The 57671-nt window shown below is 26.2% G+C and carries 47 protein-coding genes (2 of these 47 cut by a window edge); 11 read left to right on the top strand and 36 right to left on the bottom strand.

The features are described 5' to 3' along the window. Positions 1–223, bottom strand: partial view of a ribose-phosphate pyrophosphokinase gene (locus KYD98_RS10955; RefSeq protein ID WP_219780078.1) — the start only. The gene continues 869 nt to the left of window position 1, outside the view; the window shows 223 of its 1092 coding nt (coding positions 1–223); the start codon lies at positions 221–223; its stop codon lies beyond the left edge, outside the window. Between the two features lie 588 nt (positions 224–811). On the opposite strand from KYD98_RS10955, the gene KYD98_RS10950 reads away from it, so the two are divergent. Further along, positions 812–1357, top strand: coding sequence for a 50S ribosomal protein L25 (locus KYD98_RS10950; RefSeq protein WP_219780077.1), 546 nt, complete (start codon positions 812–814; stop codon positions 1355–1357). Positions 1358–1614: 257 nt separating this feature from the next. Here KYD98_RS10950 and KYD98_RS10945 read toward each other — a convergent pair whose 3' ends face one another. After that, positions 1615–3372 carry a helicase-related protein gene (locus KYD98_RS10945; protein ID WP_219780076.1) on the bottom strand — a complete coding sequence of 586 codons (1758 nt, stop codon included), beginning with the start codon at positions 3370–3372 and terminating at the stop codon, positions 1615–1617. Positions 3373–3567: 195 nt separating this feature from the next. After that, a complete protein-coding gene (locus tag KYD98_RS10940; protein WP_219780075.1) occupies positions 3568–4275 on the bottom strand; it encodes an MBL fold metallo-hydrolase in 708 nt (235 codons plus the stop codon). A gap of 260 nt (positions 4276–4535) precedes the next feature. Here KYD98_RS10940 and KYD98_RS10935 point away from each other — a divergent pair, with 260 nt between their 5' ends. The 3 genes from KYD98_RS10935 to neuB all read left to right on the top strand — a co-directional run bounded on the left by KYD98_RS10935 (position 4536) and on the right by neuB (position 7703). Next, the gene (locus tag KYD98_RS10935) at positions 4536–5291 is read left to right on the top strand and encodes a DUF3298 and DUF4163 domain-containing protein (RefSeq protein ID WP_219780074.1); all 756 of its coding nucleotides are present in this window, start codon (positions 4536–4538) and stop codon (positions 5289–5291) included. A 253-nt stretch (positions 5292–5544) separates the two neighbouring features. Then, positions 5545–6699, top strand: a complete 1155-nt coding sequence (gene neuC / locus KYD98_RS10930) for a UDP-N-acetylglucosamine 2-epimerase (protein ID WP_219780073.1) — start codon at positions 5545–5547, stop codon at positions 6697–6699. Then, entirely contained in the window at positions 6699–7703 is a 1005-nt protein-coding gene (gene neuB, locus KYD98_RS10925; RefSeq protein ID WP_219780072.1) for an N-acetylneuraminate synthase, read from the top strand. The genes neuC and neuB overlap by 1 nt, the downstream gene beginning before the upstream one ends. A gap of 67 nt (positions 7704–7770) precedes the next feature. Here the strand turns inward: neuB and KYD98_RS10920 are convergent, their stop codons facing one another. The 8 genes from KYD98_RS10920 to arcA all read right to left on the bottom strand — a co-directional run bounded on the left by KYD98_RS10920 (position 7771) and on the right by arcA (position 18541). Next, the gene (locus KYD98_RS10920; RefSeq protein ID WP_258049767.1) at positions 7771–10065 is read right to left on the bottom strand and encodes a hypothetical protein; all 2295 of its coding nucleotides are present in this window, start codon (positions 10063–10065) and stop codon (positions 7771–7773) included. Positions 10066–10359: 294 nt separating this feature from the next. After that, the gene (gene aroD / locus KYD98_RS10915; protein WP_219780071.1) at positions 10360–11124 is read right to left on the bottom strand and encodes a type I 3-dehydroquinate dehydratase; all 765 of its coding nucleotides are present in this window, start codon (positions 11122–11124) and stop codon (positions 10360–10362) included. Between the two features lie 159 nt (positions 11125–11283). Then, positions 11284–12501, bottom strand: coding sequence for a peptidase T (pepT, locus tag KYD98_RS10910; RefSeq protein WP_219780070.1), 1218 nt, complete (start codon positions 12499–12501; stop codon positions 11284–11286). 345 nt (positions 12502–12846) lie between these two features. Next, positions 12847–13245: a hypothetical protein gene (locus tag KYD98_RS10905; protein ID WP_219780069.1), complete on the bottom strand. Its 399-nt coding sequence runs from the start codon at positions 13243–13245 to the stop codon at positions 12847–12849. A 247-nt stretch (positions 13246–13492) separates the two neighbouring features. After that, positions 13493–15025, bottom strand: a complete 1533-nt coding sequence (locus tag KYD98_RS10900; protein WP_219780068.1) for a YfcC family protein — start codon at positions 15023–15025, stop codon at positions 13493–13495. A 199-nt stretch (positions 15026–15224) separates the two neighbouring features. Beyond that, complete coding sequence (arcC, locus tag KYD98_RS10895) at positions 15225–16136, bottom strand: carbamate kinase (protein WP_219780067.1); 912 nt, start codon at positions 16134–16136, stop codon at positions 15225–15227. Between the two features lie 13 nt (positions 16137–16149). Further along, on the bottom strand, positions 16150–17145 hold the full coding sequence (argF, locus tag KYD98_RS10890; protein WP_219780066.1) for an ornithine carbamoyltransferase: 996 nt from the start codon (positions 17143–17145) through the stop codon (positions 16150–16152). 172 nt (positions 17146–17317) lie between these two features. Beyond that, positions 17318–18541, bottom strand: coding sequence for an arginine deiminase (arcA, locus tag KYD98_RS10885; RefSeq protein ID WP_219780065.1), 1224 nt, complete (start codon positions 18539–18541; stop codon positions 17318–17320). A 459-nt stretch (positions 18542–19000) separates the two neighbouring features. Here arcA and KYD98_RS10880 point away from each other — a divergent pair, with 459 nt between their 5' ends. Then, entirely contained in the window at positions 19001–19255 is a 255-nt protein-coding gene (locus KYD98_RS10880) for a hypothetical protein (protein ID WP_219780064.1), read from the top strand. Positions 19256–19424: 169 nt separating this feature from the next. Here the strand turns inward: KYD98_RS10880 and gltS are convergent, their stop codons facing one another. Next, complete coding sequence (gene gltS / locus KYD98_RS10875; protein ID WP_219780063.1) at positions 19425–20621, bottom strand: sodium/glutamate symporter; 1197 nt, start codon at positions 20619–20621, stop codon at positions 19425–19427. A 253-nt stretch (positions 20622–20874) separates the two neighbouring features. Further along, positions 20875–22266 (bottom strand): CHAP domain-containing protein, encoded by a 1392-nt coding sequence (locus KYD98_RS10870; protein ID WP_219780062.1) that lies wholly within the window; start codon positions 22264–22266, stop codon positions 20875–20877. 465 nt (positions 22267–22731) lie between these two features. On the opposite strand from KYD98_RS10870, the gene KYD98_RS10865 reads away from it, so the two are divergent. Together KYD98_RS10865 and KYD98_RS10860 are read left to right on the top strand one after the other, a co-directional pair. Continuing rightward, positions 22732–24495, top strand: coding sequence for a putative bifunctional diguanylate cyclase/phosphodiesterase (locus KYD98_RS10865; RefSeq protein WP_219780061.1), 1764 nt, complete (start codon positions 22732–22734; stop codon positions 24493–24495). A gap of 629 nt (positions 24496–25124) precedes the next feature. Continuing rightward, complete coding sequence (locus tag KYD98_RS10860; RefSeq protein WP_219780060.1) at positions 25125–27905, top strand: EAL domain-containing protein; 2781 nt, start codon at positions 25125–25127, stop codon at positions 27903–27905. 208 nt (positions 27906–28113) lie between these two features. Here the strand turns inward: KYD98_RS10860 and yeiL are convergent, their stop codons facing one another. Then, a complete protein-coding gene (yeiL, locus tag KYD98_RS10855; RefSeq protein ID WP_219780059.1) occupies positions 28114–28803 on the bottom strand; it encodes a transcriptional regulator YeiL in 690 nt (229 codons plus the stop codon). A gap of 358 nt (positions 28804–29161) precedes the next feature. Between yeiL and KYD98_RS10850 the strand changes: the two genes are divergently transcribed. After that, positions 29162–29584 (top strand): DMT family transporter, encoded by a 423-nt coding sequence (locus KYD98_RS10850; protein WP_219780058.1) that lies wholly within the window; start codon positions 29162–29164, stop codon positions 29582–29584. Positions 29585–29596: 12 nt separating this feature from the next. Beyond that, positions 29597–30085 (top strand): DMT family transporter, encoded by a 489-nt coding sequence (locus KYD98_RS10845; protein ID WP_219780057.1) that lies wholly within the window; start codon positions 29597–29599, stop codon positions 30083–30085. Between the two features lie 88 nt (positions 30086–30173). Here the strand turns inward: KYD98_RS10845 and KYD98_RS10840 are convergent, their stop codons facing one another. Beyond that, positions 30174–30740 (bottom strand): hypothetical protein, encoded by a 567-nt coding sequence (locus KYD98_RS10840; protein ID WP_219780056.1) that lies wholly within the window; start codon positions 30738–30740, stop codon positions 30174–30176. Between the two features lie 357 nt (positions 30741–31097). On the opposite strand from KYD98_RS10840, the gene KYD98_RS10835 reads away from it, so the two are divergent. Then, positions 31098–31817, top strand: coding sequence for a tRNA 2-thiocytidine biosynthesis TtcA family protein (locus tag KYD98_RS10835; RefSeq protein ID WP_219780054.1), 720 nt, complete (start codon positions 31098–31100; stop codon positions 31815–31817). Positions 31818–31920: 103 nt separating this feature from the next. Here the strand turns inward: KYD98_RS10835 and KYD98_RS10830 are convergent, their stop codons facing one another. The 11 genes from KYD98_RS10830 to KYD98_RS10780 form a co-directional block, all read right to left on the bottom strand. Further along, positions 31921–33855, bottom strand: coding sequence for a PTS fructose transporter subunit IIABC (locus KYD98_RS10830; RefSeq protein WP_219780052.1), 1935 nt, complete (start codon positions 33853–33855; stop codon positions 31921–31923). Positions 33856–33874: 19 nt separating this feature from the next. Next, positions 33875–34777 carry a 1-phosphofructokinase gene (gene pfkB, locus KYD98_RS10825; protein ID WP_219780050.1) on the bottom strand — a complete coding sequence of 301 codons (903 nt, stop codon included), beginning with the start codon at positions 34775–34777 and terminating at the stop codon, positions 33875–33877. Beyond that, positions 34770–35516, bottom strand: a complete 747-nt coding sequence (locus KYD98_RS10820) for a DeoR/GlpR family DNA-binding transcription regulator (RefSeq protein WP_219780048.1) — start codon at positions 35514–35516, stop codon at positions 34770–34772. The genes pfkB and KYD98_RS10820 overlap by 8 nt, the downstream gene beginning before the upstream one ends. A 273-nt stretch (positions 35517–35789) precedes the next feature. After that, positions 35790–36635 (bottom strand): pyridoxamine kinase, encoded by an 846-nt coding sequence (locus KYD98_RS10815; RefSeq protein WP_219780046.1) that lies wholly within the window; start codon positions 36633–36635, stop codon positions 35790–35792. A 298-nt stretch (positions 36636–36933) separates the two neighbouring features. Continuing rightward, positions 36934–37458: an ECF transporter S component gene (locus KYD98_RS10810; protein ID WP_219780045.1), complete on the bottom strand. Its 525-nt coding sequence runs from the start codon at positions 37456–37458 to the stop codon at positions 36934–36936. Positions 37459–37569: 111 nt separating this feature from the next. Then, complete coding sequence (locus KYD98_RS10805; RefSeq protein ID WP_219780043.1) at positions 37570–38265, bottom strand: PHP domain-containing protein; 696 nt, start codon at positions 38263–38265, stop codon at positions 37570–37572. An 82-nt stretch (positions 38266–38347) separates the two neighbouring features. Next, on the bottom strand, positions 38348–39694 hold the full coding sequence (locus tag KYD98_RS10800; RefSeq protein WP_258049766.1) for an MATE family efflux transporter: 1347 nt from the start codon (positions 39692–39694) through the stop codon (positions 38348–38350). Positions 39695–39994: 300 nt separating this feature from the next. Further along, entirely contained in the window at positions 39995–40543 is a 549-nt protein-coding gene (locus KYD98_RS10795) for a phosphoglycerate mutase family protein (protein WP_219780041.1), read from the bottom strand. Positions 40544–40967: 424 nt separating this feature from the next. Next, positions 40968–42671, bottom strand: coding sequence for a [FeFe] hydrogenase, group A (locus tag KYD98_RS10790; protein WP_219780039.1), 1704 nt, complete (start codon positions 42669–42671; stop codon positions 40968–40970). 42 nt (positions 42672–42713) lie between these two features. Continuing rightward, entirely contained in the window at positions 42714–44594 is a 1881-nt protein-coding gene (locus tag KYD98_RS10785) for an NADH-quinone oxidoreductase subunit NuoF (RefSeq protein WP_219780038.1), read from the bottom strand. Then, positions 44581–45072, bottom strand: coding sequence for an NADH-quinone oxidoreductase subunit NuoE family protein (locus KYD98_RS10780; RefSeq protein WP_219780036.1), 492 nt, complete (start codon positions 45070–45072; stop codon positions 44581–44583). Before KYD98_RS10780 ends, KYD98_RS10785 begins: the two co-directional genes overlap by 14 nt. Before the next feature lie 386 nt (positions 45073–45458). Between KYD98_RS10780 and KYD98_RS10775 the strand changes: the two genes are divergently transcribed. Continuing rightward, on the top strand, positions 45459–46643 hold the full coding sequence (locus KYD98_RS10775) for an AI-2E family transporter (RefSeq protein WP_219780033.1): 1185 nt from the start codon (positions 45459–45461) through the stop codon (positions 46641–46643). A gap of 186 nt (positions 46644–46829) precedes the next feature. On the opposite strand, the gene splB is transcribed toward KYD98_RS10775, so the two are convergent. The 10 genes from splB to KYD98_RS10725 all read right to left on the bottom strand — a co-directional run. Next, the gene (splB, locus tag KYD98_RS10770; protein ID WP_219780031.1) at positions 46830–47852 is read right to left on the bottom strand and encodes a spore photoproduct lyase; all 1023 of its coding nucleotides are present in this window, start codon (positions 47850–47852) and stop codon (positions 46830–46832) included. 194 nt (positions 47853–48046) lie between these two features. Next, entirely contained in the window at positions 48047–48457 is a 411-nt protein-coding gene (locus KYD98_RS10765; RefSeq protein WP_219780029.1) for a phage tail protein, read from the bottom strand. A 287-nt stretch (positions 48458–48744) separates the two neighbouring features. Further along, a complete protein-coding gene (locus KYD98_RS10760; protein ID WP_219780027.1) occupies positions 48745–49275 on the bottom strand; it encodes a GNAT family N-acetyltransferase in 531 nt (176 codons plus the stop codon). A gap of 249 nt (positions 49276–49524) precedes the next feature. Then, entirely contained in the window at positions 49525–50844 is a 1320-nt protein-coding gene (locus KYD98_RS10755) for an APC family permease (protein ID WP_219780025.1), read from the bottom strand. Between the two features lie 100 nt (positions 50845–50944). After that, positions 50945–51406, bottom strand: a complete 462-nt coding sequence (locus tag KYD98_RS10750; protein ID WP_219780022.1) for a DUF1097 domain-containing protein — start codon at positions 51404–51406, stop codon at positions 50945–50947. A gap of 256 nt (positions 51407–51662) precedes the next feature. After that, positions 51663–52901 carry an NAD-dependent dihydropyrimidine dehydrogenase subunit PreA gene (preA, locus tag KYD98_RS10745; protein ID WP_219780020.1) on the bottom strand — a complete coding sequence of 413 codons (1239 nt, stop codon included), beginning with the start codon at positions 52899–52901 and terminating at the stop codon, positions 51663–51665. Then, positions 52901–54175 carry an FAD-dependent oxidoreductase gene (locus KYD98_RS10740; protein WP_373368733.1) on the bottom strand — a complete coding sequence of 425 codons (1275 nt, stop codon included), beginning with the start codon at positions 54173–54175 and terminating at the stop codon, positions 52901–52903. Before KYD98_RS10740 ends, preA begins: the two co-directional genes overlap by 1 nt. 555 nt (positions 54176–54730) lie before the next feature. Further along, complete coding sequence (locus KYD98_RS10735) at positions 54731–55837, bottom strand: anti-sigma factor domain-containing protein (protein WP_308462455.1); 1107 nt, start codon at positions 55835–55837, stop codon at positions 54731–54733. Between the two features lie 9 nt (positions 55838–55846). Continuing rightward, complete coding sequence (sigI, locus tag KYD98_RS10730) at positions 55847–56509, bottom strand: RNA polymerase sigma factor SigI (RefSeq protein WP_219780016.1); 663 nt, start codon at positions 56507–56509, stop codon at positions 55847–55849. Positions 56510–57482: 973 nt separating this feature from the next. Further along, positions 57483–57671, bottom strand: the end of a protein-coding gene (locus KYD98_RS10725; RefSeq protein ID WP_219780014.1) for a hypothetical protein. It continues 1329 nt past the right edge of the window; only the last 189 of its 1518 coding nucleotides appear in the window; its start codon lies off the right edge, out of view; it ends in the stop codon at positions 57483–57485.

Below are 57671 nucleotides of genomic sequence, written 5' to 3'. Positions count from 1 at the left end.
AACTATAATTTCCAACATCACATAAAATGTAAATGTCTTTTCCTCTAACAGTCTCAGAAATTTTAACTTTTCCTTCACCATTAGAAAATCTCACTTCATTATGTGGTATTAAGAATGATTCAGTACAATTTCTACTATTTTGGATGTACTTATCTATAGCATTTCCTAATTCCTTACAGCTTTCTAACGCTATTATTCCGAGTTCATGATTTAATTGATTCATCAGTTTCTCTCCCTTTTTTAATTATTTTAATAAAATACACTTTATTTTAGTATATACTCAATCATTAACAGTATATACTAAAAATGCATATCTATAAATATATTATTGCAATTTTTATAAAATATCACAATAATATTACTGTTATGTACATTAAAATTTTAATTAGTTAAAAATCCGATTGATTTCTTACTAATATAGCATTTATTTACCAATTAATATACATCCATTTTTATTAAGTAAGTTTCTATCCATAAATATATTATCATAAATTTAATAGTTTGTTAATAAAAGTGTCTTTTTATATTTTTTTCATAATTTTCTGATTATTCACTTGACTTTTTAATAACTTTTTCCACTTTTATTGACGTTCCATCATTTCCCATATTTGACTTTGATATGTATATTTATTATGCTGAAGCTACTAAATAAAAGGAGGCTGATGCATATGTGGAGCTTAAAATTAAGCTCTTGGTGTAATTAGTTATGCGTTCAAATTCATTTTTGTATGGATTTATGCACCTTAACTTATACTTCATAAGCTTAATAAAACCATATTTAAAATAAAAATTTAGAAAAGAGGTATTTATTATGTCAAATGTAGCATTTAAGGTATACGAAAGAAATACAAAAGAAAATAAAAAGAAACTTAGAAAATCTGGATTAATTCCTGCAGTAATTTTTGGTGAATTCTTAGAAGAATCAATCCCTGTTAAAATCTGTAATGCAGAACTTCATAGACTATTAAGAAAAAATAATAGTGGTTCTATTATTCCTATTGATTTAGATAATAAAAGATTTAATTGTGTAGTTAAAGAAGTACAAAAAATTAGCGCTGATGAAATTCTACATGTTAATTTTCAATCTGTACAACCAAATGAAATAATTAAAATGAGAATTCCAATCAAATATGTTGGGCAAGAAAATTTAGAAAGCAAACGATTAATTCTTGAAACCTTTGATCCATTTATAGATTTTCAAGGAGATGTTGAAAAAATCCCAGAAACTCTTGAAATAGATGTATCAAATATGAACTGTGAAGATAAATTATTTGTTGAAGACGTTAAAATTCCAGAAGGTATTACAGTTCTTACTGATCCTAAATCATTATTAGCTGTTGTAAATCCAACTCTTTAGTTTTAAAATTAAATATTTAATCATCAATACATATTTCACTAGAAGTATGTATATATTTGTTTTAAAAACATGAAATAAATAGGATCTGTCCATTATAAATATAATAATATTACAATATAATAATTAACTAGTATTATTTTTTACGATATTTAATTTTGAATATTTAATAATAATTTTCAATCATCAAGTGGAAAAAACTCCACTTGATGATAAAAACTTAATGTAGACTACAATATTAACTTTATTTAAAATATGTTTTAAATTCTTACTAATATATCATTTATGGCTTCACTTATCTTTATTCTTTCCTTATAAATCCAATCCATATCAAATTTTAAACCAAATATTTTAGAGAATGAATAATACATATTAACTCTTTGATAATATATTTCTAAATCATCTAAATTTCCATTAAAACATTGAGGTATAAATAATTCATCTTGTTTATTTACAAATAACTGATCTATATATTCTAAAAATGTATTCATAAGCTCATCTCTTGAAACATCAAATGGAACTTTTAATAAATCCCACTGAATTTCTTCACTAAGCTTATACATTTTTATTCTATCTAAGATTAACATATATTCACTTATATCCATTTTAGTATAATAATCTAATTTTTCTTCTCTGGTACTCCAAAGAGCAAGCTTTTCATTTAATGGTAGACTCTTAATTTGTAATATGGCTTCTGATGGTCCTATTACTGCCTTCATTATTGTTTTATCTTCTACTTCTAGTTTAGATTTAAGAAAATCTGCTGTACCTCCAATGCCTGCAATATACCCAATATCATAGATACCAATTCTACCTGCACGCCCTCCAACTTGTTTTACCTCTTGAGATGTTAATTCCCTAACTTCTTCTCCATCAAATTTTTTTGTACTCATAAATATAATTCTTCTAATAGGTAAATTAACTCCCATACCTATGGCATCTGTAGTCACCAGTATTTTGGTTTCCTTGTTTAAAAACTGTTGATATTGCATTTTTCTAACTTCTGGTGGTAAATCTCCATATATAATACTTGCTTTTATACCTTTTTTAGAATAATCTTGTGCTATTTCTAATACCCTCTTTTTAGAAAATACTACAATGGCATCTCCTTCTTTAACATCATTATAACTAAAATTTTTATATTCTACTTCAAGGGGTATAGCTCTTTTATATTTTTTTATTTCATATTCATCATTACAATCTTTTATAATTGTCTCTAGTATATATCTAGCATTAGCTGCTCCACATATATGTATTTCATCACATTGCAATCCAAGTACAGCTTTACTCCATGCCATTCCTCTATGAGTATCACTTATCATTTGAATTTCATCAATTACAGCCACATCATAATGCTCTTTTAAATTAACCTTTTCTATTGTAGATGAAACATGAGTTGAACCTATATTTATTATCTCTTCTTCTCCAGTTAACAAATCACAAACTATTCCTTCTTTATTTAATTTTTCAAAATTTTCTAAAGCAAGAATTCTAAGTGGCGCTAAATATGCTCCTTTTTTTGCTATTTTTAAACGTTCTATTGCATTATATGTCTTCCCTGTATTCGTATCACCTAAATGTATGTAAAATTTTCTCTTCATACTTCTAGCTCTAATATATTCATCTTTAGGATTAATTGGGAATTTTTCCTCAAATTCCTTTGCAACGAGCTTAGGTATATGCATTTTTGTAAGTACTGTCATTAATCCCTGATTTAAAAAATTATTATAATTTCCACGTACAACTTGATAAAAATCAAAATCTGTATGATTCTTTTCATTATAATGATCAAGCATTCTTTTTGACGTATATTCAAGTAATTCTTCATATCTTTCACATACCTGATTATACTCTTTAAGCCCTTGATTATCTAATTCCTTAAGATGTCTTAATTTTTTTCTTATGGCAGTTTCATGTTCTATAAGAGCTCCTGATTTTGAATGTTCTACTATTTCTTCTATTTGATTTATTTGACTTTTATACTTCTTAAATTCTCTTTGTGCTGCATTCTTTTTCATTTATACCCTCCAAATCAACAATACTTATCGTAATATCTCCTGTTCTATACATGAAAATAAACGACTACATACTTATAGATAATAGACTCTTAATTTAAGATAAGAATATAAAAAATAATTGTTTGAATTTTCAGTCATACTACCCTATTAATTTTTGATGTGTTAATAAACAAAATTCTTTTAAACTAAGAATATTTATTTATATATTTCAACAACATTAAATCCATTATCTCTTATTTCTTGTTCTGATATATGTTTATCAAGATGCATACAATAAATATTATCTCTAAATTCTTGTGAAATTATATCACAAAGTTTTTTTAATGATAAATGGTTATTATTTTCATAGTCTAATCCACATGTATCCTGGTATATCCTATAAATGTCTCCTTTTTTCATTTTTTCAATTACTTTATCACTTATAATATTAGCATCTCCACTATAATAAAACGCTTTTCCGTTTATTTTCATTATAAATCCATATGATGGCATTGTAGAAGAATGAGAAACTGGTATGAATTCTATAGTAAACTCTCCAAGCTTTCTATCTCTAATATAAAGAATATTAAAACTATTAATATTATACATTTCAGGTTTTACACCTATAATAGTCAAAAAATTTGACATTAATTCTTTTTGGGGAAAAATTATATTTACTTTACGCTTTAAAATATAATATGAATAAAATATCACTTCTCCTAAACTACCTATATGGTCTGGATGCATATGAGTAATTACAATATATATGCTTTCCAATCCATCTAATATATTCAGTTCTTGTAATCTATTAAAAACAGTTCCCCCACAATCAATAAGAAGTAAACTATTATCATTTTTTATAAAAGCACTTGTATTACCTAATTCAGTGTTAAAAGCACTTCCTTTTCCAATAAAATTAAGCATTTTTTCCTCCTCTATTAAAGCCCGTTATTTATTTTTAAACCTCATTTTAAAAATATGTTTATGTTTTAATAAAATCTAAAGTCAATTTAAAACTTATCTTATTATAACATACTACAAATTTTAGCAATTATTTTTCAAATTAACTCATTTTAAAACTATTTGAAATTATTTTGTAAACTATTCGTAACAAAGTTTACCTTATTTGGCATTAATATAATATTAAGAACTAACAAAAAGGTAAGAAAAAGGAGATAATAACTATGAAAAGAACTTATATAAGTAAAATAATAGCATTAACTTTAGGAATTATATTAACTGCTGGTTTGTTTTTAGGAAAATTTCAAAATGCTAGCGCTGATTCCATTTTGATCAACAACCCAAAGATACAATTAATAGAAACTATTTCAGTTAAAAATTCAGCATATTTAAAAGAAGATATAAGCTTAATAAACTTTAAAAATAATACTAATGATCAAAAAATAAACATTTTAAATGAACAAATAAATTCTAATATAAATTCCAATATATCTAAAATAGAAGATCAAAGTAAAGAAACTTTTGATATCTATGGTCATGAGAATATGGGGTTCCCATATGAAATAAACGTAAAATATACAGTAACTAATGAATCTGATTCTTTAATAAGTTTATACAATGATTTTTATAGTTATTTAGGTGGAGCTCATGGAAATACATTAAGAAATTCGTATACAATTGATAAAGATAAAAAAGAAATGCTTTCTCTAAATAATTTATTTACTAATGGATATGATTACAAAAAAATAATAAATGATGAGATAATAAAACAAATTGATTCCCATCCTGAAAACTATTATGAATCCGGCAAACAATTTCAAGGAATTAATGATGAACAAAATTTCTATATTGATCAAAATAATCTTGTAATATATTATGAGCAATATGAAATAGCACCATATTGTTATGGAATACCTGAATTTAAAATCCCATTAAGTTTATTTGGTGAAAATTATTTATATAAAAACTCTATAAAATAGTTGAAATTTATAAAAGGACCATCTCAAAAATATAATTATTCATTTGAGATGGTCCTTTTGTAAATTGCTAAATTTTATCTGTAAGCTTAATAACATAAATAGAATTTTAAAAAATATATATAACTAAGGTAAAAGTATTTGTCAATATAATAATTTACTGAAATAATTAAAAATTATTTATTTTAGTATATATGATTTTTAAATTATATTTCAAAAAAACTTGATAAATGAATATGTAAAGGTGGTAATTCTATTGAAGAAAATATTAGCAATTACAGGTATACGATCAGACTATGATTTAATGAGTAATTTGTTTAAAAAAATAAATTCAGATGATTACTTTGAATTAAACTTATTAGTATGTGGTGCTCATTTATCACAAACTTATGGTAATACTGTAAAACTAATTGAAAAAGATGGATTTAAAATATTAATAAAAATAGAAAGCTTAATTGATTCTGATAGTAAAAGTTCTAGATTAAAAACTACTTCAATAATATTACAAAATTCAATCGATATAGTAAATCAATATAATCCTGATCTAATAATTTATGCAGGTGATAGAGAAGAGGTACTAATTGGTTCAATGCTTGGAACATTTTTAAAAATTCCAACAGCACATTTTTTTGGAGGAGACTTCACCGCAAACGGATTAGTTGATAATCAGATTAGAAATGCTGCATCTAAAATGTCCTCAATTCACTTTGTTTCAACAGAAGAACATAAAAAAAGATTAGTTAGTATTGGTGAACCTGAATATCGAATTTTTCAGATAGGAAGTCCTGCATTAGATAAATTTAAAATTGAGCCTATAAAAGATATGAGTATAATTTATAAAAATTTAAATATACAGCCTTTTGATTCTTATGCTTTAGTTATTTATCATCCATTAGGTAAAAATGATGATATTACTTTTAAAAACATATTAAAGTCTATTAAAGAAAAAAAACTTAAAGCTTTTGTTAGTTATCCAAATACAGATGCAGGTAACAAAGACATTATTAATATTATAAATGAATATAAAGATGATACTGATTTTTATTTTTATAGAAATTTAGATAGAAATACTTTTATAAATATATATAGAAATGCCTCTTTTCAAATTGGTAATTCAAGTGCAGGAATAGTCGAATCTGCTTCTGTAGGAATTCCAGTAATTAATATAGGGGTAAGACAACAAGGTAGGACTATTAATGAAAATGTAATATTGGTAGAAGATAATTTCAATGATATAAAAAATAGCATAGACATAGTATTAGATAAAAATTTTATAGATAAATGTAAAACTATAAAAAATATTTATGGTGATGCAAATAGTTCAGAAAAAGCATTTAAACTTCTTAAAAATTTGAATTATAAAGACTTTTTATTAAAACTAGAGGATCCAACTCAACTGGAGGTGATTTAATGTCAGTATTTATAATAGCAGAAGCTGGTGTAAATCATAATGGAGATATTAATTTAGCAAAAAAGCTTGTAGACATGGCAAAAGATTGTGGTGCAGATGCAATAAAATTTCAAACTTTTAAAGCAGAAGAAAGTACAGGAACTTTCGCAGAAAAAGCACAATATCAAAAAAATAATGACAAGACTAAAGAATCTCAACTAGAAATGATTAAAAAACTTGAATTGCCTTTCGAAAACTTTAAAATCTTAAAAGATTATTGTGACAATAAGGGAATAATATTTATATCTACACCTGATGGATTAGATAGTTTAAAATATTTATTAAAACTAAATGTTCCTTTTATTAAAGTTGGTTCAAGTGAAATAACAAATATTGATTTTTTAATAGAGATAGGTAACACAAAAAAACCTATAATTTTATCTACAGGAATGAGTACATTAGGGGAAATTGAACAAGCCTTACAAAATATATATTCAACCGGTAATACAAATGTAAGATTAATGCATTGTACATCGGATTATCCAACACTAATAGATGATGTTAACTTAAAAGCTATGGTTACTATGAGAGAAGCTTTTAAAGTTCCTGTTGGCCTATCAGATCATACATTAGGATTTGAAGCAGCAATAGCTGCTACTACATTAAAGGCAGAATTTATTGAGAAACATATTACATTAAATAGAAACATCACAGGACCAGACCATAAGGCATCTATGCCTCCACAAGAATTTAAAGAATATGTTAATCATATTAGAAATACCGAAAAGTTATTGGGAGATGGGATTAAACGTCCTACAAATAATGAAAAAATTATTATGAATGATGTTAGAAGAAGTATTTTAGCTTCAAAAGATTTGAAAAAAGGAACAATAATAGAAAAAAATATGCTTACCTATAAAAGACCAGGATATGGAATAAAGCCTGAACTTGCTTATATCTTAATAGGAAGAGAGCTTAAAAGAGATTTATTGAAAGATGAAATTATATGTTGGAATGATATATAAAATTTATATGGGGAGAAATTAAGTTTCTCCCCACTATATATTAATAATTAAGAGGAAAATAAATATTTTATCTATTAGCACTGCTTACTTGTTCAATCCAAGATTGACCTGATGGTGCTGGATTAGCTATATTAGGCAAATGTTCTCTTGCCACTCTTAATATTGTTAAGAAATCATATCTATATGATATTGTATTATCTCCCCAATGCTGTGATAATACGTCAAATGCTCTATGGACATCATCAATCATATCATTCCATTGTTTATCTGTTGGAGCTCCATTTTGATAAAATTTTCTTAATTGATTTAAGTAATTATCTATTTCACTTTTAGTAATCTTTTCATCGTAAATATTATCTTTTTCTTTATCCATCTCAGTTAATATAGATTTAATAGTATCTATATGACTTGCATATCCACCTAACTCATAATCTTTACTTAAGTTAGTTGAATTTATAGCATTTTCCCTATTTGTTGTAAAGATATTTTTTTGTAATAGTCCAAAGACTCCTCTATTATAAGCATTATCTACCAAAACAAATTCAGCCCAAGGGTCTTTACATTGTTCTAAAAATCCCTCAAAGTCATTTTTAGGAATTGCATATAAGAATTCTCTAGTCATTGTTATTGAAATCCCAGAACTTATAGCTGCTGATACATAGCTTGGATCATCCATCTCACCATTTTTTAATGTTACATAATCTTGATGTTCTGCCTTAGGTGATAAATAATCTCTATATTGTTTTTTTACTTCATTAAAATTTCCTTTTTCTTGTTGAAATGGTCCATCTGGATGCTTCTTTTCTATTGGCCAACTCCACTCTTTACCATCAACGGTTACAATATTCCTAGTATCTCCCGCTTCTAATGGTATCAATCCACAAGTAAAGTTTTCTTTTATTGATAATCCTACCATAAAGTTAGGATTTAATTTAAATATTTCTTGATCTGTAGCTATTCCCATAGCAAGATATTTAGAAGGCATCCATACTTTCAATCCATTAACACCATTTATAGCTCCTGGCATTTTATTCGGTAATCCAAGTGTTATTTGAGTATCACTACTTAGATTATATGCTATTAATTTATTTCCTGTATTAGTATTTACCTTATTATTATAATAATCTTTTTCATTATTAATTAAATCAGAAGACTTTAAATCTTTTTTCCCTTTTGTCCAAGATGAAGGTAATTCTGAATACTTAGGATAAGGTACATTTCCTCTAATTTGATTAGCTACTAAATTAGTTAATTCTGTACCAGTTTCTTGTTTTTCAGCCTTAACAATAAATACTTTTGTTGTATTAGGTGATAATAATCTTTCATCTTGTTTTAAATTTATTGTAACTTTATTTCCATCTTGTTTAAAATTTGCAGCATTATCTACTGAGATAATTTTAGCTGAAGTATTAAAACTCACTCCCCATGCTGAAAAATCATTTCCTGCCCAAACATAATCTTTATTTGGATTTGATATCGCTACCGCCCATTGTATATTTTTTTCATCTTCTGATAATATCTTATATCCTACAGCTGGAGTGCCCTCTGCTTTATCTGGTAATTCTATATCTATAGGTGTCTCATTTTTAGTCACATTATGTGTTACAGAACTAGAAAGCACTGTAGTTCCAAATGAATTTACTAATTCTGCTGTATAAACATATTCTCCATTAGGTTTATTAGTAAAATCCTTTTTAGCTACTTGAGGGTTTGGAGAATTATTTACTAATTTTTCCTCACAAATTAATTTTCCATTTTCATAAAGTCTCCAAGAATCAGCATTATTTCCATACCATAAATTCATAGTTATAGTATAATCACATTCTCCACTCCATTTATCCTTTGTTAAAACTCCTTGCGATGGTGCTCCCGTAGTACTATTAGATTTAGTTTCTGAATTCAAATTATTTTCATTAAGTTTAGCCTTATCATCAATAGAAATATTATTAGGTTTAACATCTAATGTTTTTACTAACTCCTTCTCTGACATTTCTTTATCATCAGAAGTAATTTCTTTATCCGTTCTATCCTCATTAACATTATTAACTTCATCAATATAAATATTATTATTATGCTCAACATTTAAATCTTTTGATGTTTCTTTTTGTAATTTTTCTATAGTATCACCTATGTTTTGATCAACTTGTCCATTTTTATTATTTACTGTACTATCTTTAATAATATCACTAGATTGGGTATCTGAATTTATTGACATTGTTTCCTTATTGTCAACCATATTTTCTATGTTTGAATCATTACTTTGAATAGAATCAGCTCTAACTTGAATAGAATTACCTATACATTGAACCCCTAAAATCGCGATAGTAGCAAAAGCAACCATCACTTTAGCTTTTTTACTCATTTTTTATACCCCCTAAATATAATTTATAATTTAATGCTAACACTCTTAATATTTTCTTTCAATATTTTCCAATTATTTTTATGAGTTTCTTAAAAAGCTAAATTATATGATAATATTTTTGTAAATAAATGTTATATATAATGATAAAAAACTGAATTCAAATTTTATTATTATATATAAAATGGCTAATATTCCATTATTTCAGAAATATCAGCCATTATTTTAATGCTATCTTATTAATTAAAATTATTATTTAATTACATTTTTCTACATTAATTTAAATTATAAAATAACCTATTTGTTATTATGTAGTACCTTAAGGATAGAATATAAATCTTCAACTTTTATTTGACCTGGCGCAGATGCTTTTTCAGTTGCTCCAAAAGTTAAACAAGAACCAAAAATTTCTCCAGCTAATCTGCTTATAACTCCAATTCCATTCATAGACATAGTTATTATTGGATTATCAGGATACTTCTCTTTCATCTCATTTGTAGCACAAAGTAAGGTTAAAACATCACCTGTATTTTGTGGCATAACTGCTATTTTAGCTAAATCAGCATCTAACTTAATCATTTTAGTTAACCTAAAAATTATTTCTTTTTTAGATGGAGTTTTAGAAAAATCATGATTTGACAGAATAACTTTAACTCCATATTGATGAGAAAATTCTATTATTTTATTTATATAGTCATCTCCTACAAATAGCTCAACATCAATTAAATCTACTAATTTTGTTTTTGCTATTTCACAATTTAATTTAGTATAATATTCTGATAAAATTTCTCTTTCTCCCCCCTCATTTTTACTTCTAAATGTAAAAATAAGAGGAATATCTATAAGCACCTCACTTAATTTTATTAGTATATCTTTTACTTTTTCTATATTATCAACATACTTATAAAAATCTACACGCCATTCTACTATATCTAATTTGACATTCTTTAATTCTCTAGCTTCTTCTAATATTTTTTCATCTGTATTACCTGTTATAGATACACATATTTTAGGCATTCCTTCCCCAATTTTTAATTTTTTTACTTGTACCACTTTACTCATCTTATATTGCCCCCAATAAATGTTTTGTTTTGCATATTATATCATAAAAGACTATCTCCAAAAACATCTTTATGTATTTGAGATAGTCTCCATTTATTTAATCTTTCTTAACTAAATTTTAATATTACAAAATAGAATTTACTTATTTTTTATTGTGTCTTAATTTGCATATCTTTTTAAGATTTCAATAATTATATTTGTACATATATCCATTCCTTCAACTGTAATATGTTCATATTCTCCATGGAATGCGTATCCTCCAGTTCCAAGGTTAGGACAAGGTAATCCCATATAACTTAATCTTGCACCATCTGTACCCCCTCTAATTGGTTCAACAACTGGTGTAACTCCTAAACTTTTCATAGCTTCTGTTGCATTATCTATCAAGTGAATACAAGGTTTCACAAGTTCAACCATATTTCTATATTGCTCTTTTATTGTAGCCTTTATTGTACCTTCACCATATTTTTCATTTATAAGTTTTTCTGCAAGTTTTATTAGAGATTTTTTAACTTCAAATTTTTCTGCATCATGATCACGTAATATATATTCCATACTTGCATGATCTGTATTTCCACTAAGTTTTTCTAAATAATAAAATCCTTCATAACCTTCAGTATATTCTGGTTTTTCACAAGCTGGTAACATTGAATTAAATTCAATTGCTACATTTAAAGCATTTATCATAGTGTTCTTTGCTGATCCTGGATGAACTGATACTCCACTAATTTCTACTTTAACACCTGCTGCATTAAAGTTTTCATATGAAATTTCCCCTTCTACTCCACCATCAATCGTATAAGCAAAATCTGCCCCAAAATTTTTAACATCAAATAAATCTGCTCCTTGACCTACCTCTTCATCAGGAGTAAATGCTATACATATTTTACCATGAGGAATATTATTATTTATAATAGTCTCACATGCTGTAAGTATTTCAGCAATACCAGCCTTATCATCTGCACCAAGTAATGTAGTTCCATCAGTTGTAATAAGTGTTCTTCCTTTTAAGTCTTTTAAATGTGGGAATTTCTTTGGTGATAAAATAGTATTAGTTGTTTTTAATAAAACATCCTCACCATCATAATTTTCAATTATTTGAGGATTTACATTTTTTCCTAGTGCTGATGGAGCAGTATCCATATGAGCTATAAGACCTATGCTTTTTTTATCTTCATATCCTTCTGTTGCTGGAATATGTCCATATACATAACAATTTTTATCACATCTAACATCCCTAATCCCAAGTTCCTTCATTTCTTCCACAAGTAAATGTGCTAAATCAAATTGTCTTTCTGTTGTTGGATTTGTTTTTGAATTTTCCTCTGATGTAGTATATACTTTCACATATTTTAATAAACGTTCATAAGCTTTCATTTTGTTTCTCTCCTTCTTCTATATTTATATATTAATTATTATTTAAACTATATTTTAAAACATAAGTAGACCTAGTTGTCTATCTATAATAACGTTAACTCATCAATTCCAGCACTCTTTAACCTATCTATGTTAAATTATGTTATAATTACCTTTATTATATAGAAATAAAAAAGTGGTTTTCATTATGAATAACTTACAACTTATATTACCAGATATTAATTATAAAATCCAATATTTAGATAAAAACTGTTTTAATAATGAGATCAACTAAAATTTAAAAAGCATCAATAATATTAAAAATAAATTAAATATTATTGATACTTTAATATTTAATATACTAAGTTAATCATTATTCATAAGCTTATTAAATCCATCTTGCCCTTTATAAAGAAGTATAGGAATAAATAAATAACTCAGAAATCCCGCCCTATTAAATATAAGTAGCATCAATAAAATAGACGAAACCATAGAAATAATAATTGATATTTTATTTGATTTCCTTATTAAAAAAATCATTCCTCCCATCATAAGACTAAATAAAGTTATCATAAGTGAGAATACTATGAAAATTCCAACTGAAACATATTTTTGAGGAATAATTGGCAAATTTCCATACAACAGTACAAATATAAGTGTCATAACTCCAAAAACAATAGATGTCTTACCTGTTTTCTTTTTATTTAGCATAAGAATAAATGTAAAAGATAAATATGCAATACTTAAAATTTTCATTAACCCCATATTAGTTCTCCTCTTATAATTAATAAAAAATTTATATATTAAATTATATATTCCCCTACATTAAATAAAGTGATGCTCAAAAAGTTCGAAAAGCCAAATCTACTATTTAGTTCTTCGATCTTTTCTATGAGCATCACTTTATTTTTAGATTATATTTTAAAATAATATTAATATTCCTTGTTATGAGGAAATATTATCAATTAAATATATTCTATTTTTATATTTGCATTAATACTACTTTAATATTTTATAATATTAATATTGCAATAGATAAAATTACTGAACATACTATAAAAATTCCAAGTAATATCTTCCAAACATATTTTAGCCAAGTTGAATATTCTAATTTTGCTATGCTTAATCCACCCATAACAACAGCGGAAGTCGGAGTTACCAAATTTACCACTCCAGATCCTGCTGAAAATGCTGATATCATAAGTTCAGGAGCTAATCCTAAATTTGAAGCAAGTGGTGCAAATATAGGCATTGATACTGTAGCAAGTCCACTTGTAGATGGTATCAAGAATGATAGTCCAATATAGATTACATAAGCAAGATTAACAAATATAATACCAGATACTCCATTTAGTAAATTACATGCACCATTTAATATATAAAGATCTAATCCACTATTAGTCATTATACATGATATACCTCTTGAAATTCCTATTACAAGTGCTACTCCAACCATATCAGAAGCTCCTGCTACAAATGAACTTACAATTTCTCTTTCACTCATTTTAGCAATTATACCAATTACAACTGCCATTAATAAAAACCAAGCTGCAAATTCATAGAACCACCAAGTACCAAAAGGTGCACCCATTAAGATTCCAGTGTGTTCACTAAACCATGTTACTCCAAAATCCTCCCAAGGAATTATTCCTAATATCATAACTACAAATGTTATTCCAAATGCAATTAAAGCAAATTTTCTTCTCTTTGTTAATTCAACTATTTCTTCATTATCATTCGAATAAGCTTGTAATGCATTATCTAGTTCAAATTCTGAAACTAATGATTTAGTTGGATCTTCTTTTATTCTTTTAGCATATTTCATTGTAAAATATATAGAAACTGCTAAACTGCCAACCCATAAAAGTCCACCTAATGCTAGAACTATTCCTTGATTAACAGGTACTCCTGCTGATGCTGATGCTATACCTGTTGCAAATGGGTTTATTGTAGATCCAAGTACTCCACAACCAGCACCAAGTAGAACTGTACTAACTGCTACTAAAGGATCAAATCCTGCACAAATCATTGTTGTTGTTAAAAGCGCATAAAATGCTAAACTTTCTTCTGCCATACCATATGTGCTTCCACCAATTGAAAATATTATCATTAATATTGGTATTAATAAAAGTTCTCTACCTTTTAATTTCTTAACTATTGAAGCAATACCTGCATTTAAAGCTCCACTTTTAGTTACTACTCCTAAAAATCCTCCAATTATTAATACAAAGAATGCTACATCAATTGCACCAAATACTTTACCTTGATTCCATACACTTATATACTGCCCTTCTGTTTGGGTAAGTGTTTTAAGTGCTTCTGTTATTCCACCACTTGTCATTGCCTCATTCATTGTATTTGTTATAGTTGCATCCTTAACTCCAATCATACCAGTTACTGGTGCCATTATAACATCATTAATTTTTGCTGGAATCATACCAGGAGCAAAATTTGTTATTATAGCAATAATTATAGTTAATCCTATTAATATAGTATATGCTGATGGGAAATTAAATTTCTTTTTTGAAGCTTTATTGTTTTCCATATTTTTATCCTCCCTTAAATTTAATTTCTCCCATCTTTTAACACCTTTATCTATTAATTTTAAGTTGCTTTTATTAAGTTTATCTAAAATAAATTTAGCTTAATTTTTGACGTACATATAAGATTTTTTAAATACTTATTTATTGAACTAATATAATTTAGATTTACTATTTAATCTTGCATATAACTTAAAATTAATACTAATTAGTTATTATAGTTCCTGTTAAACCTTTTAAAGCATCTTTAGCTTTATTAAGTGATGTTATTAAAGCTAAAGAGTTTTTGTTTAAATTAACAAATTCTAAACAAGCTTCAACTTTTGGTAGCATTGATCCAGGTGCAAATTGTCCTTCTTCTATATATTTTTTAGCTTCTAAACAATTCATTCTAGAAATTTCTTTTTGATTTGCTTTATTAAAATTAATACAAACTCTATCAACTGCAGTTAAAATTACAAGCATCTCAGCCTTTAAGTCATTTGCAAGCTTAGCTGCTGATTTATCTTTATCTATAACTGCTGCTATTCCTTTATAGCCATTCTCTATTTCTACAACTGGTATTCCACCACCACCTACTACAATTACTACATTGTCATTTTCTAAAAGTTCTTTAATTACATCAATTTCAACTATTTTTTTAGGATTTGGTGAAGGTACTACTCTTCTATATCCTCTACCAGCATCTTCTTTAAAAATAAATCCACTTTCTTTTACCAATTTATCTGCTTCTTCTTTCTTATAAAAGCTTCCAATAGGCTTTGTTGGATTTTTAAACGCATTATCATTTTCATCTACAACAACTTGGGTTATTAAGCTAACAACATTTTTATTTAAATTTCTATTTTTTAATTCTTGTTTTATTGCTTGTTGAAGATGATATCCTATATATCCTTGACTCATAGCTCCACATTCAGGAAACGGCATATCAAGTTTTTCCATAGCTAAATTAATCATTCCAACTTGAGGACCATTACCATGAGTCACTATAACCTTGTATCCTTCTAAAATTAAATCAACTATTGTTTTTGCTGTATCCTTAACTAAAGTTAACTGTTCTTTAGGAGAATTTCCAAGTGCATTTCCACCAAGTGCTATGACTAGTCTTTTTTCCATAGCTTATTCCTCCTTAAACGCCAAGTGTTGCAAGCATTACTGCTTTTATTGTGTGCATACGATTTTCCGCTTCATCAAATACTACTGATTGCTTACTTTCAAAAACTTCATCTGTAACTTCCATTTCTGTTATTCCAAATTTTTCTCCAATTTGTTTACCAATCTTAGTATTTAAATCATGAAAAGATGGTAAGCAATGCATAAATATTGCATCATGATTAGCATTATTCATAAGTTCTTTATTAACTTGATATGATTTTAATAATTTTAATCTACTTTCCCATACCTCATCAGGTTCACCCATAGATACCCAGACATCTGTATAAACTACATCTGCATTTTTAATACCTTTTTCAGCATCCTCAGTTAAAGTTATTGTACATTCATTTTCTCTAGCAATTTCTCTACACTTATCTACTAACTCTTTTGCTGGAAACAAATCTTTAGGAGCACATGCTGTAAAATTAATTCCCATTTTAGCACATCCAACCATCAATGAATTTCCCATATTGTTTCTTGCATCACCTAAATAAACAAAATTTAATCCTTTTAAATTTCCAAACTTCTCTTCTATTGTTAAAAGATCTGCTAAAACTTGTGTAGGATGAAATTCATTAGTCAATCCATTCCATACAGGAACTTTTGAATATTTTGCCAAATCCTCAACTATTTCTTGACTAAATCCTCTATATTCTATACCATCATACATTCTTCCAAGCACTCTTGCAGTGTCTTTAATACTTTCCTTTTTACCCATTTGAGATCCTGATGGTCCTAAATAAGTTGTTCCCATCCCTAAATCCATAGCACCAACTTCAAACGCACATCTAGTTCTTGTAGAATCCTTTTCAAATAATAAAACTACATTTTTACCTTTTAATACCTCATTTGCTTGTCCTATTCTTTTAGCCTTCTTTAAATCTTTAGCTAAATCTAATAAATATCTAATTTCCTCTGGTGTATAATCTAACAATTTCAAAAAACTTCTTCCTCTTAAATTTATAGCCATTTATTTTTCCCTCCATTAATTTAAATATACTTATTCGCATTTTTGATCTTCTATAAATATAATTATCACTTTTAGCTGAAGTTACTTTTTTATAACACACAACATTTCTTTGGTATATTATTTTTTCACCCTAATTAATTAAAATGATTATCTGCAAAATAGTATTTTAAATTTATTCCTCTCTTATTAGAGGCATTGACATACAACGAGGGCCACCTCTTCCTCTACTTAGTTCACTTGATGGTACAACATAAATTTTAACTCCATTTTCTTCAAGTATTTTGTTTGTAACATAATTTCTTGAATAAACAACAACTTCTCCTGGTCTAATACAAAGTGTATTAGAACCATCATTCCATTGTTCTCTTTGAGAAGTTATATAATCTCCACCTCCACATTGAATTAAAACTATATCGTCTCTATGAAGATGTTTTGCAAGTACTTTTTCCAATTCCATATTTACTTCATTAATTACTAATTTTTCATCTTCTCCTTTTGTAATTTCAAAAACTTTTAAAGGTCCTTGAATTTGAGGATGAATTGTAAATTTATTATAATCAACTTGAGTAAATACTGTATCTAAGTGCATATAAGCTCTTGATTTAGGAATATCAAATCCTAAAATAGTCTTTATTTTGTTTCCTTTTGTGTTAAAGAAAATTTCTTTGGCAAGCCTTTGTAGTCCTTGAGGGGAAGTTCTTTGAGAAATACCGACAGCTAATACTTCATCTGAAATATTTAAAACATCTCCCCCTTCAAGTGAATAAGGGAAATATCTATCATAAACTTTCTTTGTATCTTTAAATCTTGGATGATAATTAAAGATATATTCAGCATAAATAGTTTCTCTTCCTCTTGTTACTGAATACATTTTATGAAGGCTAATCTTATCTCCAATAGAGGCAAAAGGATCTCTTGTAAAATATAGATTAGGCATTGGATCTGTTATAAAAGGATACTCATCGTCTACTAAATCAGCTAGTTCTACTTCTTTAAAACTAACCTTAGGTAATTCATCTTTTCTAATACCTGACATAGTTTTTCTAACTAATTCTTTTGTATCTTTTATACTATTAAGAAATGTTGTTACTTTTTCTATCATGTGTGGATTTAAAACTTCTGCTTCTTTTATAAATTGATTTATAAACTTATCCCGAATTTCCTTATTATCTATTACTTCAGCCATTAATTCATGAAGATATAATACTTCAACACCATTATCGCGCAATACATTAGCAAAAGCATCATGTTCTGCTTGTGCCTTTTCAAGCCACGGAATATCATCAAATAATAATCTATCTAGATATTCTGGAGTCAAATTTTCTATTTCTTCACCAGGTCTATGCAGTAATACGGTCTTTAATTCTTTAATTTCACTTCTTACTAAAATACTCATACTATGATTACCTCCATTTAATACTTTACCCAAAGCTAGTATCCATATAAAAACTCTCCGATAACTTATACATAGCTTTAAGTTAATAATTTCTTAGTTTTAATTTCATATAAAACTAAGAACTTTTTATAGTACATATATATGAAATAATCTTATTTATACGTGCATATATTGTCGAAATATATAATTATTGTAGATATTCCTCTTTTTTATTCTTTAATTATAAATATAGTATATTGTTTTTTGATAAAAATATTAAATTTTAGGTTAATTTTAGATATTTAACAAAATATTTGATAATTTTATCATAATTAAACTATTTAGACTGAATTTAATTTTTCTTTACATAATTTAAAAATTATTGTAATGTTTGCAAAAGTTTAATCATATATTTAAATATCTCAATAAGAAGTTATATTTTTTATTGTCTTGTGGCAATAATATTAAGGTGGTTACATTATGGAATTTATGTATATAAAATATAAAAATGGAATAAGAGAATCTATTATAAAAAAAGGAGAAAATATTTTAATGAAAGATAAAAAAATAATATCTTTTGAAAATAGAAAAAGAAAAACTTCATTTCAATCTACAACTAGATCAGAAATACATCCATATACTAAAAATGTATGCATGCAAAATAAACTCGATCAAGAAATAACAGATTTTTTCTTTAATGCAGTACACAAAAATTACTTATCTAATAGAAAATAACAATTTAAACTATATTTAAAAATCAAAAACACTTATGATAAGAATTTATCATAAGTGTTTATATTAAGTATTCTATATTAAAATGCACCTATCTACTTTATACTAAAAAACTATTTAATGTTAATTCTATTTTTAAAAATATATTAATTTAAGTAAAAATCACAATACTTTAATGTACTAAATTTATAAATAAAATTATAATTGCTGAATTTATAAAGTCTATAAAAAGACATCCTACAATTGGTACTACAAAATATGGAGTTGGTGCAAAACCATATTTACTTGCTAATGCATCCATATTTGCAACTGCATTAGGTGTAGCTCCCATTCCAAATCCACAAATAGCAGAGGCAAATACAGCTGAATCATAGTTTTTCCCCATAATACGGAAAGTCAAGAAATAAGCGAATAACCCCATAAGGATTGCTTGTGCAATAAGCATAACAATCATAGGAAGTGCTAAATCAAAAAGTTCCCATAGTTTTAAGCCCATTAAAGCCATAGCTAAAAAGAATGAAAGACTAATTCCTCCAATTGTTTCTATTTCTTTTTCTTGAAGTTCAACTTTTCTTATATCACATACATTTCTAATAATCGCTGCCGCAATCATAGCACCTATATAAGAGGGAAATGTAAGCCCTAAATCTTGGATAAATCCAGATATTATAGCCCCTACTCCCATTGCTATAAAAAGCCAAGAAGTAGCATTCATAAGTCTTTTATGACATAAAATAGCTTCATCATCCTCATGGAAATCACTTAAAGGTATTTTTTTATCATGAACTTGTTTAGGAGTTTTTAATTCATGTCTTTCAATTAAAGTTTTAGCCACAAATCCTCCTATAAAGCTTCCCATTACTAGTCCAAATGTAGCTGACGCAAACGCTACTGTTGTTGCCCCTTTAACTCCCATTCCTTCTAAAAGAGGTCCAAAAGATCCAGATGTTCCATGTCCTCCAACCATAGGTATTGACCCTGTGCAAAGTCCTAATAATGGATTAAGATTAAATAGCTTTGCTAAAGAAACGCCTAAAACATCTTGAAATACTACAAGTAAAATTGCCATTGCTAAATATACAATAACTTTAATTCCACCTTGTTTTAATATCTTAAGACTAGCAGTATAACCAACGCTAGTAAAAAATGCTGTCATAAACAGATTTTGTAATGTAGTATCTAATGTAATTGTTGCTACATTGGTAATTTTTAAAGTAAGAATAAATATAGAAAAAACTAATCCTCCTATAACTGCTGATGGTATACAATACTTAGATAATACATTTATTTTTTTTCTTAAATAAACACCTAAGTAAAATATAAGTGTTACTAATGCCATTGTTTCAAATATGTTAAGTTTTAACTCCATATCTCCCCATTCCTTTCTTTAGTATATGAAATTATACTTAATTTCATTTGTTTTTTATTTCTAGTTAAATCTTTATTATACTTAATTTAATTATCCCTCCAAGTTTCTATATTATTAATACTCCCCCTTAATATTTTATATTGTTTTTGCTTAAGATAAATAAAAGAATATAAAATTTTAAAAATGTGACATATATAAAATTTTGTTTGTTAAAATTATAAAAGATATATTAGTTACTTATAAATCTAAAATATTAATAATTAGGCTCATCTATATATATATAACCATATAAATAATCTACATTATATATTTCTCTGTATTTAAACAATACACCATGCCATGCTGATTCTGATATATAAACTCTACTATTTTCTATTTTTTCAACTACTGCAACATGTCCAAATCCACCTGATTTAGGTAGTGATGATTGCCATACTGCTAGTGCACCTACTCTAGGTGTAGTACCATATTTATACTTTCCACTATTCTTATTTGCTTCCCACCATTCATAACCATTTCCTATAAAACCAGCATCAATAGGTGGTTTTCCTGTAATTTCCCATATACGTCCCCATGCGTACCATGTACAGTTACCTACAATAATATTACCATTATTAAAAAATGGTGGTGAAAGCCTTGCCTTATAAAAAATATTATCATCTGAATAATAATCTCTATCATTAAGTTCTGGTGCAGTAGATCTCATTTTAAATTCACTTATATTAGAATTCTCATCCGGTTTCTCTATTGGTGGAATAATTTCATTTGGTTTAGTAAAACTAATCCACTTACTACTTGCCCATCCTTCTAACCCATTTCCAGACACTTTATAAAATCCATTGACTTCTTTTCCTATAACAGTTATTTTTGTTCCTTTTAATAGCTTTCCTACTATTTTAGCTGATATTAAGGCATCTTCTCTAACATTTAAAGGGCTACTTTCAGTAATAACATAACCTGTACACTTTTCTAGTTCATTATTATCATCTTTTTCTTCATTATCATCTTTTTCTTCATTATCATCTTTTTCTTCATTATTATCTTTTTCTTCACTATTATCTTTTTCTTCTATCAAAGCACCATTATCTGAAAAATCATAAATTATTCCATCTATACTAATGTTTCCTGTTACCATGCACCCATTAAAACCCAAATAATAATAAACTCCATTTTTATTTAACCAACCCATATCCATGGAACCATCTTCTGATAGATGATACCAATTCCCATCATTATCTTTTAACCAGCCTGTCTTCATAACACCATTTGATGATAAATAATACCAGTTGTCATTAGCAGCTTTAAACCAACCTATTTTCATAGTTCCATCATCTGATAAATAATACCATCTTTCATCATCATCTTTCAACCAACCAGTTTTCATTTCACCGTTTTCTGATAAATAATACCACTTATTATTTGTGTCTTTAAGCCAGCCTGTTCTCATTGTTCCTTCTTTATTAAAATAATACCATTTATCATTTATTTTTTTCCAACCTACAGATGTCACTTCATTTTCTGTCCATGTCCAATTATTTTGTGAATCTTTGTTCCATACAGCATTTGCTACTACTGGTGGTGTTGCTACTATTGTTGCAAATACAACAGTAGTTATTATTAAATTCTTTAGATATGCCTTTTTCACTTTACACTTACTCCCCTTATGTCACTTTTTATTATCTGTTTGTTTTAATATACATTTATTCAAGAACTAATCTATATAATTATTGCTAAATACTGATTATCACTTTGAATAAACTTGTTCAATTTTCATCTAAAGCAAAAACTCTATAAAGTTAAGAATAGTCTTATTTGGATATATTATATCACATAAAGGTCGAACTTTGTCTCATTTATCTTATATTATTAATTTATATCATTTATTAAATTTTCAATTTTTACATTAAATAATATTTTTCCATATTTATGTAAAGTTAATTTTATGATATACTATAAATTACATATAAATACATTTTATAACAACATAGGTTATATAAGGAAGTAATTTACAGTCAAAGTTTTATTTATTTTGTGAAAATTATACTTAACAATATAATACCTTTATATACTCTATATGTAATTTACATCTATATGAAAGAGAGGTTATATTATGAATAAAATTACAAAGCAAGTTACTTCATTTGCTAAAGAAATGGTGCATAATTATTTTATAAAAAAAGATTTTAAAAATATTATTAAAAATATTGATGAAAATATTACTTTGATTAGTAGTTTGCAAGATGAAGTTTGCATAGGTATTAATGATATTCTATCTCTTTGTAATCTTAAAATACAAAATAATAGTTATAATTTTGAAATTCAAAATGAACAATATTATCCTGTTAATTTTTCTGATAAAACTTATCTTGTCTTTGGTGAAGTTACGTATAAAATAATTTCAAAAGATCACTCTTTTATAAAAGACCCCATACGTTTCACATTATTATTCAAAATATACGATACCAAATTAAAGCTATGTCATATTCATACTTCTACTTATTTAAAAAATAAAAATTATAAACCTTTTATGATTAATTCAAATAAAAATATAACACCATCAAATTTAATTTGTTTTTCTAATATAACAAATTTTATTGATAGAATAACATCAAAAGATAGCTTAACAGGTTTATTAACATTAAGTAAATTTGAAATTATTGCAAAAAATTTATTAAATAAACAGAATGAAAAGCAATTTGCTCTTATTTACTGTGATATTGATAAATTTAAATATATTAATGAAACTTTAGGGTATGCTGCTGGAAACAAAATATTAATTGACTTTGCAAAACTATCATCTGCTTACCTTTATAAAGATGAGTTGATTTGCCGTTGTTCAGCTGATAAATTTATTATACTTTTAGAATATATAAATATGGAAACATTAAAAAATAGATTAAATAATTTTAATAAAAAATTTATAGAAATTAAGAAACTATATTTTAATAACATAAAAATTTCATTAATAGCAGGAATATATTTAATTAAATCTATTGATAACTCTTTGATTTCTATTATTGATAAAGCTAATATTGCAAGAAAAACTATTAAAGGCTATCATAAAAGTTATTATGCATTTTATGATGATAAACTTCATATGCAAATCACTAAAGAAAAAGAAATAGAGAATCTTATGCTTTCATCACTTGAAAATAAAGAATTTTTAGTGTATTTACAACCTAAAATTGAACTTTCATCAAAAAAAATAGTGGGTGCTGAAGCTCTTGTAAGATGGTTAAGTCCATTAAAAAAATTAATTTCTCCAGTAGAATTCATTCCTTTATTTGAAAAAAATGGTTTTATTATAGATTTAGATTTTTATGTATATGAAGAAGTATTAAAAAAAATGCGTTCATGGATAGATGAGGGGAAAGATCTTATTCCTATTTCTTTAAATGTATCTAGATTGCATTTAAATGATACTGATTTTATTTCTAGATTAAAAAAATTAACTCAAAAATATAATATACCTACTTCTTTAATTGAACTTGAACTAACTGAAAGTATTTTTTTTGAAAATGTAGATTATCTATTAAAAACTATAGAAGAATTAAAATTATTAGGATTTACTTGCTCTATTGATGATTTTGGTTCTGGATATTCTTCTTTAAATTTATTAAAAGATTTACCTATAGACGTTTTAAAATTAGATAAAGATTTTTTCCCTAATCATTATATTAATAAAAAAGAAAAGGTCATTATATCAAATATTGTTAAAATGGCAAAAGAACTTGATATAACAGTTTTATCAGAAGGAATTGAAACAGAAGAACAAGCTGATTTTCTAACTGAAATAGGATGTACTATGGCTCAAGGTTACTTATTTGATAAACCTATGCCAATTAATACATTTGAAAAGAAGATGTGGGAATAATCTATACTTTATAAATATTTATACGATATCAAAAATCCTCTTAAAATAATTTTTAATAGGATTTTTTTATTTACCTTAGCTATCTTTTAAACGAATATTGATATTATCCTATAAGCACGAACTAGTATTAGATTTTGCTTTTTATAACTCTTAATTAAAGATAAAAATTTATATTTTGCTACTCGTACTTACTAAGAAATTATATATGAATCAAATTTTCTTTTTTAATCTTATCTATGAGTTTTAAACTAAAATACTAATTATAGTTTGAAACATATATTACTTATAAATTGCACCATAATATTATCTACTTAATATAATAATTTAAAGGATTATTTTTTTCTTATACACTAAAGATTATTAACTAAAAAACTTTAAAGAAAACTAAATTTACTTTGTATATGTATTCTAACTAAACTATTACATTTATAATTTCTCATAAAATTTTTATAGAAAATTATATCTTAACTTAATAGTATTTAAATAGTTTAGAAGCATATATATCATGAATTTTATATATAAGTTCCTCACTATACTAGTAAGTCATAGCATTTATAAATATTCTAAGTTTATATTAATGAACAAGCTTTATTGGAACTTATATATCTATAATAAAGGAGTGGTACATTATGGATAAAATCAAAGAAAATCCAGTAGATTTCTTTAGAAAAAAATTTTTAAAACTTCAACGTATAACAAATAATATTGATGCAGGAATTGCTACAATTTCATATAATAAACTTTTAACTATTTCTTATGCAAATGATGGCTTTTTCAAGCTCTTTGGATTTTCTCATGAAGAATTTGCATCTAAAATTAAAAATAAATTTACTAGTATAGTATTTAAAGATGATTTACCTTTATTACTTAATAAATTATCCCAAATTCAATCTACTAGTGAAGAAATTAAAATTGAACTTAGAGCATATAAAAAGGATAATTCTATTTTTTGGTTACTAATTAAAGGTCATTGTATTAAATTAAATGAAACCGAAAAACAATTTTTATTTGTATTTGTTGATATTACTGAAACTAAAAAAGTTCAACAGGAACTAAAGATAGCTAAAACTCACTATAAAATTATTGCAGAACAATGTGATAATATATTATTTGAATATCTTATTCCAAATGATACAATGATATACTCTTCTAAATATATAAATATTACAGGAAATAAACCTGTAATACGTAAATTTAAAGAAACTATTCTTAAATCTGATTATATATATAAAGATGATATTAAAATTTTTTTATCTTTAATAGAAGAAATTTTGTCTGGTAAAAACTTTGTTAGTGCTGATTTAAGAATTAAATCTAAAGCTGGCACTTATATCTGGATTAAAATACAAGCAACTACTATATTTGATTTTAATAATAAACCTGTAAAATCCATAGGTAAAGTTTTAAATATAGATAAAGAAAAAAAAGAATATTTCAACTTAAAATTAGAAACACAGTTAGATCCACTTACTAAACTTTATAATAAAACAGTAAGTAAATCTTTAATTGATGATTATCTAACAACTCAAGATATAAAAACTACTCATGCTTTTATGATTATTGATATTGATAATTTTAAATCTGTAAATGATAATCTTGGTCATATATTTGGTGATTCCGTTCTATCTAAAATAGCACTTAATATAAAAAAGCCCTTTAATAATTATGATATTATTGGTCGTATAGGTGGAGATGAATTTATTATATTTTTAAAGAATGTCTCTTGTCTTGATTATATATATGAAAAAGCTACTTCTATTTGCAATATATTCAAAAACACATATACTGGAGAAAATAAAACTCATAAGATTTCATGTAGTATTGGAATCTCACTTTACCCTAATCATGGTAATAACTATGATGAACTTTTAAAAAAAGCTGATTATGCACTCTATAAAGCTAAACAGCATGGAAAAGATTGTTTTGAAATATATACTGAAGGTATTATATACAACGATCAGTTTAAAAAAGATAATTTAGTAAACTCTAATATTTCAACTATCAATTCTTCTTTAGATAATACTTTGAAAGATAATTTAATAGATTCTAAACTTGACATTTCATTTACATCAAAAGATAAACTTCTTTCTGTTTCAGATATGCAAAATGTTTTTGAAGTAATAACATCAATTGATCCTTTAACTGGATTAATGAATTTATCTAAATTTGAAGTAGTTGCAAATAATTTGTTAAATAACAACTTACAGAAAAATAAATATGCACTTATATATTCAGATTTCAATAAATTTAAATATATAAATGATAATTTAGGATATGCTATTGGAAATGAATTATTAATAAAATTTTCTAATCTTTTATCTGATTCACTTGAAAAAGATGAATTACTATGCAGACCTTCTTCTGATAACTTTATTACACTAATAAAATATAATGGTATTAAAAATTTTAAAAATAGACTAGCTTCCTTCAACGAAAAATTTATAAAAATTCAAAAACAAGACTTTAATAATCTTAAACTTTCAGTTATTAGTGGTATTTGCTTAATTAGCTCTTATAATAATAATTTATATTCAATAATAGATAAAGCAAATATGGCAAGAAAAACTATTAAAGACTCTCACAAAAGTCAATATGCATTTTATGATAAAAAACTTCATATTCAGTCAACAAAAGAAAAAAAAATAGAAAGTCTTATGGTAACAGCACTGGAAAACAAAGAATTTTTAGTTTATCTACAACCTAAAGTTGAACTTTTAACAAAAAAAACAGTTGGAGCTGAAGCACTTGTTCGTTGGTTACGTCCTAATAAGACTTTGATTGCTCCTGGAGAATTCATACCTTTATTCGAAAAAAATGGTTTTATAATCGAATTAGATTTTTATGTTTATGAAGAAATTTTCAAAACTATTAGGCGTTGGATAGATGAAGATAAAAATATTTTTCCTATATCTGTCAACGTTTCACGTGCTCATATAAATGATAACTCATTTATTTATAGATTAAATAAGTTAATAGAAAAATATAAGATTCCTACTAATTTAATTGAATTAGAATTAACTGAAAATATTTGTTTTAATAATATGGACAATGTTATAAACCAAATAATTAAATTAAAATTACTTGGTTTTAGTTTCTCTATTGATGATTTTGGCTCTGGATATTCATCACTAAATCTCCTAAAAGATATTCCTATTGACGTTTTAAAACTAGATAAAAGCTTTTTTCCTAGTAATAACATTAATAAAAAAGAAAAAATCATAGTATCTAATATTGTTAATATGGCAAAAGATCTTGATATCTTAGTTTTATCTGAAGGTATCGAAACTCAAGAGCAAATAGATTTTTTAACAAATATCGGCTGTAATCTTGTTCAAGGTTATTACTTTGCTAAACCAATGCCAATAGAAGAATTTGAAAAAATTTATGGCATTAAATCAAATGATTCTTAGTTTAAATCTAAATTTAATTATCAAGATAACATTCTTTTATCTAAAACCTTTTAAATACTTCTTTTTAAAATAAATTATTTTTTTAATAGTAAATTATAGAGTTTAATATCTCAAAAAATTATATTTATTGAGATATTTCTCTATTTTACTATGTTTTAGATAAGAAGCTAAATATTAGACTTCAACTCATAAATTAAAAACTAACTGCTTATTTATATAAATCTGAAGCAAGTTCCTTCAATTTAGGTAAATCTATTACTTCAAAGTACTCTCCTCTTTTAATTAAAATTTCTCTCATTAAAAATGATTTTAATGTTCTAAGCAAATGTCTATAGCTGGTTCCTAAAAGCTCTGCTATTTGAGTTAAATTTTCATTAAATTTTATTAACTGACCATTTTTAGACCTTTCCCCTGTAACATATATATAACTTGCTAATCTATTTTCAAGTGGATAAAGTAAATTTATAGAACTATTTTTAGAAAAATCATTTAACTTTTCACCTAATGAATTACATAGATATCTTAAAAATTTAATATCATTAATTAATTTTTCTCTCGCATTATCTAAACTAATACCTATGCAATAAGTATCTTCTATAGCTTGCACATTTGTAGCTGGATTTTTTAAATCTATTAATTCTATATCTCCAACAATAGCAAAGTCACTATAAAAACAGTTAAGAAGAGATTTTCCATTGCTTAAAGTTATATATACTTTTGCCTTACCTTTTAAAATAAAAAATATATATTTATTTTTTTCACCCTCTTTACATATATATTCATTTCTTTTAAACAGAAACAGTTCCATAAACGGTTTCATATCACTAACAAAAAGTTTATCAATGTTAAATTTTTTAATATATTCATCCATTACTTTAATCTTATTTATTTTAATCATTCTTCCAATCAACTTTCTATACTTAATATTAAGCAAACTTTGTTTAATAGCAATAATAACTTAATAATATATTAACAGATTATAAATAGTTATGACATATGTCATAACTATTTATAAGTATTTTGTGTTAAATTAAATTTAATATATATCTTCTAATTAAGTTAATATATTTACAATTTCTTGCAGTAAATTATATTTTTATTTAACAATATCTAGTTAGAAACATATATCATAAATTTTTCTATATAAGTTCCTTACTAAAGCGCTGAATCACATCATTTATTAACCTTTTAAGATTTATATTAATAAACAAATTTTATTGGAACTTATATATTTTGCAAAGGAGTAATTAGTTTATATGAATAATTTACTTTCTGCCTTTATAGGTGCTTTAATAACTATAATGGTAATGTTTAATGGAACATTATCTAAAATATCTGGTAATTACACTTCAACAGTAATAATTCATATTGTCGGCCTTTTAGGCATTTTATTTGTTCTTTTAATAACTAAATCAAAAATGAAATTTAAAAAAGGACTTTCTTTATATTTGTATAGTGCTGGAGCTATAGGAGTTTTTACTGTTATTTTTAATAATTTCAGTTATGAAATACTTGGTGCATCAATTCCAATCTCATTAGCATTACTTGGACAATCTATAGCATCAATTATAATAGACCATTTTGGATTATTAGAGATGAAGAAATCCAAATTTAATAAGAAAAAATCTATTGGCTTAACATTTATTGTTTTAGGGATATTTATAATGACTATTTTTTAAGGAGGAAGATGCATGTTTTTTATATCTTTAATATCAGCATTTTTAGCTGGAGTATCTATCGTAATTGCTCGAATTATAAATTCAAACTTAGCAGATAAAATTGGAACATTCCAAGGTACAGTTATCAATTTTATTGTTGGATTATTATTCTCATTTATTTTTCTAATTTTAAGTAATGAAAGAATTAATATTTTAACAATAAATTTTAAATCGATTCCTTGGTGGGCTTACTTAGGTGGATTATTAGGTATAGTAATAATTATACTATCAAATTATATTACCCCAAAGATATCTGCTTTCTACTTAACATTGCTTATTTTTATAGGACAACTATTCTTAGCTATAATTATTGATTATTTTACTTTAAATATCTTATCTATAGGTAAAGTAATTGGAGGATTTTTAGTATTAGCTGGGCTCTCTTATAATTTATTTATAGATAAAAAACAAGATGATAACGAAATTATAACTAATGAAATAGATAATAGAATACATATATAAATAATTTAATATGCTAGTTAATAAATAATATTATAAAAAATAAGCTAATTTAGACTACTTTCTATCTAAACTAGCTTATTTTTGTTTTCTATAATGAGTGTTCATCTACTTCGACTTTTGATTTTGTTAATTTACCATCTTTATCAAAACCAAATCTTGAAGTATACTTTTTACTTTCTGATCTATAAACTATTTCATCATCATATTCATCATCTGGAGTTCCTAGCTTTTCCTTTAATTGTTCTAAGGTTAAATCTTTAGGTACTATCCCTTTAACACTTGCATCTTGATAATAGCTATCATGTGTATAATAATATGTAATAGATGTGATTAAACAGTCTTCTATATTCTTTTCCACTGCACTTGTGTTAGCAACTGAAAAACTTCCATATTCCTTTCCGTCTTTTTCAAAAGAAGCTATACTTAAAGTGTATTTATTTCCTGGAATGCTTTTTACAGGTTCATATATTTCAGAATCTTTTATTGTAAAACCTTTATCTAATACTTCTTTAACTGTTGTTTTACCAACTTCTATTTTTATTCCTTCCATTTCAGCTAATGGTATATCTTTGTCCCCTTTTAAAGCTGGAAAACCAATTAAACATACTACCCCTATTATGCATATTGGTATTATCTTTTTAATTATGTTCTTCATTTTTACCCCTCCTACTTATGTAAATCATTATTATAATGACATAATTTTAGTAAATTTGTCAACATTATTTTACATTATATTTCATTTTCTTTCATTTTATGATTATTTTCACATTTATATTTCCATATTATTCTAAACTAATAATACTTATTTTGTATAAATTTATTATCGACTAAAATTATATAGACTTTTTAATTAATCCCATAAATCCCTTAAAATAGTTTATGTAAAAAATATATAATTAAATAGAATTCTTCAGTTATACATTCACTCATGTTGACATCTTACAGATTTTTATGTCAATATTAATGTTATGATATTAATAAATTAATGATATTCGGAGGATAGATATACTAAATGCAAAAACTTCTTAGTAAAATGCGTCAAGCTATAAACGATTTTGATTTAATTCAAGATGGAGATAAAATTGCTGTTGGTCTTTCAGGTGGTAAAGACAGCTTAACTCTACTCCATCTTTTAAACTCATATAAGAATTTCTCACCTCAAAAATTTGAACTTATAGCAATAACATTGAATCCAGGTGAAGTTGATAATTCTCCTTTACACACTTTATGTGAAGAATTAAATGTCCCATTTTATGAAATACAAACTGAAATAAAAAAGATTGTATTTGATATAAGAAAAGAAAAAAATCCTTGTTCTCTTTGTGCAAATCTTAGAAGAGGTGCTTTAAATGATAATGCTGAAAAATTAGGATGTAATAAAGTTGCTCTTGGACATCATAAAGATGATGCTTTAGAAACCCTTATGCTTTCAATGTTTTATGAAGGAAGAATAAATTGTTTTTCTCCTAAAACTATTATGGATAAAAATAATTTGACTCTTATTAGACCTATGGTTTATATAACAGAAGAATCTATTAAAAATATTACTAAAAAGTATAATTATCCTGTTATAAAAAATCCATGTCCTGCTGACGGAAAAACCAAAAGAGAAGATATTAAAATTTTAATTAAAGATCTTAATAATAAAATTCCTAATTTAAAGAAAAATCTTTTTGGATGTTTAAATAACTCTGATCAACTGTTCATATGGGATAAAAATTTAATAAAATAGATATGTTTTAAAACATAGCGAATAAAATAATTCTCAATAACATATACATAAAAAAGATAGAAATATAATTTAAAATATTTCTATCTTTTTATATTAATATGCCTTATTTAGTTTTTTCAAGTGGTTTCTTTAATATAGAAAGGATTATCATACCTACTATTGCACCTACTAAAATCGCTGCAATATATCCAAGTTTATTATCTATAATCCCTATTACAAATAATCCACCATGTGGTGCTCTTAGAGCACAATTAAAGAACATTGAAAGTCCACCTGTTATTGCTGATCCAACTATACATGCTGGTAATACTCTTAATGGATCTGCTGCTGCGAATGGAATTGCACCTTCTGTAATGAATGATAATCCCATTATATAATTTGTAATACCTGATTGTCTTTCTCTTTGTGTATATCTATTTTTAAAGAAAGTTGTACTTAATGCAATTGCAAGTGGTGGAACCATACCTGCTGCCATAACTGCCGCCATTATTTCATAATTTCCACTTGCAAGTGATGCTGTACCAAATACATATGCTGCTTTATTAACAGGGCCACCCATATCAACTGACATCATAGCTCCTAGGATTATTCCTAATAAAATTTTACTAGTACCACCCATTGAATTAAGACCGTTAGTAATAGCTTCATTTATTATTCCCATAGCAGGATTTATATATGCTATTATAAGTCCTATTAAGAATATTCCTATTAACGGATATAGTAGTACTGGTTTTAATCCTTCTAAACTATCTGGTAACTTATCAAGTAATTTTTTAAGTCCAACAACTAAATACCCTGCAATAAATCCAGCAAGTAATGCTCCTAAAAATCCTGAACTAACCATTGGAATCTCTTTATCAAATGCATTTGCAAATGTAAGTCCTGAATTTGCAATCGCTCCACCAACAAATCCAACTGCTAAAGCCGGTCTATCCCCTATGCTCATTGCAATAAATCCAGCAAGCACTGGTAACATAAAACCAAATGCACTCTTACCAATATTCATTAAAAATGCTGCAATAGGTGTTCCCGAACCAAAATTACTAGGATTTACAGCATCATATGTGTCAAAAAGGAATGCTAATGCTATTAATATACCCCCACCTATTACAAATGGTAACATATGAGATACACCATTCATAAGATGTTTATAAATTTGACGTCCAATACTTTCATTTTCTATATTTTCATCTGATGTATTACTGCTTACATCATGATTATACACAAGTGCTTTTCCACTTATGGCTTCTGTAATTAATTCTTCTGCTTTATGTATTCCATTTGCAACTTTTGTTTTAATTACTCTTTTACCATCAAATCTACCCATTTCAACATTTTTGTCAGCTGCAATAATTATACACTCAGCATTTTGAATTTCTTGTTTAGTTAAAACATTTTTAGCTCCTCCAGAACCATTTGTTTCAACCTTTATTGTAACACCCATTTCCTTACCTTTATTTTCAAGACTTTCTGCTGCCATGTATGTATGAGCTATTCCTGTAGGACATGCAGTTACTGCTAAAACTCTATATCCTTCATTATTTGAAGAGGGGTTAACTTTATTAGATTCAGTTGGGAATTTTTCATCTTCTTTTTTATCAATCAAACTCAAGAATGTATCTTTATCTGTACAATTTATTAAACTTTCTTTAAATTCTTCATCCATTAATATAGTTGATAATCTTGCCAAAACTTCCAAATGTAGATTATCACTATTATCTGGTACTGCAATCATAAAAAATAATTTTGCTACTTGTCCATCTAAAGAATCATAGTCAACCCCATCTTTACATACAGCCGCTGCAAGAGATGCTCTTTTTACAGCCCTAGTTTTTCCATGTGGTATAGCAATACCATCTCCAATACCTGTTGTACTTTGTTCTTCTCTAGCTATTATAGCTTTTTTATATTCTTCCTTATTATTTAAATTTTCTGTTTTGTCCATTAAATCTACTAATTGATTTATACAGTCTTCTTTTGAATTAGGATTAAAGTCTAAATTGATACCTTGTTTTTTTAATAAGTCAACAATTTTCATTCTTCTTCCCTCCATATCCTTATATTTGAGTTAATAAATTTTCAACTTCTTCTTTTGTTGCTAGTTCTTCTGAGAATGCACTTGCACTACCAGTTGCAATTCCCATTTTGAAAGCTTCCTGTATATCATTGTTTTTTATATAACCTGCCAAGAATCCTGCTACCATTGAGTCACCTGCACCAACTGAGTTTTTAAGTATTCCTTTTGGCACTTCTCTTTTTACTGGTTCTCCATTTTCAGGTAATAATATAGCTCCATCACCAGCCATTGAAATAAGTACATTTTTAGCTCCCATTTCTTGAAGTTTCTTTCCATATATAATTATATCTTTATCATTTTTTAATTCTACATTAAACATTTCTGCTAATTCATGATGATTTGGTTTTATTAAAAATGGTTTATATTTTAATACTTTTAAAAGTAAATCTTTCGTTGCATCTACTATAAATTCAACTTTTTTATTTAAAAGTCTATTCATTATGTTTTCATAAATATCATCTGGTACACCTTTTGGAATACTTCCAGATAGTATTAAATAATCACCTTGTTTTAAATATGAAAGCTTTTCATATAGATTTTCTAAGTTTTCACTTGTAATTTGAGGACCAGAACCATTTATTTCTGTTTCTCCTAAACTTTTAAGCTTTACGTTTATCCTAGATAATCCTTCTTCTAATTTTATAAAATCACAATTTACTCCATGTTCTTTTACTTGTTTTACTATTTCATCACCAGTAAATCCTGCAACATATCCTAAAGCTGTATTCTCTACTCCTAAGTTATTCAGTACTATAGAAACATTAATTCCTTTTCCTCCAGCATATATTTGTTCTTTTTCACTTCTATTTAATGAATCTATATTAAACTTATCAACTTTTAATATATAATCCAAAGATGGATTAAGAGTTATTGTATTAATCATTTTTATTCACCTCTATTACATTAGTATCATATTTAATATTTATTTTATTAGTTATTATTACTGCATCTTTTATTTCTCCAAAAGTTATAAAACTGACTTGTTCTAATTTTGATTCATCTGCTAAAATAAACGCTTCATTGCATCTTTTTATCGCTTCCGCTTTTACCATTGCCTCATTTACATCTGGGGTTGTATACCCTTTTTCATTACTTATACCATTTGTTCCAAAAAATCCTTTTGAAAAATTATATTTTTTAAGATCTTCAACTGTTATTGGACCTACAACTGCTTCTGTTGTAGCTTTTAATTCTCCCCCTAATATAAAAGTTTTTATATTTTTTTCTAAAAGCTTCTTTGCGTGAACTATTGCATTAGTGACAACTGTTATTTCTCTTTCTTTTATAAATTCTATTAATTCTCCTGTTGTAGTTCCTGCATCTAAATAAATCATATCTCCATTTTTAATTAATGATGCTGCATATTTAGCAATTTCAAATTTTTCATTTATATTAAGTGACTTTCTAATATTAACCATATAATCATGTTTAGAAGCTCTTTCTCCATTTAAAATTGCACCACCATGAATTTTTTTTAAAAGGCCTTTATTATGAAGAATATTTAAGTCTCTCCTTATTGTTGATTCAGATGCATTTAATATTTTAACTAAATCTGCAACTGCAATTATCCCCTTTGAATTTAATTCTTGAAGGATTATATTATATCTTTCTTCTGTAAACATTATCACCACTCCGCATCTTTATAATAAACTATTTTTAAATAAAAATCAATCATTTTCAGTCAAAATATTTCAAAATAAATCATTTTAAAATATTTTCAATCATTTTTATCAAATATTTTACAATTTTAGTCTCTTAAATTAATCTTTTCAATCAAATTCATTCAAAATAAATCACAAACATTATATTGTTATATTATTTTTTTAATATAACTACAAATAAATAAAAGCACCACATTAACTAGTTTGGTGCTTGAAATATATAAAATATTTTAATTATTTTAAGTCATTTAAATATTTTAATGATGATTCAAGAAGCACACCTTCTTTAGTATCATAATCATGTTTACTGCTTTCTCTAATACATCTCTCTACAAATTCACATGAATCTTTAACACTATCCAATAATGAAATTCCATTTAAATATTTTCCTATTAATACTGATGTAAATATATCTCCTGTTCCTGGATATGATTTCTTCAACTTATTAGAAATAATTATATTAATTGAATCATTTCTCCCTAAATATATTGATGTTGCAATTTTATTTTTATCTTTAACAGGAACACTTGTAATTATAATATTTTTACATCCAAAATCAAATAATTTTCTGGAAATATTTAATAGTTGTTCCTCGGATACATATTCTGATATTTTTTCATCAGCTAAAATACATGCTTCAGTAAAATTAGGTGTTATTATATCTGAATACTTTAATAGTTTTTTTAACTGTTCAGAATAATTCTCATTAAAATTAGAATAATAATTTCCATAATCCCCAAAGATAGGATCAAAACATACTAACGTAGTATCCTTATTTGCTCCTTTTATAAATTCATAAGTTTCTTTTATATTATCAATAGTTCCTAAATATCCAACAAAAATCCCTTCAAAATCAATATTAAATTCTTTATAATGTTCAAACGTATCTGCCACATACCCTTTAAGTTTAACTATCTTAGGATCTCCAAATCCCCCTGTATGAGTGCTTAAAACCATTGTTGGTATTGGACATACTTCTACTCCTAATGTTGATAGTACAGGTATTATATTTGTTAAGGCTGCTTTTCCAAATCCACATATATCATGTATTGCAGCTACTCTTTTTATAGGTTTTTTCATACTTCCTATTACCTTTCAATGTATTATTTATAGTATATTTTACCCAGTCAACTAAATTGTAACATATTTTCTTGCAATAATTAAAAATAAACTTATATTTTGAATCAATATTTAACTTTAAAGCACATAAAATAATAAATCAAACAAACTGGAATACTAGTCTATTATTTTTTGAATGTGACTAATATAAATATTCACTAAAAACAAAATTAAATGTAAATAAAAATATAAAAGAATCTCCAAAATATTATTAATAAGTGGAAACTCTTTTTTATTTATATATTAAATTTATAATTATCTAATTAATAGCTCCTATAATATGTGTTGTTGCTTTCTTTATTGCAATTGATAAAGGAATTGCTATTGCAAGTCCTAACGCTGTTGTTCCTATAGATGCCAACAATTTTATTGTTGCTGAAGCTAGTCCTACAAAAACCAACCAATTAAATATAAAATATCCAATTAGTGAAACTATTCCGCCAGCTATAAATCCTATTATATTTTGAATTGAATTTTCACCATTCTTATTATTCATAAAACTTATCTTTCCTGCAACATAACCTGTTAGTCCTTTAACTATTAATGTTGGAATTATCCAAGCTGCAAATGTAGGATCTAATGCATCATATAGTGCACATCCTATTCCTGCTGACAATCCTGCATCTGGTCCAATTAAAACAGCAGCAATAAAAATTGCAGTAGTTCCTAAATGTATCATAGTTGTAGATCCTCCTACTGCTAATGGAACATGAAGATAAGTCCCTACAAAACATATTGCTGCCATTACTCCTATTAATACCATTCTTCTTGTTGAAAATCTCATTTTATCTGCCCCCTAAACATTCTATAAAAATAATTTAGTATATACTTTAAAACATATACTAAAAACTCTATTGTATTATTTACTCTATAATAGTAATTAAAATAATTATAGTCAAATGTATGGGTACAATTCTCCTCTTGTTAAAAAATCATAAATTTCTTTTTCTGTTAGATAGACATCACCAATTATTCCATGAGTTCTATAAAATCTATTACAATCATGAAAATCCGACCCTGCAGTATAAATAAGATTTTTTTCTCTTGCCACATTTAAAAAATATTGTGTATCTTTTTCAGTATTACTAACATATTTTGCTTCTAATCCATCAAATTTAAATTTTATAATTTTTTTAAAATTTTCCCTATTAATCAAAACTGGATGTGCTAATATAACTGTAGCCCCAAAAAATTTTAATAATTCTATTCCACTTTCAACAGATAATCTTTCTTTACTATCATAAAAATTTATAAAACTTCCTAATATTTTTTTTACCATAGTTATTTTTTTATTTTTGATACATTTTAATACTTCAATAAGAAGATCATCTTTATAACTATCATCCTTAAAATATCCTAAAACATGCACTCTACTATTATTATATCTTGTTGAAAGTTCAACACCAGGTATAACCTTAACACCAAGTTCTTCTCCAGCCTCAATAGCTTCATCTATACCTGAAGTATTATTATGGTCAGTTAAAGATATTATATCTACTTCTCTTCTCTTGGCTAAATCAACTACTTGACTTGGGGTATAACTTCCATCTGAACATGTAGAATGAACATGAAAATCTCCTTTTTTATACATAATAACTCCTTTAAAATGTTATACCACATTTTATTATATGAGATAATATGTCAGTCGTTACTTTCTTACTTTAATATATTTCTTATGCAAATACATTCTTATTTCTCCAAGTTCCCCTTCTCCATCTTATATAAAATATACATCCTCTTAAACATTCATCACACATCATTGCAATCCATACCCCCTGAAGTCCCCATCCGAGTTTTATTCCAAGAACATATGCAAGTCCAGTTGCAACACTCCACATTGATAAAACTCCTATAAATATAGGATATTTAATATCACCTGCTGCCTGCATTCCTTTTATTATAACCATATTAAAAGCTCTTCCAAGCTCTAATAAAATATCTATAAGCAATAATTTTTTACCTAAAATCAAGATATCAATATTTGAAGTAAATATGCCTAAAAGTTGATTACTGAATATAAATAAAATTATTGATGCACTCACTGAAACCATAGCCGCTGGTCTTAAAGTTTGAAGCACTTTTTTATAAGCTTCATCTTCATTTTTAGCACCAATAAGATATCCGATTCTAATTTGATTGGCTTGTGATACTGCTGCACCATATATAAATGAAAACCAAACTAATATATTTACATAAGCTTTTGTTGCCACTGAGCTTGTCCCCATTATATTAACAAAAGTCAATATAACCATTTGAGAAAAATTATAAGAAACTGATTCTCCTCCAGATGGAAGGCCAATCATCATTAATCTTTTAAATGTTTGTTTTGGAAATGGATTTAAATAACTCAAAGATACTTTTCCTTTAACATTTTTCTTAAATATAAAAATTATTACCATAACACCAATTAATCTACTTAGTACACTTGATATAGCAACCCCTTCAACACCAAGCTTTGGTACACCAAATGAGCCTGTTATAAAAATAGAATTTCCAATTATATTGATAACATTTACTATTGCTGAAACATACATTCCTTGTTTCATAAGACCATTACTTCTAAGTATAGCTGAATATGTCATTAATATTGCTTGAAGAAATATACCTCCACCTATTATACTTATATACATTTTAGCGTCACTTAATAATTCATTAGGAGTTCTTAACCACTTAAAAAACACCTCATTAAAACATAATAATATTAAACTTATAAAAATACTAAAAACTAAATTAGAAAATACAGATACTGAATATACTTCTGATACTTTTTCGTAATTTTTTGCTCCGAGATATTGTGATACCAATATTGTAGTTGCCATTGTAATTACACTAAAAGTTATAAGTAAAAAATTCATAATCTGATTTACATTCCCAACAGCTGCCACTGAATTTTCTGAAACTCTACTCAACATTAACTGATCTACATTGCTTACAAGCATTTGTAAAATAAGTTCAATAAAAATAGGCCATGTAAGCCTAAATAAAGATATTCTGTTATCTATTATGTTTGCGCTACTCAATTTCTTTCCCCCTCTTTTGTAATATCATTGTTTTAAGTTAATATAATATTGTAATATGAATACTGCTTTAAAACATAGTATTTATATATTCCCTATTATGTTTATTTAAAATTACTTCAAATTTAGAAATAATTATCCTAAAATATTAAACTACTATCTATTACTTGTATAAACATATGTAGTATTAATGCTAATTGTTTAATAAATTCTCTCATAAATATAAAACATGTAAACTTTAACAAAGTTTACATGTTTTATATTACATTGCTTATATGTATTAATCAAGAGAAAACTTACACATCAAAATTTCTTATATAAGTATAGTATTCCATTTTTAGGCATATAAACTATTTTCCCTTTAAATCCTCTTTTTTTAAGTTCTTTTTGAAGAGTATACATAAAAAATCCATGAGTAACTATTAAAATATTCTCTGAGCCTTCTTTTTTAGCTTCATTTTCAAGAAAATCAATAAATTTTTTAGCTTTTGTCTCAGTAATTTTTCTTTTTTCTTCTTCTGGACCAAAGTTAAAATACCAAGCTAATCTTGAAGTTATTGCCCAAAAACAATATGGAAGTTTTAAATTGGTCTTAAACAATGGACTTATAGGAACTTCTCTAATAAAATCACTTTTAACTATTTTTCCCGAATAAACATCTTCTGCTGTTGTTATTGCCCTACTTAGCGTACTTGAATAACATTTATCCCAATTTATATTATGTAATTTTACATCATTTCGAGTAACTTTACTATTATTATAAGATTCTTCCCACCCCTTAAATTCTTTCGATGTCATAAAAAATTTCTTTTTATAATCAACTTTAAAATGTCTTATAATACCAATTCTCAAAATATCCCCTCCTACACTCTTATATTTAATATAATCTACTTTAATTTTTACACTACATCATAAATAAATATTTATATTATAAACAATTTGTACAATACATCTTAAATTTATTATAAGAATTAGATCTCATAAAGTATTATTCATCAATATATAATTCTTTATTATTTTAGAATTTTATTAAATTACTATACCACTTATTTCTAATTTAATAAAGGTTTTAACAAAAAATCGCTAAGCGACTGTGGAGCTTCGATTTTTTTAGCCATGCACCCTTTCCAAACCTAGTGCAGGAATAATGGTGCGGCAATAAAAAATAGATATCTTAATTCAAACCTTTGATTTAAGATATCTATTATAAAATTAAAATTTTATACTACTAAGTATAAAAGATCCTTTTTAAATACAATATTTCCCAAGAATTTTTCTAGTGTGTACTATTTTCATAATGAACATGAAGTAACTCTTTAGACTTGTCCTTTAATATTCCATTATATAAAGATATCATCATAGGGTTTTCTTCACTTCTTTTAATTTGAGCAACCTTATCTGATTTATATAATCCCTTTGCTCTTTCTTTTTTACCATCTTTTAAGCTAAAAGGTTGTCCCGCTCCACATATACATCCTCCTGGGCAAGCCATAACTTCTACAAAGTCAAAATGTTCTTCTTCAGATTTAATTTTTTGAATTAACATTTCTGCATTACCAAGTCCACTAACTACTGCTATACGAAGGATATTATCTTTAATCGGAAGTTCACATACCTTTACCCCATTCATACCTCTTACACCAATAAATTCTATATCTTTTAATGCTTTAGGAGTTTTATCTTGAGCTACTCCACGAATAACTGCTTCTGTTACGCCTCCGGTAACACCAAATATTACACCTGCACCTGAATATAAAGCAAATGGCATATCTGGAGATTCTCCTTCAATTTCATTAAATCTTAATCCTGTTTCTTTAATCATTGAACTTAATTCTGTTGTAGTAATTACAAAATCAACATCTTTAATACCTTCTCTTATAAATTCATCTCTAGCAGCTTCTGCCTTTTTTGCTGTACATGGCATAACTGCTATAGATATTGTTTCTTTTTTCTCTGATGAATCCTTTTCTTTAAAATATTCTTTAATAACAGCGCCAAACATTTGCATTGGTGATTTACAAGTTGAGACATACTTCATCATATCTGGATGCTTTGTTTCCACATATCTAACCCAAGCTGGACAGCATGAAGTAAATAGTGGAAATTTATTATTTCCTAATTCTAACTTTTCTAAAAATTCTTTAGATTCTTCTATAATTGTAAGATCTGCACTTAATGAAGTATCATAAATTTCATCAAAGCCTATTCTTCTCATTGCTGCTGAAATTTTATCCATTACATTTTCACCAGGTTTCATTCCAAACTCTTCACCTAATGCTACACGTACTGCTGGTGCAACTTGAGCTACAACCCTCTTATTAGGATCATAAATAGCTTTCCAAACCTCTTTAAAATCACTCTTTACAACAATTGCACCTGTAGGACATACTGTAGCACATTGTCCGCAATTTACACACTCTGTTTCTGCTAAACATCTATCAAATGCAGGACTTACTACCATCTTTGATCCTCTATGAGCAAAATCTATTGCACCTACATTTTGAACTTCATTACACATTCTGACACAATCTCCACATAAAATACATTTACTTGGGTCACGTATAATTGCTTTAGAAGAAGTATCTAATTCATGTTTAACATTATTATCTTTAAATCTTATATTCTTTAATCCAAAACGAAGTGCTAACTCTTGAAGCTTACATTTTCCATTCTTTTCACATATAGTACAATCTCTACAGTGTGCTGCCAATAATAACTCTAAAATCATTTTACGATGTTTATACAATTTAGGAGTATTAGTTTTAATTGACATTTTATCTTTTGGTGGTGTAGAACAAGAAGCTATAATTCCCCCCCTCTCATCCTCAACCACACACATTCTGCAAGCTCCATAAATTGACAACTCTGAATAATAACAGAATGTAGGTAAATCAATTCCTGCTTTTCTAACCAAATCTAAAATATTTTTTTCTTTATCAAACTCTACCTTATTACCATCAATTATCATATATTTTGACATAGTTTCTTATCATCCTCTCCATATTTTACATCTCTTATTTTATTAAACCAATTCAACTGCTTTGAAAGCGCATCCTTCCATACAAGCGCCACATTTAATACATTTTGATTTATCAATGGTATAAGGTTTCTTTAATTCTCCTGAAATAGCTTTAGCAGGGCATAACCTAGCACATTTAGAACATCCTTTACATTTATCCTTATTTATTTCATAAGACATTAATGCTTTACATACTCCTGCCTCACACTTTTTATCTACAACATGGGCTACATATTCATCTCTAAAATATTTTAAGGTACTTATAACAGGCAATGATGCACTCTTTCCAAGTCCACAAAGTGCTGTTGATGAAATAGTTTCTGCTAATTCTTCGAGCATGTCTATATGCTCTAATGTACCTCTTCCTTCAACTATATCTGTAAGTAACTCTAGCATCCTCTTAGTACCTTCTCTACAAGGTATACATTTACCACATGATTCATTTTGTGTGAAATTCATAAAGAAACGAGCTACTTCTACCATACAGCTCTTATCATTCATAACAACTAATCCACCACTACCAATCATTGCTCCAACTTTCTTTAATGAATCAAAATCTAAATTTAAGTCAAGATGATTAGCATGAAGACAAAGACATCCCCCTGATGGTCCTCCTATTTGAACTGCTTTTAAATTTCCATCTTTAACTCCACCACCAATATTAAATACAACATCTTTTAAAGTTATTCCCATAGGAACTTCTATTAATCCGGTATTTTTTACATTACCTGTAAGTGCAAAAGCTTTTGTTCCATGATTACCCTTTGGCCCCATAGTTTTATACCAATTTGAACCTTTATTTATAATAGGTGGAACATTACAGAATGTTTCGACATTATTTAATACTGTTGGTTTTCCAAATAGACCTTGTTCAACTGTTCTTGGCGGTTTCACTCTTGGCATACCACGATTACCTTCTATAGAAGCTGTTAAAGCACTTCCTTCCCCACATACAAAAGCTCCTGCTCCTTGACTAATATGCAAATTAAAATTAAAACCTGAATTTAAAATATTTTCCCCTAGCAGTCCTTTTTCCATAGCTTGTTCAATAGCAATTTGTAACCTTTTAACTGCAAGAGGATATTCTGCACGAACATATATATATCCATTATTAGCATTTGTTGCAATACCAGCAATAATCATTCCTTCTATTACTCGATGAGGATCACCTTCCATCATACTTCTATCCATAAATGCACCTGGATCACCTTCGTCACCATTACATACAATAAATTTTTCTTTTTCACTTTGATTTAATACTTGAGACCATTTTCTTCCTGTTGGAAATCCTCCTCCACCTCTTCCTCGAAGGGAAGATTCTGAAATTTCATTTACTATTTCCTCTGGTGTCATATCAAAAAGAGCTTTTTCCATAGCCGTATATCCATCTGCTGCTAAATATTCTTCAATAGATTCTGCATTAATATGTCCACAATGTTCTAAAGCAACACGTGTTTGTTTTTTATAGAATGGTATTTCTTCTTGCTTACTATAACTTTGATTACCATCTTTATAAATTAAACGTTCTACAACTTCATCTCCAATTATGCTTTTTTCAATAATTTCTTCACAATCACTAACCTTTACTCTTATATATAGCCATCCCATTGGTTCTATCCTTAATAAAGGACCCATTTCACAAAAACCATGACATCCACTCTTTTTTAAACCTATACTATTATCATGTGGTTCTTCTTCCAATTTAATTTGAATACTAAGTCCTTTTTCATCTATTAATTCTTGAAGTCTTTTATATATATTCAAGGAGCCCCCAGCTACACAACCAGTTCCTGCACAAATTAAAATCTGCTTATATTGACTAGCTAAAGCATTTTTATATTTTACTCTTATTGAATCTAGTTCTTCTCTATTATAAATTTTCATTAGCGGTTTCCTCCTTTAATTTCTTAATTAAATTCTTTGCTTTTTCTGGTGTCATGCTTGGATGTACTATATCGTTTACAGTGCATACAGGTGCTAGTCCACATGCACCTAAACATGACACTGTTTCTACAGTAAATATCATATCATCAGTAGTACATTTACTTTCAGAAAGACCTAATATGTTTCTAAATTCATCTAATATAGGTACAGATTTTCTTACATGACATGCTGTTCCATTACATATTTTTATTACATATTTTCCTTTTGGTTTTAATGAAAAGTTTTCATAAAATGTTGCAACACTATATATCTTTGCTTTACTAATTCCAAGTGATTTTGCAATATAAATTAATGTATCTTGTGGTAAATATCTGTATTGCTTTTGCACTTCTTGCATAATTGCAATAACCGATGCTTTATTATACCTATACTTAGTCAAAATCTCATCTAACTTTTTCAATTCTTCTTCTTTTAACATAAATTTTCTCCTCCCCCAATAGTACACAAAATAATAATTGTTTTGTGTATATTTATACTATATAAGAATATAAAAAGTTTATCAACCAAATTTTATTTAATTTGTATTATTAAGTAAATTAAGTTTATTTTTTTAAATTATTATTTAATTCCTTCACTATATTTAGTAAGTAATAGTATTTATAAGTATTTTAAGATTTATATTAATGAGAAATTTTCTTAGAATTTATATATAAACTCTATGTTTATATATTATTAATTAATCTTTATAACTTTATCTTCTCTTAATCTTAATTTTAAAAAAGTTATTTATTTTTTATTTTTTTCCTAAAATTTTATGTTAAACTATATCTTATCTAATATAACTTAAGAAAGGGAATTAAAAACATGAAAATTGAATTAGATAAAAAATTGGTTAAATATGGTATTTACTTAACTTTTACAGCAATTGCTATATATATAGCATTTTTACTTCTTTTTAACATAGGTACAATTGTAGGAGGCATATTTAATATTATAGGAAAATCATTAACTTTAATTAAGCCATTGCTTATTGCAATTGTAATTACATATTTATTATTTCCAATCACTAAATTTATTGAAAATTTTTTAGGAAATAATAAACTATATAAAATTAAAAAATTATCAAATAGACGTATTTTAAGTATTATTTTTTCTTATCTTTTAATAATAGGTATCATTTTAGCATTGCTTTGTGGAATATACTTTATGATTGGTGGGCAATTATCAAAGAATACTAGCATTACCAATATAGTAGAATACATTTCTACATACTTAACTACTCATTCGTTTTCTGGAGATTCAATTAATTCTACTTTAGAAAATTTAAATATACCATTTATAGATACACTAAAACCTCATATAATAGATGTAGTTACTTATGTTCAAAACTATATATCAAACAATATTGGAAATATGGCTGTTTTTATAATGTCTATAGGAACTAGTCTTGCTACTTTTTTTATTGCATTAATTATAAGTATATATCTATTAAAAGATTATGAGTATTTTATAAGTTTATGGAATAAAATTTATTATTTAATCTTTAGAAAAAGTAGATTAGGTAATAAGCTTAATTATATACTTCTAACTATACATAAAGTATTTGGAAAATTTATTCGTGGGCAATTATTAGAAGCATTTTTTGTTGGAGTGCTTTCAGCAATTGCACTGTCAATCGTTGGTATAGATTATGCCTTTGTTATTGGTATTATCGCAGGTATCTGTAATATGATTCCTTATGTCGGACCAATAGTAGGCACAATTCTTGCTGCTATAATGGGCCTTCTTAGTGGCATACCTATGAAAATAATTTATGCTATAGTTTCTATGCTTATTGTTCAACAAATTGACAATAATTTATTAGCCCCAAAAATTGTTGGAGATAGCGTTGGCTTGCATCCAGTATTTATAATGCTTGCTATTTTAATAGGTGGTAATGTAGGGGGATTACTTGGAATGTTACTCGCTGTACCACTTACTGCTGCATTAAAAGTATTACTTAATAATTGGTATTTAGATTATATAAAAAAAATAGAAAGTAAAATTTAACTTAAGATAATTTTTAAATATATACTAAGATTAAATTAAATAAAAAAAGATATTTGAAATTAATATAAATCCTATATAGTAGACGCTCATAAAAGAGAGTCTACTATATAGGATCTTTTTTGTTTTATAGATTATATATTTTATTATGTTTTAATTTAAGATTAATTTTTGCTTTATAGCATAATTTTATATAATATATTTTATTTCTCCATCAGGAAATATCTCTTTTATTTGTTGATAAAAGAAGTCCTTCATGTCTGCTAATTGTTCCTTTGTATAGACATATTTTCCATATCCAAATTGACCATACTTAAATTTTCTTTCATCATCTTCCATTGGTAATGTATTTTCAGGAAATACTTCGGTTATTATATTTTTAGCTCTTGATGTATATCTATGTGAAATCACTTCAAAGGTAGGCGAATATTTAAAATCTTTTGGTAATCTTTCTCTTAATTTATAAAGTAAATCCCTATAGTCTTCTTTCCAACCTTCATATAAAAATACAGGTGCTATTATAAATCCTAAAGGATATTCAGCTTTTGCAATCCTCTTACAACTTTCTAGTCTCATATCAAATGAGCTAGTTCTATTTTCATAACTCTTTATTACCTTAGAAGTATTTAATGTAAATCTTATTTCTGTATGACCATTATGTTTAATATTAAGTAAGGTATCAACATCATTAAACTTTGTAACAAATCTAAATCTTCCACTATCACTATTTGCAAAAAATTCTATAGCCTTTTTTAAAGAATTTGTATAAGGTTCTATAGGAATTGGATCTGATGTTGCAGCCCCTTCAAATATAGTGATTTCTGGTAAACGTTCTTCTATATACTTTTGTGCTTGATTAAGTATATCATCAATATTTACATTAACCTTTATATAAGGTTTATCACCTAAATTAGTATTTAAGTAACAATATTGACAATGTCCAATACATCCAGATATTAAAGGTAATTGATAATGCGCTGATGGTTTACATGATTGAAATTTAAATCCTTTTTTAACACCAACAACTAATGTATTTTTACCCTCCCTATAAAAGTCATATAGTTTTTCCCCTGGAATATGTTGTTTTACTTTATTTGAACTTAAATTTATTATCTCAACCTTTGAATCATTCTTAAACTTATTATAAATATTTTTTCCTATTTCATAATTTAAAGAACCTTTTTCAAACAAAATTCTTTTTGGAATAAACATAGTTTTTTTCACTTCCTTAATCGTGCTATTAAAAAAATAATCAATAAATAAAAGCTTATATATAAAATACCTAAAAATATTTTTAGTATTATTTTTCAATATTATTCAAAAATATAAAAAAAGTCTATCTCAATAACATATTTTATTTATGTTTTAAGACAGACCTCATTTATTATGTTTTAAGTAAATTTAAATTATTTATTTTGATTAGATTTATTTACACTTTCTGAATAAATAATTGTTGGAGAAGTAAAATCATATATATTATCCTCTACTCTTACTTTATCAGTTACCATCTTACCATCTTGGTCAAAATAATACCAATATCCTCCATTTGTCATCCAAGATCTATTAGCCATCATTCCGTTTGACCAACAATAATACCAATTTCCATTATCCTTCATCCAACCAGTTTGCATAAAACCATTATTCCCAAAATTATACCATTCACCATCTATTTTATGCCATCCTGTAACATTTGCTGAGTTTTCTTCCCAACTCTTTGCCCCATTAAAATTTACTTTCCATTTTGCTGATGCCGAAGTAGCAGTTCCCCCTATAATTGATGTTGTAATTAATAAACTAAGAATTAATTTTTTTATCATTTTATGTTCCCCCTTATATTATGACATGTTTAAAAACTAAAATTCCCTTTTAATTAAGTATACTTTAATTTTACCTTATTTTCCCTATATGTATAATATTACAATTTATTATGTTATTTTTCAATTTATTTTTATAATAGTGAATTATAATTTAATCTCTATCTATTAAACAAATGAATAAAAAATAATTTAAAAGTCAATACTTTAAATATCCTAACAATCTTCTCAATATAAAAAAGCATATGCTATATTTCAGCATATGCTTTTTAACTTTATATAAAATTTAATTAAATTTTAGCTTTATACACATGCTTGTACACTTTTCTTTTATAATTTTTAAACTCATCTTTATTTACTCTTCTTGGATATGTCATCACCATTAATGGAATAGGTTTATGTTGTTTTTGTAATGGCAATTGTACATAATCATAATCATTTAAATAAAATCCTAATCTTTTATAAAAATTTATTCGTCTTTTAGCTATATCTGTATTAGGAGGTTCAACTTCTAAAAATATAGTTTTTTTACATTCTTTCATATAATTATTTAACATCTTCGTTCCAAGACCATTTCCTCTAATATTAGGATTTACAGCAAAATGCTCAATAAAATTAAATTCATCAAAATTCCAGGTAGCTATAAAAGCATTTATAATTTTTTCTTCATCCTTATATGCATAAATCTCATACATCATTTCATCTAAAAGTTTCTTTTGATCATTATAATTTCTTCTTTCCACCTCAGGAAATGATGCATCTAATATCTTAAAAAAATCATCAAAATCATTTTTTTCTATAATATCTAATCTACTATTCATTTCTAATACTCCTGTTTATATAATCAGTTCTATATCCATTATATACATATAACTAAATAAAATAAAATTACTAAACTTTAACTATTTACTAATATACAAAAATAAAGACGTAAATCAAAGTTTAACTCACTTTAATACGTCTTTATTTCTAAACTTATATTTTTTTTAGTTAATATAATTGCTATAAACATTTTAATAAAATTTATTCATCTATATAAATATTTCATTAATTAATAACCTTATATAAAACTAAACTTGTTTATTTTTATGATAATTATAAATATAAAAAGGTATTCCTATAAGCATTAATACAAATCCCCACATTACAGTTTCTGCTCCAGAACCATATATAGTCCATATAGAATATATAAATGCTAAAAGAGGAATTATTGATTTTTTTATAAACAGTTTAAAACTAAAATCTGTTTTTCCCTTAAACATAAGCATCATTTCTGCCGATACAGTTAATAAATATACAGGCAAAAATGATAATGTAGCTAATATTGTTATAAATGTAAATGCAGACACCATGCTTTTTTGATAATTCATTATAAGTAATGCATTTACTAATACCGAACCTATTATTAATGAATTTATTGGTGTACCATATTTAGGATGTAATTTTCCAAAAAACTTAGGGAATACTCCATCTTCTCCCGCTGCATATGAAACTCTAGCAGTTGATAATAACCATCCAATTGTTGTTCCTAAAATACATATTACAACTGAAACTGTCAAAAATTTTCCAACCGAATTTCCTAATATATTTGTTAATATATCTGTAAGTGGTGCTGTACTTGTTGCAAGTTCTAAATTTGACATAGCACCCATACATCCAATACTTATTAAAAAATATATAACAGAAGCTATTATCATTCCATATATTGTACTCTTTCTTACATTAGTTTCTGGATTTTTTATTTCTCCTGCTGTCACTGTAGAACTTTCTAATCCAACAAATGCCCATAAGGTTGATGTTGCAGCTAATGGAATTGTTTCTAAGCTTTTTCCTTCTGGTATAAGTGGCATTAAATTTATTTTATCAAAATTTAAAAATGCTGATACTATAAACACACTAAAAAATACTATTTTAAATATTGTTGCAAAAGTTTGAAACTTTCCTGCTTCTTTTACTCCAACTATATTTAAAATAGTAAATATCCATAAAATCACACTAGTATATATTATTGAAGCTATTGGATTTTGAAGTTGTGGTATAAATGCTTTACTATAACTAGATAAAGCTACTATTATTGCTGCATTTCCAATCCATGACCCATTCCAATATAACCAAGCACTTAAAAAACCTGTAAATTCTCCAAATGCTTCTTTAGTATACTGATATGCTCCTCCGGTAGATGGATATTTTGATCCTAAATTTGCAAATGATATTGCTATTAAGATTGAACCTATCGTTGTTATAATCCAAGCTATTATTGTTGCTAATGGACCTGAAACTTGAGCAAGTGTAGCTGGCAACATAAACACTCCAGAACCAATCATATTTCCACATACGAGCATAGTGGCCATAAATAGACTGATTTCTTTTTTCATATTGTTATTTTCCATTCTTTCCTCCTAATGTTTGGAATAAAATTATCATTTTTTTAATTATATTTAACATTGTAATTTTATCAACTTCTCACAATTTGTCAATCTTATTATTTAATTAAACTTGCTCTTTTTTACCCATCTTTTCATATAACCACACACCAGTCCACTCACATAAAAATCCTAGTACCGCTCCTAATAATAATGATGGAACTAATCTTGTCCAATCTCCATTCGCTGCAAATGTTGAAAAAGATCCTACAAATGCTCCAGGTATAAACGCTAATAATTTAATCTTAGATTGTATGCATAAAAAAAATGTTATCACAACTGTCATTAGTGCTCCTACTAGTGGAAAACCTAATAAAGCTGATATCTTTATACTTAACATTGCCCAAAATACTCCGCTCATATTTGTACATATAGCACTTTTAAATCCTGATTTTTTACCTCCTGCTGCAAAAAAAGTAGTACACCCTGCAAATCCAGCCCAACCTATTAAACCAATAAGATCAGCTCCTATTATCCAACCACCACAAAGTATTGCAGTAGTTAATGATAGTGCAAATAAATAACTCATTCCTGTTCCCTCCATTTAATTTAACTATAAACTTATCTTCATTTAAGGCACATGAAGTAAATACCAAGTCCAAAGTTGCAATGAATATTTTTCACCAAACAAAAAGACTTATTTTTTTCTTTAATTGTACCTAAGATACATCTCTTTAATATTTTTAACACATTCTTAATATGCTTAATATTTGGGATAAAAATAGCTGTGTTTAATAATTTTATTGTCAAACACAGCTATTATTATAAATGAATAATAAAAAAATTTATAGAATTATTTTTCTTTCTTTGGAATTATTTTTTAATTTTATTTCGCCCTTACCTATAGCTGTAACTGGACATACATGTGCGCATAAATGACATCCAACACATCTTTCTTTATTTATCTCAGGCTTTCTATCTTTAGCATTCCACTCTATAGCTTGATGTGCCCCATCATAACATGAAATATAACATCTTCCACATCCTAAACATTTATCCTTATCAACTTCAGGATATACTATATAATCTCTATCTAAATCTTCCGCTGGAATAATATTTTTCACAGCTATTCCAACCATATCTTCTAATTTTTCAAATCCCTTTTCTTCCATAAAATGAGATAACCCACTTATCATATCTTCTACTATTCTGTATCCATATTGCATTACTGAAGTAGTTACTTGAAGATTACTTGAACCTAAAAGAATAAACTCTAATGCATCTTCCCAAGTTTCAATTCCACCTATTCCACTTATTGGAACGTCTTTTAATTTCTTGTTCTTAACAAGTTCATAAATAAATCTTAATGCTATTGGTTTTACTGCTTTTCCTGAATATCCTGAAACAGATGATTTAGCATTAACTACAGGTTTTGCAGTCATTGAATTTATATCAATACCAGTTATACTCTTTATAGTATTAATCGTTGCAAGTCCTGTTGCTCCTCCTTCAATAGAAGCGATAGCTGGTATTGTCATATCTCCTATATTAGGAGTCATTTTTGCCAATATAGGAAGATTTGTTCCTTTCCTTGTTGCTTCACAATACTTTTTAACAAGTTCTGGACTTTGTCCTACATCTGATCCCATATCATGACTTGTCATTTGAGGACATGAAAAATTACATTCAATCATATCTGCTCCTGCTTCTGTTACAAGTCTTGCAAGATCTTCCCATTCTTTTTCATTTTGTCCCATTATTGAAGCTACTACTACTTTAGTAGGATAGTTTTCTTTTAATCTTCTTAAATCATCTAAATTTTGTTCTAATGGATGATCTGATATTTGCTCCATATTTTTAAAACCAATGAATGAAGTTGCTTCTTTTCTTAAATTATCAAAACGTGGTGAAACCTCATTAGGTACAAAAAATCCTATTGTCTTAAACATTACCCCTGCCCAACCAGCTTCAAAGGCTTTTGCACACATTTCATAACAATTTCCTACAGGTGATGATGATAGAAAAAATGGATTTTCACATTTTACTCCACAAAATTCTATTGATAGATCCTTAATAACTTTCATTATCTAGCACCTTCCTTCCAGTTTAAATACTCGTCAATTTTTTCTGCTGCTTCTTTTCCTAATTTAAGTGCATAAACAACTGTTTTATCTCCTTCAACGATATCTCCACAAGCAAATACACTTTCAATATTAGTTTTATAATCTTCTGTTAGTATTATTCCATTATTATTAAATTCTATGTTAGATATAGAAGCTACATCATCTTGTTCTTGTCCAATCGCAAAGATAACGTTTTCTACAGACATATCTAAAGTGGAATCATCAAACATCCCACTACCTTTAAACCTAAATACTTTATTGTCTTTCCCAATAATTTCTTCTGGTTTAATTCCTGTAAAGATTGGAATATTTAAATCTATAATTTCTTGAATGCTCTTTCTTTCTGCTGGCATTTTATCTATAGTCCTTCTATAAACTATTTTAACATCTGAAGCTCCAAGAGTTTTAGCAGTTATCGCACAATCTATCGCAACATCTCCACCACCTATAACTATAACTTTGTCTCCTAATTTATAATTTCCTTTTGATTTAACCTCTGATAAAAAGTCTACTCCACCTATAACCCCTTCTAATTGTTTTCCATTTATATTTACATCTTTACTCTTTTGCATTCCACATGCAATTAAGAAAGCGTTGTATCCTTCTTTACTTAAAGAATCTATTGTAACATCCTTACCAACATTAACATTTGTTTTAAATTCTACACCTAAGTTTTCTATATATGCAATTTCATTATCTACAACATATTGTGGTAATCTTTGGTCAGGTATTCCATAAGTTAACCATCCGCCTAATTTTTCTCTCTTTTCAAATACTGTAACTTTATACCCTAATTGTACTAATTTGGTTGCGGCAGCTAATCCACTTGGACCTGAACCAATTATAGCTACTTTTTCTTTTTTAAGCTCTATTGGCTTTAATATTTTTAATCCTAATACGTTTTCATAATCAGTTAAATATCTTTGAAGTTTTCCAATTTCTATTGGTTTATCTATACCACTCCTACTACAGGCGCCTTCACAATATTTTTTTGTTGGACATACTCTTGCACAAATTCCTCCAAGTATGTTGTTCTCTCTAATTGTTTCTACTGCTCCCTTTAAATTTCTAAAACGAAGTGAGCGAATAAATTTGGCTGGATCTGTACCTACTGGGCATGCTTGTGAACATGGCGCATCATGGCACAACAAACATCTTGAAGACTCTTCTATAGCAAAAACTGGACTTATTGGTTCTTCACTATTGTTTTTCGTATTATTGATTTTATTCAAAATAATCCCCCCTAAGTTGTATCTTAATAATATATTATTAAATATATTATTTAAATAATTTGTTAATTCGCATTTTCATTATAGCATATATAAAATTACTATTTTTCTACATTCTTTCTCTTTATGTTAATGTTTACATTATTTATTTAGTAAACCAATTATTTTAAAAATTAATATTTTATATAATTTCTTTTTTTAACCATTATATTTATATATTTCATATTTTTTTATTTAATAATCTTAGATATATTTTAAAACAATGTTGATCTTATATTAGAATTTGCTTATTCAGACTTAGTGGGCAATGTATATGAATTAAATTTACTATTTAAATCCTACTTATCAGTTTTATACTATAATATTAACATTAACTTAAAACTTAATGCAAAATACATTAAAACCCCTTATGCTTGTTCTTTCCCAATAAACAAACATAAGGGGTTTTAACGTATTTGAGTTATTTTATTCTTTTTATTAAATTCTTTCCAAGTATAAAACTTTATTTACTTAATATAATACAAATCTAATAATTTTTTTTAGGTACTTTTTTAATAAAAACTAATTTTTATTAATTGGATTATCTATATTAGAATCATCTTCTTTTAAAATATCCTTATTATCTTCATTATCTTTATCATTTAAATTAGAATTTTTATTATCATCTTCTGGTTTAGGTATTTCAATAGTAGGTATTTCAATTTCCGGCTTTGTTTCAGGAACTATTTCTGGTTCCTGTTTAATTTCAATACTTTCATCACCACTATTTGGTTTTTCTACGGGTGGAGCAATTTCTTTTATAGGTTGATCAGTTTTATCTTTATTAGATGTTACAGTATCCTCTAATTTATCTACTGGTTTATCTACAACATTATCTATATCATCTATTTTAGGCACATTTTCTTCTATTTTTGGTATTTCTATTGCATCATCAGCTTCCCAATGAATATAATTTTCCTTATCTTTTATTAAAGAAGTTATTTCTTTAACAGGAATATCTTCTATTTCTGATTTAACATCTTCGTTTAATGAAAGAGAAGCTTCATATCTACCTAAACTAATACCTTTTGTTTTAGCTTCTTTTACAGCATCTTTATTTGCCTTAACATATGTTACATTTTCACTCTTAAATGTAGTTTGAATAGCATCTTTAATTGTATTTTCATATATTTCATCCTCTTTTTCATCTAATAATGCAAATCCAACTAAAACCTCACCATCTTTATTTAAATATTGTTTTTCTACTAAAATAGATTTTATATTTTCAATTCCCTCATTTATATCAAGACCATTAGCACTAGAAAGATCAATATTCTTTCCATCAGCATTAATACCTTCAACTTTTACTATCTTTTTCTTATTATTTACTTCTATTTGAATACTTGGATTAATATCTAAACTAACCACAGCATACGCTTTTTGATAAGCAAATGGTTGAAAAAAAGTAAATATAAGCAAAAATAATGCTGCAAATGTTCCAAATGTTTTAAATAAACTCAATTTATTTATACTTTTATTTACATTAAGATTAACAATATCTTCTTCAAAATAGAATATTTTCTGTCCTATTGCCATTCCATCTTTAATTTTTATGCTATCCATAAGGCCTAATTCATTCATTACTATTGCATAATCTTTTTTAATTTCCATTAAAATTCCTTTATTCACTATACTCACCTACTTTCTAATCCAACTTTTTAAAGTTCTAAGATTTTTATTGAGTATTATTACCACTGAGATAATAAACTTTTTACTTCTTTTTATTACTTTTTCAGTAACCCTAAATCTTAATACAATCTTTTTAATTGGTAATCTCTTTTTTATCTCCATAAAAGTAGTAAATTCTTCTACTTCATTTATGGATTCTGCTAATTGAATTGCATTTTCTCTTGTTGCTTTTTGCTTAGGAGCTTCATTTACTAAATCTTCTAAAGTAAATCCAAAAGAGTCTATCTCACTTTTTAATTTATTTATATCTTCAATTAAATAAGTGTTGTCCTCTTCTTCTATATATTCTTGCTCAACATTTATACCTTTTTCTGCTAATTCTTCAAGTGATGAACATGAATGTTTACTTTCACTTTTTAAATAATTTTTAATTCTACTTGATATAACAAGCTTAGCAAATGGTAAAAAATATCCTTTATCTTTATCATATCTCTCAACTGCTTCACTAAATGCAAGTAATGCAACACTTAATTCTTCGTCATTTTCACAGGATACATACCTTCCCGTAACATCTGATATGCTCTTAATTATAAAAGGCATATGTTGGTCTATAAGCTCATTAATATCTAAGTCTTGTCCAACATTTAAATCCTTTAAAACACATTCAAGCATATTTTGGCTCCCTTCTGACTCATCATTATTATATACAAAAAAATAATAGTAGTTTGGGTACTTTTTAATATAATATAACTAAAATTTTCTTAAAAATTTATAAATTAATTATAACTTTATTTTTGTATACTTTTATATCTTACCATATTTCAGAGAATAAAGTAATAAATCCCGACATAATTGGCTAATCTTAATTAAATTAGAAAATAACATGCACTTATATTATTAATCTGTTTCATATATTAAAAATTTTATGAATATATTTAATTAATATAACTATTTTAAGGTAGGAAATTTTAATATAATTAAAAATGTTAAAGATTTAATTAAAACTATTAATAATAAAAATATTATTTTACTTAAAACTAATACATATCACCTTTCATCTCCTCTTATAATAAGAAATACTTTTAACATTTTAGGAAATGGAAGTCCTTTAATTGGTACAATATTCATATACACCAACATCATAATAAACAATGTTATATTTTTAAATACTGAAAGCATAAACCTTATAACATTATTAACTATTATGTATATTTCTTTCAACTTATATTTTCTTAATAAATTTATATGCTCTATACTATAGAAAACTAATATATGTATCATTCATAAAAATTAATTACATAATATATATTTAAATAAGCATATTGTTATCAATATGTCCATAAAGAGCTATAGCACTAAATAATTAGTGCTATAGCTTTTTGGGTACAAAAAATAAATCTCAAACTTCAATCAGTTTGAGATTTATAATAAAATATTATTATACTAATAAAAAATGTTTTACAAAAAGATTATACTGTAAATCAGACGTTTTATTAATTAAAACTTCCATCCAATATTTATATCAGCTAATAATTCAGTGAATTTACTAAGTGAATTAGGATATAGATTTAACAGATTTATATTCAACCTATTCTCAATCAATGAAAAATTAAGTATATACAATAAGAATATTGAGAATTTTTATTTAATCCTCAAATAACCATTTAACCAAAGAAAATTTCTTTTCTTTAGAGCTCCCATTATCACTTTCATTTATAATCTTTTCTGAATTACATAACTTTTGAATTTCTATAAAATTTATTTGCTTTTTTAAACTTTCGTTTTCTTTTTCTTTTTCAGCTAACTTTTCTTCAATAAATATTTTTTCTTTATC

Source organism: Clostridium weizhouense, assembly GCF_019431045.1.
GTDB classification, from domain to species: domain Bacteria; phylum Bacillota; class Clostridia; order Clostridiales; family Clostridiaceae; genus Clostridium; species Clostridium weizhouense.
Note: the sequence above shows the minus strand (reverse complement) of the source record. Positions and strands in the feature narration are given on the sequence as shown.

Excerpts from the sequence above, each read along its gene's own strand:
- pfkB (WP_219780050.1), bottom strand. The coding sequence starts at position 34,777 with ATGATTAATACAATAACTCTTAATCCATCTTTGGATTATATATTAAAA.
- KYD98_RS10880 (WP_219780064.1), top strand. The coding sequence starts at position 19,001 with ATGGAATTTATGTATATAAAATATAAAAATGGAATAAGAGAATCTATT.
- arcA (WP_219780065.1), bottom strand. The coding sequence starts at position 18,541 with ATGAGTATTTTAGTAAGAAGTGAAATTAAAGAATTAAAGACCGTATTA.
- KYD98_RS10920 (WP_258049767.1), bottom strand. The coding sequence starts at position 10,065 with ATGAGTAAAAAAGCTAAAGTGATGGTTGCTTTTGCTACTATCGCGATT.
- KYD98_RS10940 (WP_219780075.1), bottom strand. The coding sequence starts at position 4,275 with ATGCTTAATTTTATTGGAAAAGGAAGTGCTTTTAACACTGAATTAGGT.
- arcC (WP_219780067.1), bottom strand. The coding sequence starts at position 16,136 with ATGGAAAAAAGACTAGTCATAGCACTTGGTGGAAATGCACTTGGAAAT.
- splB (WP_219780031.1), bottom strand. The coding sequence starts at position 47,852 with ATGTTTATTCCAAAAAGAATTTTGTTTGAAAAAGGTTCTTTAAATTAT.
- KYD98_RS10830 (WP_219780052.1), bottom strand. The coding sequence starts at position 33,855 with ATGAAAATTGTTGACTTATTAAAAAAACAAGGTATCAATTTAGACTTT.
- KYD98_RS10850 (WP_219780058.1), top strand. The coding sequence starts at position 29,162 with ATGAATAATTTACTTTCTGCCTTTATAGGTGCTTTAATAACTATAATG.
- KYD98_RS10950 (WP_219780077.1), top strand. The coding sequence starts at position 812 with ATGTCAAATGTAGCATTTAAGGTATACGAAAGAAATACAAAAGAAAAT.
- KYD98_RS10755 (WP_219780025.1), bottom strand. The coding sequence starts at position 50,844 with ATGGAAAATAACAATATGAAAAAAGAAATCAGTCTATTTATGGCCACT.
- KYD98_RS10760 (WP_219780027.1), bottom strand. The coding sequence starts at position 49,275 with ATGAATAGTAGATTAGATATTATAGAAAAAAATGATTTTGATGATTTT.
- KYD98_RS10900 (WP_219780068.1), bottom strand. The coding sequence starts at position 15,025 with ATGGAAAACAATAAAGCTTCAAAAAAGAAATTTAATTTCCCATCAGCA.
- KYD98_RS10835 (WP_219780054.1), top strand. The coding sequence starts at position 31,098 with ATGCAAAAACTTCTTAGTAAAATGCGTCAAGCTATAAACGATTTTGAT.
- KYD98_RS10820 (WP_219780048.1), bottom strand. The coding sequence starts at position 35,516 with ATGTTTACAGAAGAAAGATATAATATAATCCTTCAAGAATTAAATTCA.
- sigI (WP_219780016.1), bottom strand. The coding sequence starts at position 56,509 with ATGCTTGAATGTGTTTTAAAGGATTTAAATGTTGGACAAGACTTAGAT.
- KYD98_RS10805 (WP_219780043.1), bottom strand. The coding sequence starts at position 38,265 with ATGTATAAAAAAGGAGATTTTCATGTTCATTCTACATGTTCAGATGGA.
- preA (WP_219780020.1), bottom strand. The coding sequence starts at position 52,901 with ATGAAAGTTATTAAGGATCTATCAATAGAATTTTGTGGAGTAAAATGT.
- KYD98_RS10840 (WP_219780056.1), bottom strand. The coding sequence starts at position 30,740 with ATGAAGAACATAATTAAAAAGATAATACCAATATGCATAATAGGGGTA.
- KYD98_RS10765 (WP_219780029.1), bottom strand. The coding sequence starts at position 48,457 with ATGATAAAAAAATTAATTCTTAGTTTATTAATTACAACATCAATTATA.
- KYD98_RS10845 (WP_219780057.1), top strand. The coding sequence starts at position 29,597 with ATGTTTTTTATATCTTTAATATCAGCATTTTTAGCTGGAGTATCTATC.
- pepT (WP_219780070.1), bottom strand. The coding sequence starts at position 12,501 with ATGAAAGCTTATGAACGTTTATTAAAATATGTGAAAGTATATACTACA.
- argF (WP_219780066.1), bottom strand. The coding sequence starts at position 17,145 with ATGGCTATAAATTTAAGAGGAAGAAGTTTTTTGAAATTGTTAGATTAT.
- gltS (WP_219780063.1), bottom strand. The coding sequence starts at position 20,621 with ATGGAGTTAAAACTTAACATATTTGAAACAATGGCATTAGTAACACTT.
- KYD98_RS10790 (WP_219780039.1), bottom strand. The coding sequence starts at position 42,671 with ATGTCAAAATATATGATAATTGATGGTAATAAGGTAGAGTTTGATAAA.
- KYD98_RS10815 (WP_219780046.1), bottom strand. The coding sequence starts at position 36,635 with ATGAAAAAACCTATAAAAAGAGTAGCTGCAATACATGATATATGTGGA.
- KYD98_RS10810 (WP_219780045.1), bottom strand. The coding sequence starts at position 37,458 with ATGAGATTTTCAACAAGAAGAATGGTATTAATAGGAGTAATGGCAGCA.
- KYD98_RS10865 (WP_219780061.1), top strand. The coding sequence starts at position 22,732 with ATGAATAAAATTACAAAGCAAGTTACTTCATTTGCTAAAGAAATGGTG.
- neuB (WP_219780072.1), top strand. The coding sequence starts at position 6,699 with ATGTCAGTATTTATAATAGCAGAAGCTGGTGTAAATCATAATGGAGAT.
- yeiL (WP_219780059.1), bottom strand. The coding sequence starts at position 28,803 with ATGATTAAAATAAATAAGATTAAAGTAATGGATGAATATATTAAAAAA.
- KYD98_RS10750 (WP_219780022.1), bottom strand. The coding sequence starts at position 51,406 with ATGAGTTATTTATTTGCACTATCATTAACTACTGCAATACTTTGTGGT.
- KYD98_RS10775 (WP_219780033.1), top strand. The coding sequence starts at position 45,459 with ATGAAAATTGAATTAGATAAAAAATTGGTTAAATATGGTATTTACTTA.
- KYD98_RS10905 (WP_219780069.1), bottom strand. The coding sequence starts at position 13,245 with ATGGGGTTAATGAAAATTTTAAGTATTGCATATTTATCTTTTACATTT.
- aroD (WP_219780071.1), bottom strand. The coding sequence starts at position 11,124 with ATGAGTAAAGTGGTACAAGTAAAAAAATTAAAAATTGGGGAAGGAATG.
- KYD98_RS10785 (WP_219780038.1), bottom strand. The coding sequence starts at position 44,594 with ATGAAAATTTATAATAGAGAAGAACTAGATTCAATAAGAGTAAAATAT.
- KYD98_RS10860 (WP_219780060.1), top strand. The coding sequence starts at position 25,125 with ATGGATAAAATCAAAGAAAATCCAGTAGATTTCTTTAGAAAAAAATTT.
- KYD98_RS10935 (WP_219780074.1), top strand. The coding sequence starts at position 4,536 with ATGAAAAGAACTTATATAAGTAAAATAATAGCATTAACTTTAGGAATT.
- KYD98_RS10780 (WP_219780036.1), bottom strand. The coding sequence starts at position 45,072 with ATGTTAAAAGAAGAAGAATTGAAAAAGTTAGATGAGATTTTGACTAAG.
- KYD98_RS10945 (WP_219780076.1), bottom strand. The coding sequence starts at position 3,372 with ATGAAAAAGAATGCAGCACAAAGAGAATTTAAGAAGTATAAAAGTCAA.